We start from the raw sequence: 56,506 nt of genomic DNA, 5'->3' as shown, positions 1-56,506 counted from the left end.
CGACCTGCCGCGCCTGACCGGCTCCTCCGCGGGCGCCGTGTCGTGGACCGTCACCGCGACACTCCTCTCGGGCGCGGTGCTGACCCCCGTGCTGGGCCGCGCCGGAGACATGTACGGCAAGAAGCGCGTCCTCCTCCTCGCGCTCTCTCTGATGACGACCGGCTCGGTGCTGTGCGCGCTGACCTCCGACATCCGCGTCCTCATCGCGGCGCGGGCGCTCCAGGGTGCCGCCGCGGCCCTGGTCCCCCTCTCCATCAGCATCCTCCGCGACGTCCTGCCGCCCGAGCGCACCGCCTCCGCCGTGGCCCTGATGAGCTCCACCGTCGGCATCGGCGCGGCGCTGGGCCTGCCGCTCGCGGCGCTCATCGTCCAGTACGCCGACTGGCACACCATGTTCTGGGTGTCCGGCGCCCTGGGGGCAGCGGGGCTCGCGCTCGCCTGGTGGGCGGTGGACGAGTCGGCCGTACGGCAGCCGGGGCGGTTCGACACGCTCGGCGCGCTCGGTCTGTCCACGGTGCTGGTCTGTCTGCTCCTGGCGGTGTCACAGGGCGGTGAGTGGGGCTGGACCAGCGCCCCGGTCCTCGCGCTGTTTTCGGGCTTCGCGTTCGTCCTGGCCCTGTGGTGGTGGCAGCAACTGCGGGCCGAACGCCCGCTGGTGGACCTCCGGTTGGCATCCCGGTCGCGCGTCGCACTGCCCCACCTGACCGCGTTCCTCGTGGGCTTCGCCTTCTACGGCAACTCCCTGGTGACGGCCCAACTCGTGCAGGCTCCCGCGGACACCGGGTACGGGCTGGGCCTGTCGATCGTCGGCGCGGGACTGTGCCTGCTGCCCAGTGGCGTGATCATGCTGCTCCTCTCACCGGTCTCCGCCCGCATCTCGACCGCGCGCGGTCCGCGCGTGACGCTGGTGCTCGGGGCCCTCGTCATCGCGTTCGGGTACGGCATACGGATCCTGGACAGCCATCACCTGTGGGTGATCATCCTGGGCGGAGCGATCGTGTCGGCCGGTACGGCCCTGGCCTATTCGGCCCTCCCCACGCTGATCCTGGCCGCCGTGCCCGCCGGACAGACCGGCTCCGCCAGCGGCGTCAACGTCCTGATGCGGACCATCGGCCAGGCCGTGTGCAGCGCGGCCGTGGCCGCAGTCCTGATCCACCACACCAGGCCGGTCCACGGAGCACCCCTGCCCACTCTGGACGGCTATCTGCTGGCCTTCGCCATGGCCGGTTCCGTCGCCCTGGCCGGGTGCGCGATGGCCCTCTCCATACCGGGGGACAGCGATTCCCCGAAGGCCGGCCGATGGTACCGGCGGCGCGCCGGACGGGCCGCGGACCGGGTGCTGGAGGGAGCATGAGAGCCATGAGGTCCGCGAACTCCTCCGACACCAGGCCGAACACGGCGAGCACCACGCCGAACTCCCAGAGCACTACGACCGCGGCGGCCTCGGACACCGCCCCCAGCCGTCGGGACGCCGAGGCCACCAAGGCGGCGATCCTCCGCGCGGCCCGCTACCTCCTCGCCCGCCACGCCCACGCGGACATCACGCTCAAGTCCGTGGCCGACCGTGCCGGTGTCAGCCCGCCCTTGATCATGAAGTACTTCGGCAACAAGGACGCCCTGTTCGCGCGGGTGATGTCCTTCGAGGAGGACGCGGCCGCCCTGCTGGACGCGCCACTGCCGGACCTCGGGCGCCACATGGTCCGCCACGTACTCGTCAGCCAGTCCGAACAGGGCGCCGACCCGCTGCTGCGGATCGTCTTCGCCCCGCTCCACGGGGACCAGGGCGACACCCTCCGCGCCAATTTCCGTACCCAGGTGAGCGAGCGGCTCGCGCTGCGTCTCGACGGCCCCGACGCCGGTCTGCGCGCCGAACTCGCCGTCGGCATGCTGCTCGGCCTGGGCGTGATGTACGGCATCGCACGGGGCGAAGAGGTGCGCGCGACGGCGATCGATGTCGTTGTCGGAGAGTACGCACCCGCGGTGCAGGCGTGCCTGACGAGGTGAGCGAGGAGCGGGAATCCGTTCGCCGCGCGTTGCTGAAGTGACGTGTGCCCCGGGCGATTTCGCATTCCGCGGCGCCCGCCGACTGATCTCTCCTCTGGGCCTCTGAAGTGGACTGATACCCCCTCACGAGACCATTCTGTGAAGATCGGTAACGGCATACGATGACCGCGTTCTCATTCTCCTCTGTTTGGCCACGCCTTCTGCGGTAACACGTTCGGCGAACCGAAAGCTAGGGAGGTAACGCTGCTATGGGCATTCTCGCGTGGATATTCATCGGGCTGCTCGCCGGCGCCATTGCCAAGGCGCTCATGCCGGGCAAGGACCCGGGCGGAATCATCATCACCATGCTCATCGGTATCGCCGGAGGACTGCTCGGAGGATTCCTCGGTAAGGTGATCTTCGGCGTCGACTCGATCGACGGCTTCTTCGATCTGTCCACCTGGATCGCGGCCATCGTGGGGTCGGTCATCCTCCTCGCGCTGTACCGGGTGTTCACCAACCGCGGGCACGGACACCGGCGCGGCCACGTCCACGCCTAACAGCTCCGAGCAGTCGGCGTGGCCGGAGCCCGACAACAAGTGAAGTACGCGAGCGCCCCCGCCCTCGGGTGGGGGCGCTCGCGTCTGCCGCAACGCCCAGCGCCCCAAGGACCACCGAGCGCCCCGGGGTCACCCGTTGACCCCTGTGTAGCGCCGCAGGCTCCGGTTCCACAGCACCCGCGCGCCGACGAAAGCGGCCAGGCCGGTCAGCGGCGCCGTGGCGGCCACCTCGAAGGGCACGCCGAGGCCGCTGTCATGGCCGGTCAGGACCGCCGCCGGGAAGTACGCGATGAAGGCCAGCGGCAGTACGAAGGTGAAGGCTCCACTGACCAGGCGAGGGAAGATGGCGAGGGGGTAACTCCCGAAGGTGGACAGGAGTTCCTCCGTCCACATGCTCCAGTACGAGCTGCTCGGATAGTGCAGGTGGAGGGCCGAGAGCGCGACGAACACCGCCGCCTCCATCAGCGTGCCGCCGGCCAGCCCCGCGACGAGGTAGCCGATCCGCGCCGCCGTCCAGTCCACGGACACGGTGAGGACGGCGATGGTGAACATCGACACCCCCACCACCAGGTCCCCGAGCGCGTTCGTGGGGAACACCGACAACTGCACCTGCCGGAACACGGGCAGCGGCCGCAGCAGGAACCCCTCGATCCGCCCGTTCTGCACCAGCGCCGACATGTGATGCGCCCGGCCGAAGAACAGCACGTTATTCGCGTGGCTCAGCATCCGCATGGAGGCGATGAGCAGTACCGCGTCGCTCGGCCAGCCGCTCATACCGGGAAACCGGCCCAGCAGCACGGTGGCGAACACGATGATGGAGAGCTGCCAGACCGCGCCGACCGAGACGCTCAGCATGAAGTCCGTACGGTATTCGAGCTGCGCCCGGAACGAGATCCCGATGATCCGCCCGGCGACCGACCACGCCTTGCGAAAAGACCGGAAGGACCGGAGTGGATGGACGGCCATTTCCTCACCCTCCCTGGGACACGACCCGCTGCGACGCTTTGCGCCAGAGCCAACGGCTGAGCAGGGCGAGGCCCGCCACCCAGAACGCCTGGGCCGCGAGCTGCGCCGGAGCGGCGGACAGCGAAATCCGTCCGATGTAGAGGGACAACGGAGTGTTGAGCGTCGACTGGAACGGCAGCAGCACACTCAGCGACTGGAACCACCCGGGGAAGTACCAGAGCGGCGCGTACGCCCCGGACAGCAGGTTGCGGAGGAAGTTCAGGATCTGCAACACGCCCATGTCGCGCATTGTCCAGAAGCACAACAGATCGACGATCAGCGTCAGTTGGTACAGCACGCACTGCCCGAGAAGCAGACTCACGGCGCACACCGCCCCGGCGCCGGCCGACACCGGCGGCGCGAGCACCCCGAACGCGAGGCAGCCACCGTAACCCGCCAACGCCCAGGCCAGACCGTACAGTTGGTCGCCGAGCGCGCGGTAGAGGTAGTAGCGGGCGGGCGGCAGCGGACGCAGGAACCAGAACACGATGGTGCCGAGGTAGAGGTGGATGATCACCGAGTCGCGCGCGTTGTGGCGGTCCAGCCCCCGCAACGGCACCGTGAGGACCGCCAGCACGGCGAAGGTCACGGCCTGTTCGCGGTCCAGGCCCGCGCTGCTGGTGGTGTTCGCGTACAGCGCCCGCCACAGGCAGACGACCAGCAGGATCTGCACACACAGTCGGATGAGGGTGGCCGCGACGCGGCCGGGGGCGAGTACCTCCGCGAGCGGCGTGATGCGGGCCGTCCGCCAGGCCCGCGAAGGGCGGCCGGGCCGGTGTGCGACGGGGACCGGGGTCCGCTCGTACGGCGCCGTCTCGGGGGATGTCATGAGGTACGGCGCCGTCTCACGCCGGTTCGGGGACGGTGGGGGCACCGCCCCCGCCGGGTGCGTCCGGCGCGTCCGGGTCGAGATAGGCGGCCCGCATGACGTCCTCGAAGTCGCTCTCCTCCAGGGCGAGGTCGGTGACGTCGTAGCCCTGGACGACCCGACGGAGAGCCTCGTGGGCAGGAAGCTGGGCCGCGGGATCCGGGCCGAAGGCGAGGTGGTTGCCGTCGGCCCGGACGATCCGCAGCCCCTCGGGGCAGCGGGCGTCAACCGGCCCCGTGACCGTCGCGCGCACCACCCAGGAGCCGCCGAAGCTGCGCCGGATCTGGTCCAGCGAACCGTCGTGGACGATGCGCCCGTGGTTGATCAGCACGATCCGCTCGGCGAGGTGAGCGACCTCGGTCATGTCGTGCGTGGTGAGGAGCACGGTACGGCCCCGCTCCTTCACCTGGTGCCGGAGAAACCGGCGCACCTGCTCCTTGACAACGATGTCCATGCCAATGGTCGGCTCGTCCAGGAAGATGACCGGCGGATCATGCAGCAACGCGGCGGCGAGGTCGCAGCGCACCCGCTGACCGAGAGAGAGGTGTCGAACCCGGGTGTCCCAGAAGGCGGACAGGTCGAGCAGGTCGTCGAACTCCCGTAGTCGTGCCCGGTGTTCAGCTTCCCCTGTGCCGTAGATGTCCCGCAGGATCGCGAACGACTCACGGGCGGGCAGGTCCCACCACAGCTGGGTCCGCTGCCCGAACACCGCCCCCACGGTCCGCGCGTTGCGCAGCCGCTCCTGATACGGCACCACCCCGACGACCTCCGCCCGGCCGGAGGTCGGGGTGAGGATGCCGGTGAGCATCTTGATGATGGTGGACTTGCCTGCCCCGTTCGGGCCCAGCAGTGCGAGGAGTTCGCCGTGTTCGACCTGGAAGGAGACGTCGTCCACGGCGGTCATGGCGATCCGCCGCGGTGCCACCAGCGAGCGCATGACGCCGCGCAGTCCTTCACCGCGTTCGGTGGTGTGGAACACCTTGGTGAGTCCGTCGGTGCTGATCGCCGCAGGCATGTCTCTCCCCTCTCCCGGCGCTCCCTGTGCACGGAGTTACATCGGATGTGTTGATCGTCGAGGACTTCAGTGGTGGCTCATATGCATCGCCAGGATCGGGCACATCCCTCCATAGACACGAATAACGCTCATTTTCCCTGCGTTATCTTCACACTGTCCAGGGTGGTGCGTGCTGTGGAGTCCAGGGTCGGCCTTGTTCAGTCATCGGAGGAATGCGGAGGTCGGGCATTGACAGGCCCACCACGGCGCGGATTGAATCGGCGGCAGGCGGTTCCCGAACGGATCCTTCGCCTTCCCTCCCGCCCGGCCTTCGGGGACCCCTGACGGAGTTGACACGGTGAACGCCCTCTGGAAGAGCCTGCCCAGCGCGGTCGTCCCGAGCGTGGTCGCCGCCGAGCCGCTCGCCGGCGGGGCGGTGAACGACGTGTGGCGACTGACCCTCGCCGACGGAGCGGCGTACGTCCTCAAGGGTTCCGTCGACGCGCCGGCCGACCTGTTCCGGCTGGAGGTGGACGGCCTCAGGGCGCTCGACGAGCGGGCGGGCATCCGCACTCCCCGGGTGTTCGAGGTGAGCGGGCAGCACATCCTGATGGAGGCGCTGCGACCACGGCCCGAGACCGACGAGTTCTGGGAGTCGGCCGGCCGGGCCTTCGCGAAGCTGCACTCGGTACGCGGCGACCGGTTCGGCTGGGACACCGACGGATGGCTGGGCCTGCTGCCCCAGGAGAACGGCTGGACCGAGGACGGTCACGTGTTCTTCGCCGAGCGCAGGATCCGCCGCTACCTCCGCGAGCCCAAGGTCCGCGGCACCCTCGAACCGGCCGACCTGTCCGGCCTGGAGCGGATCTGCGAGCGCCTTCCGCATCTCGTCCCGGCGGCCCCGAGCGTGCTCAACCACGGCGACCTCTGGCCCAACAACCTCGTCGCGGACCCGGCCGGCGAACCGGTGTTCATCGATCCGGCGCTGTGCTGGATGTGGGCCGAGTCCGACCTCAGCATGATGTACTGCTGCGACCCTCCGCCGGACCGCTTCTTCCGCGCGTACGAGGAGGTGTCCCCCCTGGCCGACGGCTGGCGGGACCGCATGCCGCTGCTGCACCTGCGAGAACACCTCGCGGCTCTGGCCCACTTCGGGGTGTACGGCGACACCGTGGCCCGGGTCCGGGACATCGTGCGTACGTTCTCCTGAACAGGCACGCGTGGGGGTCCGCTTGTATCGGGCGCTTGTATCCGCCCACACCGCCAACTCATCGGATCTCTTGCGCGATGTTGACGACTCATCCTGTCATCTCTACCTTTCGACCTGAGATAGCTCCGATGAATCTCCGTGAGATGAACCTCTGTGAGTCGTACGAGCCAGGAGGCGCGATGCCCAGCCCGTCCAGCCGTCGTTCCAGCCGTCCGTCCAGACGTACGGTGCTTGCCACCGGCTCCGCGATCGGCGGGACACTGCTCGCGGGGGGCCTGCCCGCCCCGGCCGGAGCCGCGACGACCGACCCGCAAGGAACCGACCCGCACGGCACCGACCCCTGGCGTACCGTCCTCGACGACGCCGACCTGGTCTGGCAGCGGATGCCGAAGACCTGGTACGAGGGCCCGTACCTGGGCAACGGTTTCCTGGGTTCGGGGATCTACGCCGAACCGGGCACCGAAGCCGACACCTTCCAGGCCGTCCGCTTCAACGTGCAGCACTCCGAAGTCCAGGACCACCGCCCTCAGTTCGGATCGCTGTTCGGCCTCGCACGGCTGCCGATCGGTCACTTCACGCTGGAGCCGGTGGGCACCATCACCGGCCTCGACTGGAGGCTCGGGCTGCGTGACGCCGAACTGACCGGCACCCTCACCACGGACCGGGGCACCCTCACGATCCGCGCCCTGGTGCACAACTCCCGCTCCGTCCTCGCCGTCGAGGTGACACCGAGCGAAGGCGAACGCGACTTCACGTGGGTGTTCCACCCGGCGGAGGCGATCAGTCCGCGCGCCGCGTTCAAGCCGCTGCCGGCGGGATACCAGGCCAACCCGCCCGCCGAGACCCGCCAGTACGGCGCCGTCTCCGCCGCCGTGCAGCCGCTGCTCGCCGGCGGGCAGCACGTCACCGCGTGGCGGGAGCGCACCTGGGGGCGTACCCGGACCCTGTATGTGCATGTCGCGCACTCGCATCCGAAGTCGACGGCGCTCGGGCGCGCGTCGGCCGCGGTCCAGAGCGCCTCGAAACTCCCGTACGACGCACTTGCGGTGCCGCATCGCGCGTGGTGGAACGCCTACTACCGCAAGAGTTTCCTCTCGCTGCCCGACGCCCGCATGCAGCGCTTCTACTGGATCCAGCTGTACAAGACGGCCTCCGCGGCCCGGCGCGACGCGCCCGTGATGGCCACCTGCGGTCCCTGGGTGGAGTCCACGCCGTGGCCGGCGACCTGGTGGAACCTGAACGTGCAGTTGGAGTACTGGCTGATCCACGGCTCCAACCACCTCGAACTCGACGCCGTGACAAGGGCGTTGAGCGAGTTCCGGGACAACCTCAGGGCGGAGGTGGCGCCCGCGTACCGCGCCGACTCACTGGGGATCCCGCGCACCACCGACGCCTCACTGGTCAACGGCGGCGCCACCGACCCCGTACTGGGCTACGGCGTCGGCATCCCGGGCCAGGACCCGCCGACCCCCGAGGTCGGCAACCTCACCTGGGCCCTGCACAACGTCTGGCTCAGCTATCGCCACACGATGGACGAGTCGATCCTCCGTGACGTCCTCTTCCCGCTCCTGCGCAAGGCGATCAACTACTACCTGCGCTTCCTGGAGCCGGGCGCCGACGGCAAACTGCACCTGCCGGCCACCTTCTCACCCGAGTACGGGGGGAACTCGCGGGACTGCAACTACGACCTGATGCTGCTCACGTGGGGCTGCCGCGCCCTCCTCGAGTCGGCCGAAATCCTCGGCCTCGACGACGAGTTGGCGCCGCGCTGGCGCGAGGTGCTGAGCAGGCGGGCCGCGTATCCGACGGACAGTAACGGCTTCATGATCGGCGCGGACATCCCGTTCGCGAAGTCGCACCGTCACTACTCGCACCTGCTGGCGGTGTACCCGCTGTACGAACTGACCGGCCGTACGCCCGACGAGAAGGCCCTGATCGAGCGGTCGCTGGCCCACTGGGTGGGCTTTGAAGGCGCCCTCCAGGGATACACGTTCACGGGCGCGGCCTCCATGTCGGCGCTGCTGGGCAAGGGCGAGGACGCGCTCAGTTACCTTCGCCAGCTGATGACCCGCTTCATCCAGCCCAACACCATGTACAAGGAATCGGGCCCCGTCATCGAGACCCCCCTCTCGGCCGCCCAGTCCCTCCACGACATGGTCTGCCAGTCCTGGGGCGGCACCATCCGCGTCTTCCCCGCGCTGCCCGCCGCCTGGGCGGACCTGACCGTGCACGACTTCCGAACCCAGGGGGCGTTCCTGCTCAGTGCCGTACGCAAGGGCGGGGTGACCCGCTGGGTACGGCTGGTCAGTGAGGCGGGCGCGCCCTGCGTGGTGCGGCATGGCGTCCCCGGCCCGATCGAGGTACGTGACGGCGGCGGACGCCCGCTGCGGTACCGATCCTTGGGTGACGGGACGATCCAAGTCACCTTGCGCAAGGGCGAGTCGGCCCTCATCACCGCCAAGGGTGACCGCCCCGACCTGCGGATCGCTCCCGTCGAGCCGAACGAGGAGGCGCCCCGCTGGGGACTGCCCGGGTGACCGGGCTCCGACCGACGCGCCCCCGGGCCGCCTCGGCGAGCCCGGCCTTGAGAAGATCGTCCATGACCGGCATGTCCATCAGTCGTGGAAGGAACCAACGAGATCATGCGCGTCACCATGGCCCGCGGTCTGACGGGGGCATCCGGATGACCGGCGGCGAGGAACCCGTCCTGCTGCACACCACCGGCCGGGTCGCCCACATCACCCTCAACCGGCCGAGGGCCATCAACGCCCTGAACCACGCCATGGTGCGCCGCATCAACGACGCACTGGCGGCATGGGCACACGATCCGGCCGTGGAGGCCGTCGTCCTCACCGGCGCGGGGGAGCGCGGCCTGTGCGCGGGCGGCGACATCCGCGCCGTCCACGACGACGCGCGCGACGGGGACGGCACGGCCTCGGCCGCTTTCTGGCGGGACGAGTACCACCTCAACGCTCGTATCGCCCGCTATCCCAAGCCGTACGTCGCCGTCATGGACGGCATCGTCATGGGCGGCGGTGTCGGTGTCTCCGCGCACGGCGGGGTCCGGGTGGTCACCGAGCGGTCGAGGATCGCCATGCCGGAGACCGGTATCGGGTTCGTGCCGGATGTCGGCGGCACCCATCTGCTCGCCCATGCCCCGGGCGAACTGGGCACCCACCTCGCGCTCACGGGGGCGCAGATCGGTGCCGGGGACGCCTTGGGGTGCGGGCTAGCCGATCACTACGTACCGTCCACCGCACTGGGGCAGTTCGTCGACGACCTCGCCGAGCTGTCCGTCCGGGAAGCCCTGGACCGTCATGTGCGGCCGTCGCCGGAGGCGGAGCTGGCCGGCCACCGGGAGTGGATCGACACCTGCTACGCGGCCGACACCGTCGAGGCGATCGTCCATCGGCTGCTGGCCCAGGGTGACCCGGCCGCCAAGGAGACCGCGCAGACCCTGCTGTCCAAGTCGCCCACCTCCCTCAAGGTCACCCTGGCCGCCGTGCGCCGCGCCCGGCGTCTCGGCACGCTGGAGCGGGTGCTGGAACAGGAGTACCGCGTCTCCTGCGCGGCCCTGACCACACCCGACCTGGTCGAGGGCATCCGCGCCCAGGTCATCGACAAGGACCGCGACCCACGGTGGTCACCGGCGACTCTCGCGGAGGTGACCGACGCCGACGTGGAGCGCTTCTTCGAGCCGCTGGGCGAGCGTGAACTCGGGCTCACCGCACCGGACACCACCGCGTAGCCGACGTGGTGAGCGGGACTTGCTGAGGCGGTGCTGTCCGTCCACCTCGCCATGCGGACCACCCTGTGGGCCGCTTCGCCTGGTCTTCGGTGAACTGGTCGAACGACTGCCGCACCCGATGCCGGCCACGGCGTCCGCGGGGACGACGGTGGCCGCCCCGCGATGACGCCGGGCGTCCCCAACTGGCCGACCGCGCGGTCGAGTTGCGTGACCGCGGCGGCGACGTCGTCGAGCGCGACGGAGGCGCGGAAGCCCCACGACGCGGTCAGGTGCGGCACTGTGCGGTGCGTCGGTTATGCGTCGGCCTGCGCGGGCTTCTCCTCGGCCTGCTTCGGTGCCGCCTGCTTCGGCGCGTCGGGGGCGGTGTAGAAGACCGAGGATCCCTGCTTCGAGCGCTGCGCCTGGCTCTTGGCAACCAGCCCTTCGAGTGTCGTGCGCACCACGGTCGTCTTGACGGCGCGCTCAGGGTGGGCCTTGTCAAGGGCAGTCGTGATCTCCGCTGCCGAGCGCGGCTCCTTCTGCTCGGCGAGGTGACGACGGACCAGGTCGACAAGCGTCGGCTGGGCCGACTTCGCGGCTTCCGCCTTCTCCGCGGGCTTCTCGGCGGCCGCCTTGACGGCAGTCGACTTGACGGGGGTCGACTTCGCGGCGGTCGCCTTGCCCGCAGTTGACTTCGCGGCGGCCGGCTTCCCGGCAGCGGCCTTCCCCGCGGCCGCCTTCCCCGCGGCCGCCTTGCCCGCGGTCGGCTTCTCCTCAGCAGGCTTCCCGGCCGTGGCCCGACCGGCCCGAGTGGCGGTCTTCTTCGCCCCCGCCCGCTTGCCCGCGCCGGACCCGGTGGCCGCCCTCTTACGGGGAGCGGGCACCGCGATGCTGTCCGACGGTGCCACGGACCCGGCGGACACCGGAGGCGTGCCGATCGCCTGCTGGATGTTGGTCAGCACCGCGTGGTCCCGCTGGAGCGCGGCCAACTGCTCCTGCAACGCGGCGATTTCCCCACCGATGCGTTCTTGCTCCTTGGAGTTGCGTTCCAGGTCGGCGGCGACCTGAGCGGTGTACTGCGATGTCAGTTCGGTGACTGAGGCGTTCTGCGACATGGGTGCACAACCTTTCCTCGGCTCGAGGCCGGATTCGAAGGACTGCCGCATGAATGTGTCTCGGACGATCACTGCGGCGCGGCAGTCACATACAAGGCGCAGTGCCCTGTCGTAGCGATAGTACGGACAACAAGAGCATGTTGTTCTCCGCACGCAGGTCTCCGCACTGACATCAGTCCTCTGCGGGTGTTGGTGGGACCCCAATGATGTGAGTCGTCCAACTGCCCGGCGGGCCATGGCCAAAGCCATGGGGCGGGGCGCAAGCGGGCCGGTGTGCGAGGATCCCTCGGCAGGTGGCGACGGAGACCGTAACGGTGACACCACTGGGTGACGCAGGCCACAGGAACTCCTCCCGTGTCGCGGAGAGAAGTGGTCGTGAGGGATTCAGAAGACAATGTGCGCCGCCGTGTGCGGGAGGGGGACCGTGAGGCGTTCGCCCAGCTGTACGAGGAGTTCGCCCGCGCCGTGTACAACCACGGGCTCCGCTTGACCGGCGACTGGTCGACGGCCGAGGAGGTCATGTCCGACACCTTCTTGACCGCGTGGCGGACCCGCGAACGCGTGCTGGAGGAGGGCGGCTCCCTGCTGCCCTGGCTGCTGGGCATCGCCACACACAAGGCCGACAACGCCCGCCGTGGCGTACGCAGACGACAACTGTTCCTGGCACGTCAACCGCAGCCACGCGTGGAGGAGGACTTCGCGCCCCGGACCGTCGCACGCATCGACGACGCACGGTACCTGCGCTCCGTCCAGGCTGCCCTGGGACGACTCAGACGCCAGGAGCGGGAGGTGCTGGCCCTGTGCGTGTGGTCCGGGCTCGACTACCAGCAGACGGCCGAAGCCCTGGGCATCGCCGTCGGAACCGTACGTTCCCGGCTGTCACGTGCCCGCAAGAAGCTCGCCCGGCTCGCAGCAGAAGACCGGGAACCACCCACTGCCCGCGGAGAGATGACAAGTGCGGCCGCGATCGCGGCCCTGCCCGTACGGGAGGAGCTCACATGAACGACAAGGCCACGGGGGCTTCCCCGGAGCGCCACGGCGACCGCGACGAGATCGCCCGCCTGCTGCCGGCGCCCGCCGACTGGGACCTTCCGCACGAGCAGCACCTTCGTCACAAGGACCTTCTGATGCACCACATCGACCATGACCAGGTCACCCGTCCCCGACCGGCGCGCAGGCTGCTGCGACCTGCGGTACTGGCGCCTGCGACCGCCCTGGCGCTGGCGTGCGCGGTGACCGTGGGAATCACCCTGACCGGCGGTGACCGAGGGCCCGCCGGGACCGCGTCGCACCGTGCGGCCACCGACATGCAGCCCGCCGCGGCACTCCTGGACCGGATCTCCGACGCCACGGAGACCCGCCCCGACCTCACGGTGCGCGACGACCAGTTCGTCTACACCAGGGAGAAGGAGAACGGCGCCGACCTGACCAGCGGGAAGGCTGTCCTCGGTCCGCTGGTGGACCGTGAGGAGTGGATCGCGCAGGAACCGGGGCCCCTGCGGACACTCGGCATGATCCGGGAGGACGGCACCGACATCCGCATCAACGCCAACTTCGGTGACACCAACGGCACACCGGCCGGGCTCGGCCGGCCCACCTACCACTGGCTCAGGACCCTGCCCACCGACCCTGACAAGCTGCTGGCCTATCTGTACGCACAGACCCCGGTCGCGGAGAGCCGGGAACGCGACCAGGCGGTGTTCGAAGAGATCGGTGCCCTGCTCGGTGGGGTGATGCCGCCCCGTACGGCGGCCGCCCTGTACCGGGCCGCGGCGAAGATCCCCGGAGTCACCCCGGCCCCGCAGGCCCACGACGCGATCGGCCGCAAGGGCCTCGGCATCGCCCGCGACGACACCCGCTACGGCCTCCGTACCGAGTGGGTCTTCGACAAGAAGGACTTCTCCTTCCTCGGCTCCCGCACCTATCTGACCAAGGACTCCTCCTACGCGAAGGCCGGTGCGCTGCTGGAAAGCTCGGCCGAACTGGAACACGCCGTCGTCGACGCGGTCGGCCGGCGGCCCCGCGACGCACAGCACGCACAGGACGAGCGGCAGGGCTGATCTCTTCCCTGCCGACGGCTTGCCGGGCCGGCCGGCGTGACGTGCGGGGTTACCGTCTGCGGCATGGACGGTGATCGCCGAGGGTGGCGCCAGTGTTTGCTGAGTGGGGCGGTGTTCGCCGTGTGCATGGTCGGCACCACGCTGCCGACCCCGCTGTACGGCCTCTACCAGGAGAAGTTCGGGTTCTCCGAGCTGACGGTGACTGTGGTGTTCGCCGTGTACGCCTTCGGGGTCATCGGCGCGCTGCTGCTGGCCGGCAACGTCTCGGATGCCGTGGGCAGGCGGCCGGTGCTGCTGACCGGCCTGGGATTCGCGGCGGCGAGCGCGGTCTGCTTCCTCTGTGCCGCCGGCCTTGGCTGGCTGTACGCGGGGCGGTTGCTGTCGGGGCTGTCCGCCGGCCTGTTCACCGGGGCCGCCACGGTGTACGTGATCGAGTTGGCGCCCCACGGCGGCACATCCCGGGCCACGTTCGTGGCGACCGCCGCCAACATGGGCGGGCTCGGTTGCGGCCCGCTGCTCGCCGGAGTGCTCGCGCAGTACGCCGTCTGGCCGCTGTACCTGCCGTTCGCCGTGCACCTCGCCATGGTGGCCGCCTCGGTCGCGGTCCTGCTGTGGCTGCCGGAGACCGTTCACGGGACCCGGCCACTGACCGCCGTACGGCCGCAGCGTCCGGGCGTGCCGTCGCAGGTGCGGGCGGTGTTCGGGCCCGCGGCGATCGCCTCGTTCGTGGGCTTCGCGCTGTTCGGAGTGTTCACGTCGGTCAGCCCGGCGTTCCTCGCGCGGTCCCTGGACGTGGACAACCACGCCGTGAGTGGGCTCGTCGTCGCGCTCGCCTTCTTCGCCTCGACCGCGGGGCAACTGGCGGTCGGCAGGGTCGGCACGCGACGATCACTACCGCTGGGCTGCGCCGGGCTCTTCGCCGGACTGGCGCTGCTCGCGGGCGCGCTGCGATGGGACCTGCTGTCGCTGGTGGTGCTGAGCGCGATCGTCGGCGGGTGCGGGCAGGGGCTGTCGTTTCGCGGTGCGCTGTCCGCGGTGGCCGGGGCGTCTCCCGCGGACCGCCGCGCGGCAGTGATCTCGACCCTGTTCGTGGTGGCGTACGCGGGCATCTCGGTACCGGTGATCGGTGTGGGGGTACTGACCGGCCCGATCGGCCTGGAGGGCGCCGGGCTGGTGTTCATCGCGTGCATGGCCGTCCTGGTCTCGATCGCGGTCGTCTACCTGCGCCGACGGCCGGTAGGAGCGAGGGCCTGAGCGCGTACGTGCACGGCGGCTCCCGCACGCCCGCCCGGCCCGTCGAACTCGGCGGCATCAGCGTCGGCGTCCCCGGCACAACGTTGTTCGTTCCTGGCCGCTTGTCGCCAACCGGCCAGTCCGGTGCGGGCGTTGAGCACGGCTCCGAAGGGGTCCAGCACCGCGCGGAGGTCACCGGACCCGGTGTAGTGTCGTAGCACTGGAAGTAAAAACGTGTGTTCACTGCCGGGCATCGACGCCGTTTGACGGAGCAGGGGTCACACGCGCATACGCGGTATCGGACGAGCCGCCACTTCTTCACATCGAAGGAGTGCGTAGTGACTGTCCGCCGTAATGAAGCTGTCGAGCAAGTGGGCGCTCCGCCCGAAGCCTCCCGTTCGCCGCGCTCCCTGCGTGAAGCGGGGGTAGCCCTCGCGGGGCTGTCAGCGGTGTTTCTGTTCGAGATGCTCGACAACTCGATCCTCAACGTCGCACTGCCGACCATCGGCCGCGAGTTGTCGGCGTCAGCGACCGTGCTGCAGTGGGTCACGGGCGTGTACGCCGTCGTGTTCGGCGGGCTGATGCTGGCCCTCGGCGCGCTCGCCGACCGGGTCGGTCGCCGCAAGGTCATGCTGGTCGGGCTGGTGCTGCTGGGCGTGGCGAGTCTGGCGACCGCCCTCGTCACCACGGCGGAGCAGCTCATCGCGATCCGCGCGGCGATGGGCGTCGCGGCCGCGATGACGACGCCGGGCTCCCTCGCCCTGGCGTTCCGCCTGTTCGACGATGACGGGCTGCGGGTCCGTGCGACGACGCTGATCTCGACCGTGGGCCTGGTCGGACTCGCCATCGGACCCACGGCAGGTGGCTTCGTGCTCGCGTTCGCTCCGTGGCGGGTGCTGCTGCTGGTGAACGTGCCGATCGCCGCACTCGCGTTCATCGGCATTCGACACGGCATCCCCGCCGACAAGGCGGACGAGTTGCACCGCGACCCGATCGACGGCGCGGGCGCCCTGCTCGGCACGGCCACGATCGTGCTCACGCTGGTCGCACCGACGCTGTTCGTCGACGTGGGCGCCGCATCGCCGATGCCGTGGCTGACGACCGCGGCGGCCATGGTGGTGGCGGTGCTGTTCGTCCTCCGCGAGCGCTCCGCCCGCTGTCCGCTGCTCGACCTCGAACTCGTCGCTCGCCCACTCGTGTCGAGCGGCCTGGCGTTCAAGGCCGCCCCGGGCCTTGCCACCGCCGGCCTCGGCTACCTCGTGACCCTGCAGCTCCAGCTCGACTGGGGCTGGACGCCCGCCCGAGCGGCTGTGGGAATGGCCCCGCAGGTCGTCGTCCTCATCGCCGGCGGCGCTCTGATCGGTCCACTGGTCACGCGCGTCGGTCTCGACAAGGCCGCCTGGCTCAGCGCCGGAGCCGTGGTGTGCGGGCTCGCCGTCTACGGGCTGCTGGGCCGCTTCGGGTACGTGTGGATCGCCCTCGCCCTCATGCTCGTCTCCGCCGGTATGCGCGTCGTGGGTGTCGTCGCCGGGACCAACGTGATGCGCGGTCTCCCGGCCGACCGCACCACCACGGGAGCGGCGCTGGTGGACACCGCCAGTGAGGTCACGACCGGAATCGGCGTCGCCGTCAGCGGGACCATCCTCGCCGCGTTCTTCACCGGCGACATCGCCACCTCCCACTGGAGCCCCCACCAGACCTCGGAGTTCCGCGAGGCGGTCACCTGGGCCGGCCTCGCGCTCACCGTCCTGGCCGCGGGTCTGGTGGGATGGGGCATCGTCCGTGCCCGCCGTGTCGCGGACAGTGCGAACACGTCGTCGGTGGCCGATGTGGACGGCCGGTAGACGCCGGGCCGAGCTTGTGGCGCTGTACGGGCGCGGGCCCGCCGGGCTGGGTGCCCAGTCGTTCACCCGGCCCGGCGGGAGCGGCCCGATCGACGAGGCGACTGCCGCGCCCGCGCCGCCCGGCTGATCAGCTCGTCATGGCCTCGCGCACCAGTGCCGTGTCGACGAACTGTTCGAAGCGGACGATCAGCCCGCCGCGTACGACGAAGTGGTGGGCGACGCGTACGGCGATGTCCTTGCCCGTGGCCTTGTTGGTGGCGGTGTAGCGGGCCAGGACCACGACGTTCTCGCCGTCGACGACGTAGGTGTCGTCGTGTGCGATCCAGTCGTCCCACTCCTTGCCGAGACGCTCCATCACGTTCGCGGTGACACCGCCGGGCGTGCGGTAGGTGCCGGCGAGCGGGAAGCCGGCCATCTCGGTCCACTCCACGTCGGGCGCGAGCGTGGCGCGCAGCGCCGCCAGGTCGCCGGCCGCCGAGGCCAGGTACTGACGGCGTACCACGTCGGCGGGGGCGGTGGAGGTCGCGAAGTCGGCGCTCGGTGAGGTCATGGTGGTCAGCCCCACTTCATCTCGCCCTTGGCGACCTTCGCCCCGATCTGCGCGGCGATCAGCATGCCGTGGTCGGGGTAGCGCCGCACCAGGGCTTCGGTCAGCGCGGCACCGTCGGCCGCCTTGCCGAGTTCCTCCTCGAAGGCGAGGAGGTAGTCGCGGGTGGCGGCGATCGCGGAAGCGTCGGCCGGGCTGTCGGGCAGGCGGTGGCCGGGGACGACCAACTGCGGGTCGAGGGCGGCCATCTCGTCCAGCAGCCGCACCCAGGCGGAACGGTCGTCGGGGGTGGGGGTGTCGGCGACCCAGACGTGCTCCTGCTGGAAGAGCAGGACGCCGCCGAGGAGGGCGCGCGCCCCGGCCTGCCACAGGTAGTGGCGGTCGGGCAGATCAGCCGGGCCGCCCTTGAGTTCGAAGCGGTGGCTTTCCAGGGTGAGGTCGCCGGTCAGGGGGGTGAGGTCGACCAGACGGGTGGGCAGGTTCGCCCCGAGCGCCGCCCAGGCCTTGAGCTTGCCCTCGTAGGAGTGCTGGATGTGCTCGATGACGATCGGGGTGGCGACGAAGACGGCGTCGGGAAAGGCGTCGGCGAGGACTTCGGCCCCGAAGTAGAAGTCGGGGTCGCCATGGCTGACGTAGACGGTGGTCAGCTTCTTGCCGGAGTCGAGGATTTCGGCGGCCAGCCGGTGGCCGTCGGCCCGGGTGAAGCCGGCGTCGATGAGAAGTGCCTCGCTCTCACCGGTAACGAGCGTGGCCGTCTTGTTCTTGACGCCGGCGGGGAAGTCGAGGTCGAGGACCTTGAAGGAGAGCGTGCTCATGGGGGCTCCTGCGCGGGGGACTGGGACAACGGATCAGTACGAGGCGGGGACGCCGGGGGAGGAGGTTGGGGGAGGCGGTGTCACCCGCGAGCGATCACCTGACAGAACAGTAACTGACGTGTCAGATATTTCTCGAGGGGGTGTGACGTGGGCCACAGGATTGCGGGTGACGTCGTCGGATCAGATCGTCGACGGGACGCAGGTCAGGGAAGGCGGGGCAGCAGGTCCCGAGCCGCGTGGCTGAGGATGCGAAGGTCCTCCGCGAACCGCTCGCGGTCCTCGGGCGGAACGGGCTGTACGAAGTACCGCTCGATGTTCTCCAGGTGGACCCGGGAAGCGCGCACGGTCGTCGTTTCGCCCAGTTCGGTGAGCCGCACCAGCTTTCCGCGCCGGTCGTCCGGGGACTCGGCACGCGCGACAAGTCCCGCCGCCTCCATGCGGTCCACGAGCCGGGTGGCGCCGCCCGTGGTCAGGACCTGCTCCTGGGCGATGGCCCGCATCGGAAGGCCAGGCGCGCCCGCCCGCCCGAGAATCAGCAGCACCTCGAACATGAGGTGGCTGATCCCGCACTCCTCCTCGAGCGCCCGACCGAGGATGTACTCCAGCCGGTTGGCCGCCCCCTGCAGCCGTCCGAACGCCAGGATCAGCTTGTCGTCCGCGGCCTCCTTCGCCGTATTGATCCCCGCCTGCTCGCCCACGGTCTCGCCGCCCCTTCGTCGTCCCGGTGTCACCGTACCGATCATGCCCTGACGTGGGCCTCGCGTCCGGCCGGTACCGCATCACCGCCGATCTTCGCTGATCTTCGCTGATCGGGGCGCGCCCCTGGGGCACGCCGAGGCCGGCCGGGATCCGAGGCAGGATTCCGGCCGGCCGGGTGGGCCGCGCGGGTGTGGTCAGGCGGCCTTGCCGGTCACCGAGGTGCCGGACTTGGTGACCTGGTAGGTCACCGTGGCGCCGCTCCAGAAATGGAAGGTGAGGGTGACGCGCGAGCCGTCCTTGACCGCGTTGAAGAACTCGGGGGTCAGTTTGATGGCGTCGCCGGTGTACGCCGAGAAGGCGGTGTCCCACTGCTGGTAGGGGGTCCAGTCGGCGGGGCCCGCGTTGCTTCCGTCCTCGTACCGGGCCTCCATCGTGGCCAGGACGTCACCGCGGAACCGGGTGGGGATGGCGAAGGCACCGGTGCTTCCGTCGGCGTCCGACAGCACCGGGGCGTCGTACGTGATCACGTCGATCCGCCACGGGACACCCCGGGAGAACCTGGCCTCCAGGGTTGCCTCGACTCCGTACGCGCGCTCTCCGGCCAGCCTCGTCAGGGCGGCGGCCATCAGGGTGAGCCGGTCGCCGGACACCGTGTAGTCCCTGCCTTCGGCCAGTTCGCGACCCGCGTGCCACAGTCCTTGGAAGTTGGTTCCGTTGGAGTTCAGGGTGAGCGTCTGACTGGTGATGGCGCTCGACTTCGACAGGAACACCTGGTCGCTGGAGGCGGTCCCCGAACGGGTGCTCCAGCTCGACTTGATCTGCGCGAACAGCTCCGGGTCGCGCCACTGCAGAGTGGTGCGGTTCAGGAACTGCCCGGCGTCCCACAGCATGGTGGTGAGCTTGCGCCGGCGGGCGTGGTCACCGAGGAACTCGAAGTACTTGAGCTGCTCGCCCCGCTCGATGATGCCGGGGCGGTTGTGGTCGTAGGCGAGCAGGGCGTACTCGCCGATGATGACCGGGATGCCGCGCGCGACGAAGGTGTTGTAGACCCGGTCGAAGGTGCCGGTGAGGTCCTGCTCCGAGGTGGCGTCGAAGCGGGTGTACCCGGCGATGTTCACACTGAAGGGCCAGAACCCGTAGAAGTGGATGGTCGTGGCCACCATGGGGTCGTTCAGGGCGGTCAGTTCGGCGGCCAGCGCGTCCAGCCGTGACTGGTCCGCGTTGGTGTAGAGGGTGGGCAGTACGAGCAGCCGGGTGGCGTTCTTGCCGCCGGACGCACGGACGATCCGGTGGAACTCGCTGTTGAGCTCCTTGAGCAGCCGGTAGTTCTCCTCGTCGCCCGAAGTGCCGCTGAACGTCGGCTCGTTGATGCTCTCGAAGACCACCTTGGGTGAGGTGTCGCGGAACGCCGCAGCGATCTGGGTCCAGGTCGCGTCGTACCTGGCGAGGACGGCGTCATGGTCGGCCGGCAGTTGGTTGACCCACATCCACGAGTCGTGGTGCATGTTGAGCAGGACGTACAGGCCCTCGGCCTGAGCCCAGTCGACGACCTGCCGGACCTTCGCCATCCAGGCCGCGTCGATCGCATGGTTCGGCGCCGCGCCCTGGTGGGTGCCCCAGGTGACGGGGAGCCGGATGCTCCTGAACCCCTGCGACTTGACCTTCTTCAGAAGTGCCCGGGTCACGGGCGGGTTGCCCCAGGACGTTTCGTCCGGGATGGCGTCGTAGGTGTTGCCCAGGTTCCAGCCGGGCTGCATGGTGGCCACCGCGCTTCGGGCCGCGGGGGAACCCGCCGACGCCGACGCCGACGCCGACGCCGACGACGGTGTATCGGCGTGTGCGGCGGTCGGAGCCAGGGGGAGCAGGACGATCACCAGGGCGAACGCCGCGAGCCGCCGGACGGGCCGGGAGGATCCGCGTCGCCGGGCAAGGAGTCTGGCCAGTCTCGTCATCAGGTGCGCCTTCCACGGTGGGGGACAGCGAAAAGCTTGCAGGCGGTACCGAGTTGAAGCCGGAGTCGGACGCGCGACCCTCACGAGTCGAACCTTCGACGGAGGAAACTTTCGTCGATCGCGCCGGTGAATGTAACAAGGGGACGTGCCGTTAGCTACCTGTCCGGCCAGGCGGAGTGCCAGAATGCTGCCGTACACACAGGTGACTTGTTCGGCCCGCTTTCGTTCACCGCCCGAACCGGTGGGCGAGATGGGGCCGGTGACGGGGGAAGACGACCTTGGCGGACCGCGGAACTGACGGGCTGGCAGATCAGGAACGCCCGCGAGGCGGTGACGCGACCCGGCCGGTCACCATCGCCTACATCGCCGAGTCGGCGGGGGTGTCCGTCCCGACCGTGTCCAAGGTGATCAACGGCCGGTCCGGGGTGTCGGCGGACACCCGTGCCCGGGTCGAGGAACTGGTCAACAGGTACGGCTACCGCAAACCCGCGGGGGCCAGTCGCAGCAACACCGTGGAACTCGTCTTCCGTGAGCTGGAGAGCATGTGGGCGGTGGAGATCATCCGAGGCGTGGAACGGGTGGCCCGTCAGCACGGCGTAGGAGTCCTGGTCTCCGAGTTCGGTCTGCACGACACCACTCCGACGACCTGGGACGACACGGTGTCCCGACGCCCCGACTGCGTCCTGTCCGTGGCTCAGTTGTCCGAGGCCGAGCGGGAGCAACTCAGGGCGAAAGGCATTCCGTTCGTCGTTTTCGACCCGACCGTCGAGCTGCCGGACGACGTCCCCTTCGTCGGTGCCACCAACTGGTCGGGAGGCCGGGCCGCGACCCGTCACCTGGCCGAACTGGGCCACCGCCGGATCGCGATGATCAGCGGGCCCGAGGACGTGCTGTGCTGCTGCGCCCGACTGGACGGCTACCGCTCCGCGCTCCACAGCGCGGGCCTGCCGCTCGATCCGGAGCTCGTCGCGCACGCCGGCCTGACCCGCGACGACGGCTGCGCCGCGGCCCGTGCCCTGCTGGCCCTGCCGAAGCCCCCGACCGCGATCTTCACCGCCAACGACCTCCAGGCGCTCGGTGTCTACCAGGCGGCGCGCGAGGCCGGACTGCGCGTTCCTGAGGACCTGAGCGTGGTCGGCTTCGACGACCTGCCGGTGGTCGCCTGGGTGGATCCGCCGCTGACCACCGTCCACCAGCCCCTGACCGAGATGGCGGTCGCGGCGACCGAGATGGCTCTCGCCCTCGGCCGCGGCGAGAGCACCCCGCAGGCTCGACTGGAGATCGGGACGACCCTGACCGTCCGCGCCAGCACCGCGCCGCCGAAGAACTGATCCGATCCGCGTCGAGACCCGGAGGAAACTGTCGCCCTCGAAAAGGAGAAAGTTTCCATCACGTCGGTAGGTAGGTGCCCGGCACGTCGCCACCGGCGACCTGGACCTCATGCGCATGTGGCGGGAGCGTGCCCGTCAGGCGGGCCGCAACTCGAACCAGTCGAAGGCCGCGCTTCCCCGCGTGGCGTACATGCCGAAGACCCGGCCGGTGAAACCGCCGGCGACCTCGGTGGTGAGGTAGCGGCCGTCGAGTTCGGCGAGGACCTCGAAGTCGCCGCCCTCCGTCTCGTAACCCAGGCGGAGGGTGTCGGGGCCGCCGACGCGCAGGCCGGGCGGCGGAGTGGACCCGGGGACGCGGGAGGTGACCGTGGGCGGCAGGACATCCGAGGTCGTGACCTCGATCCGGAGCTTCACCGGGCCGGAGGGCCTCGCCCGTTCGGCGACAGTGTGACGCAGCGGGCCGATCCTGGCGATCGCCCGGACCGTGCCGTCACTCACCTCCACCTCGTAGTGGTGTGCCTCGTCCAGCCGCACCGCGAGTCCGCCCCGGCCGCCGTCGATGACCTCGACGAGAGTGCGCACGGTGCAGTCGGCGTCGCGCTGCCGTCGTCCGACGAAGAGTGCGCCGGGCGTGTCGAGGCTGTCGGCGCGGGCGTGCAGCACCAGGTGCCCCGGCCGCTCGTCGAGACGGACGGCCTCGGGGTCGTGCCGTCGCGGCGACACCCAACTCGGCGCGAGCGCGGGGGAGTCGAAGTCGTCCAGGTCCGGCTCCTGCGGCCAGGGGTGCGGTGGCAGTGCCGGTGCCTGCGCACGCAGTTCCAGCGGTCCGGGCAGTGGCCATGCGTCCTCCCACCGCACCGGCGCCAGGAACGTCTCCCGGCCCATGCCGTGATACCCCGGGGTGTCGCCGCGCGGCCTGGTGCCCAGCAGCACCATCCACCACGTGCCGTCGCCCGCCCGCACCAGGTCGCCGTGGCCGGTGTTCTGCACCGGATGGTCGGTGCTGCGGTGGGACAGAACCGGGTTGGCCGGGTGTGGTTCGAACGGCCCCGGCAGCGTACGGGCCCGGGCCACCGACAGCGCGTGGCCGCGTTCGGTGCCGCCCTCCGACAGCAGCAGGTACCACCAGTCGCCGACCCGGTACAGGTGCGGCCCCTCGGGATACTGCAGCCCGCTGCCCGACCACATCGGCACCGGCTCTCCGAGCAGTTCGCCGGACTTCGGGTCGATGCGGACCCCGCGGATGCCACCCGAGGAGAACACGCACCAACAGGTCCCGTCCTCCTCCCAGGCGAGGTCGGGGTCGATGCCCGGTACGTCGACCGGCACCGGGTCCGACCACGGGCCGGCGGGGTCCTCCGCGGTCACCAGGACGGTCCCCGCCCCCGCGACGACGGTCGTGATCAGCCAGAACCGGCCGTCGTGGTGGCGCAGTGTGGGCGCGTACACCCCCGTGGAGGAGGGCGCCGAGTCGGGCAGCGCGAGCTGCGAGGGCCGGTCCAGGGCGTTGGTGATCAGGCGCCAGTGCACCAGGTCGCGACTGTGCCAGATCGGTACGCCTGGTACGTATTCGAAACTGGATGTGGCCACGTAGTAGTCGTCACCGGCCCGGCAGATGCTCGGATCGGGGCTGAAACCGGGTATGACGGGGTTGTCGAAGAACGCCATGTCCGTCCTGAGGGGTGTGGTCGGGAGAAGTGCGCCACGGGGAACCGTCCCCGCGGGGTCGCCGGTGCCCGGTACGGGCAGGTCGGCGGGCACTGATGCGGTACTCACAGCGGGCAACCCCTTGGAAGCCGGAAACTGTTGAAGCGCTTCGAAAGGTTCCACGTCGGTTGCGCCGTGTCAATGAGCTATGGATATGGGATGAACAGGGAGGGCGGGAATCGAAGCGCTTCGACATGGACGCCCGAGGTGCGTGACGGACCGCCCCGGTGGAATCTGATGGTCATGAACCGTAAGGGCGTGCGGGACAGCGGAGGACACGACGCTCAGAGGCTTCTGGACGACCTCTATGCGACGCCGCCACCCCATTTCGTACCCCGCCGGGAAGAGCTTGCCGCCGAGGCCAGGACGGAAGGGCGGGTGGACGACGCCCGCCTGATCCATGCCGCTCGTCGGCCCACACTCGCGGCCTGGGCAGCGAACGTGCTGCTGCGCTCGCAGCCGGTGGCGAGTCGACGGTTCCTGGAACTGGGGCGGGCGCTGCGTGAGGCATACCGCACCCTGGACGCGGACGGCGTCAAGAACCTGTCCGAACAGCGGCGGAGCATCGTCTCCACCCTGTCTCGGCAGGCTGCCGCACTCGCCCGCGAAGCCGGCCATCCGCTGTCGGACGCGGCGCAACAGGAGGTCGCATCCACTCTGCAGGCTGTGCTCGCCGATCAGGACGCGGCGGACCTATGGGCCACCGGCCGACTGCAGAGCGCCCTCACCCCGCCCGCGGACTTTCCGTCCAGCGCCGCCGCCACAGGCGCGCCCCCGAAACCGACCCGGGCGCCGACCGCGCCGCCGTCTTCGGGGACGCGGGCGAAGGAAGAACTCCCCCAGCGTCGCCGCCAGAGGCAGGAACAACTCACGCAGGTCCGCAAGTCCGCCAAAGCCGCCGACCAGCGGCTTCGTCAGCAGCGCGCCGAACAGGAGGAGGCTGACGCGTCGATGGAGCAGGCCCGCGACCGGCGCGACCAGGCCCGCCAGCAGGTGACCGCGGCCGAGGACCAGCTGCGCCAGGCACGCGAGGAATCCCAGAAGGCCGAGCAGGAACAGCAGGCGGCTGAGAAACGGTGCCGGGCGGCGGCTGACGCCGTGGCCAGGGCCGAACGAGCGGCGCGGGACGCCTCGCGGGAGGTCGAACGGTTGGCCGGTCCCGTCAGATGACACCTGATGCGGCGACTTGCGCTCCGGCCTGACGGCTGCGGCGGCACATCGACGGAACGCGATCGCGCCTTCGCATCTGCACGCCGCGCGCCACCATGCCGCTCGCACACGACAGCGCTCAGCCGCACAACAGGCGACGGTGAGCCGTTCACTCGGACGGCAGGGCACCCAGCCGGTGCACCAGGTCCGCCGCCACGGCCGGTGGCAGGGACGGGTTGGCTGCCGCTGCTTCCACCACCTGCCCGTCGGCGTCGTCGAGCAGTCCCACGATGACCGGCGGCGGCAGTGCCGGATGGCCGGCGGCCAGATGCCTCGCCCGGGGGTCCGTCAAGCAGGCGAGCAGAGCCTGCGCCGTGGCCTTCGGGTGCCGGGCGATCTCGCGGAACGCCCTCCGCGCTGCCCGTTCGTGCCGGGTCAGGTCCTCCAGGAGTGCAGGGCTCGCGTCCGGATTGGTCGCCACCCTGGTGAGGACCTGGACACCGAATCGGTCGACCATGGCGCGCAACCGCGCCTCACTGAGGCCCGGGTGCGGAGCGACGGACTTGACCACTTTCGCGTCGGCGTCGCAGGCCAGCGCGTCGCGGATCTCAGGCGGCAGATCGCGTCGTTGGGCCACGAGCACGCGCGCGTCCGGGTTCGGCGACTGGGCCAGCTGCCGTACCTCCGCGGGAGACGCGGCGGCGATCCGCGGCAGCAGCGCGGCGCCGATCCTGAGGGCGCCGGCCAGGCGGGTGAGCACGTCGAGCGGCACGCGAGGGTTGTGTGCGAGCCCGCGCCGCACGTCGTGGTCGTGGTCGTCGGCCAGCGTGCGGATCAGCGCGTCGTCGATCGCGGGGTTCTCGGCGAGGTCGGCGCGGACACCGGGAGCGGGGTCCGCGGCCAGCCGGGCGCACACCTCCGGAGGCAGGTCCGGGCGGTCGGCGAGCGCCCAGCGCAGGAGCAGCGAAGGGTGGTCCGCGAAGCCGACGACTGCTTCGGTGGGCGTCGCCGGGTTGTGCAGTGCGGCCCGCTGTATGTCGTGCGTGGTGGACTCGTGGGACCCGTCGCAGGAGGCGCCCGGCCGCAACTCGCAGTCGGGCCACGGGCAGTCCGGCTCGTGCACGAACGGTGTCGTCTCCCGGTCGCAGACCAGGCATCGCCGCGCCGCGGGCAGCCCCTCGCCGGTGATGAGCGCCGCCAGTACGTCCGGGGGTGTCGCCTCGTTGGCGGCCACCGTGAGCCGGACCTCGGCATGCGGATGTCCGGCGAGCGTGGCGGCCACGTCGGGTGTGGCCCACCACGCGAGCTCCGCGACGACACATACGTCCGGGTCCGCGACGAGCGCCTCCACCACGTCGGCCGGGAGACCAGGGCAGGCAGCCAGCTTTTTCCGGTGCGCCAGGACCGGACTGGTCGCGAGGAGACGCGCCCACTCCGGTCTGCCGGTCTGCTCGTCGAGCATGGCCAGGGCGACGAGCGGCTGAGCCGCGGGATCGACGTCGGCGGGAGTCAGCAGGCCCTGATACGCGAGCGGCACACCCCTCTCCTCGACGCGTGAGAACAACGCGACCGCCTGTGCGTGGCTGAGGTCCGCCCGGCCGACGAGGTTGACGGCGATGTCCTCGTCGGCGACCGCGATCAGCCGGTCGACCAGCTCGGACGAAAGGGCCGTATTGGCGGCGAGCCCGTACAGGAGATGATTCACAGAGGGCATCCTGCCGGGACCGTGACCGATCGGCTCAGAATTTTGACGGTGGCGGAATCTCGGTTGCCGAACAGACGCGCCGCCCCGATCCTGAGGCGATGAGGTACGTCAAATGCGGCTGAGGCTGCGCCAGTTCAGGCCCCGGACCGGGCCGTACGAGCATCGTGTCGTCCAGCCCCGACAGCCGCTTCGCCACACCTCCCTGACCGCCCCCGAACCCATCGGCCTGCTGCTCGGCGACCACGACGGGCTGAACCGGCTGGCCGGCCTGTTCTCCTTCGCCGCCTACTCCCGGAACACCATCGTCCACGTGCCGTTGCGCGACGGCGTCCCGCCCGACGAGGGGTTCGGTGAGCCGGTCGACCTCGTCCTGGCCCACCACACGCTCGGCCTGCGCCCCAGCAAGTGGCCCGATCTGCGGCGCAAGTTGGTGAACGGCCCCGCGCTGACCGTCCGCACCGACGAGGCCCGCACCGCCCGGGACGCGGCCTCCTGGCGAGAGCGCTGGGAGCATGCCGGCTTCCGGGACGAGCTGCGGCACGCCACCCACGCCCGGACGTTCTTCCTGTTCGGCAGCCGGGACGTCTTCGCCGAGACCGCCATGGACTTCGCCTATGCGGCGGGCTGGGGCCCGCGCCACAAGCGCGCCGCCGAAGGCCACTCTGCGCTGATGTCGTCACTCCCGACCTTGGTCCAGGCGCCGGGCGGCGGGCACCCCTTCGAGGTGATGATCTGCTTCAAGCCGTATCCGCCCTACGCCCACTTCAAGCGGCCGGGACGCTGAGCCGGCCGTCCATGCCCGGTCCGGCGCGCGGTCGGCACGGCTGACCACCGAGGACCGCGGTCGCGGCACGCCCGACCGGGAGCGGGCTATGTGTCGCGTGCGGCATGAGTACCCAGAAGGTCCTCCAACGCGGCCGACATCCCGGCGACCAGGTCACGCCTCGGGTCGATGAGCCACTGGAGTTGAAGCCCGTCCCACACCGCGACGAGGGCGCCCGCGATGCGTTCGGCGTCCCTGGTGTTGGAGATGCGGCCCTCGTCCTGGTCCCGGCGTACGGCGACGGCGAGGCCTTCGATGGTCCTCTGGTACCTGTCACGGAACCACTCGTGCGCCGGGTGGTCCGGAGCCGAGGCCTCGGCGGCCATGAGGGCGAGAAGCCTCAGCATCTCCGGCCGTTCGAGGTTGCGGCGGACGTACCGCAGGACGGCATAGGTCACGCCACGTCCCCGGGTGTCCGACTCGAAGGATTCGATGCTGGCGGAGTCGGTGGTCTCGAGGACGGCCACGAGGAGCTCGCTCTTGCTGGGAAAGTGATGCACCACGCTGGTCAGGCTCATGTCCAGCTGCTTCGCGATCTCGCGCAGCGACCCGCCCCGGTAGCCCCGGGCCGCGAACACGGAGGTCGCCGAGCTGACGATCTCCGCCCGGCGTCGTGCGCTCTTGGCATACGGGCCCCTCCGGGTGGTCGGGCGAGCCGCCGTCTCTTCAGTCATGACACCAACCCTATGGCGGCCGCGACCGTCTCCGGCCGCGTCGCCGTCGTATCCGTTCCGTCCCCGTGATCCGCCGTGCACAAGCTCGGACGGGTGCAGCGATCGTGAAGATGCCTTCTCGTCGGTCGAAAGTATGGCACTCGTTCGGGTTTCGCAGTACGGTCTCGCTCACCTGCACCACTGCGTGCGGATTTGCCGCTCACGCATCGATCGGGTGGAGAGGAACGAGCAACTGTGTTCATGACAAAGTTTTCGAAGGTTCTGGTCGGCGGTGTGGCCGCCACGCTGATCCTGACCGGCTGCGGCCGCGCCGATAAGGGAACCGACCGGGGTTCCGCGGGTGCGCCCATCGACGGTTCGCCGGCCACCGGCGACATATCCGTCTGGGCGATGGGAACCGAGGGTGAGCTCCTGCCCAAGCTCGTCGCCGGCTTCAAGAAGAAGAACCCGGACGCGAAGGTGCACGTCACGGCGGTTCCCTGGCAGGACTACACCAAGAAGGTGGAGACGGCGATCGCGTCCGGAGACACCCCGGACGCCACCCTGGTGGGCTCCGCCGACCTCGCGAACTTCGCCGCCACGGGCGGGCTGGACCAGGTCCCGCCGAAGCTCGTCGACGCGTCGGCCTTCTACAGCGGTGCCGTCCGGAGCGCCACCGTCGACGGTGCCGCGTACGCCGTCCCGTGGTACGTGGAGACCCGCTCCCTGTACTACCGCAAGGACATGGCACAGGCCGCAGGGGTGTCCGCGCCGAAGACGTGGAGCGAGTACCCCACCTTCCTCGCGGCGCTCCAGAAGAAGGGCGCCAAGTGGGGCCTGTCGTTGCCCACCGGCGCGGCGTCGACCTGGCAGGGTGTGCTGCCTTTCATGTGGCAGGCCGGGGCCGGCGTCATGAACGGGGACAGGACCAAGTTCACCTTCGACACCCCGGAGGCGCTCAAGGGGCTGAAGTTCTACCAGTCCTTCTTCACCTCGAAACTCGCCAGCCGGAACGGTCCGGTGAGCCTCGGGGAGATCGAGCCGCAGTTCGTCGCCGGTTCCACCGCCGCACTCATCTCCGGCCCGTGGGAAACCGGCCTGCTCAAGTCGGCCGGAGGGGCGTCCTTCGTCGGCGACAAGGTCGGAATCGCCCCGCTGCCGGCCGGGCCGAAGTCCAACGCGAGCTACATCGGCGGCGGTCACTGGGCCGTGTTCAAGGACGCCAAGAACCGCGACGGGGGCTGGAAGTTCGTGCGGTGGATGTCCCAGCCCGACGTACAGAAGCAGTGGTACGACATCTCCGGAGATCTGCCCGCCGTGCAGTCGTCCTGGAACCAGGGAGAACTGGCGACCGACCCCTTCCTGGCCGTCTTCCGGTCTCAGCTCAAGACCGCGCAGCCGGGACCGAACGTCACCACGTGGAAGCAGGTCACCGCGGTGGTCGACGCCGAGTCCGAGAAGGTGGCCAAGGGAGTCACCTCGCCGAAGGCGGCCCTGCGAAGCATCCAGGCGAAGGCGTCGACGATCGGAACCGGAGGCCCGCGATGACGTCCGCGTCCGTGGAAACCGCTCCGCACCGGGGCGCCCCCCGGCGACGGACGGCGGCGTCGCAGATCGCCTCGCAACGCCGCCGCCACACACTGATCGCCTGGGCCTTCTGCTCCCCGTTCGTCGTGCTGTTCGCCGCCTTCGGGCTCTGGCCGGTCCTCTCCTCCCTGTCGATGAGCGTCTCCGACATCACCAGCCGGGACGTACGCACGCCGTTCAGCGTCAACTTCGTGGGCTTCGACAACTACGCCACCCTGTTCGCGGATCCCACTTTCGTCCGGGCCGGCCTCAACACGCTCTATTTCGTCGTCGTGGGAATCCCCTCGACAATGGTGATCGCGCTCGCCGTCGCCGTCGCTCTCAACTCCGGTATCCAGCGCGCCAAGGGCTTCTTCCGCGTGGCCTACTTCGCTCCCGTGGTCACCAGCATCGTGGCGGTGGCCGTCGTCTGGCGGTATCTCTACAAGCCGGACGGGGTGGTCAACTCCGCGCTTTCCGCAGTGGGAATCAGCGGACCGGACTGGCTGAACGACCCCGACTGGTCGATGCCCGCGCTCATCATCATGGCGGTGTGGCGCAACTTCGGCATCCCCATGGTGATCTTCCTCGCGGGACTCCAGTCGGTGCCGGCCGAACTGCACGAGGCCGCACGCATCGACGGCGCTTCGAAATGGCGCGCCTTCCGCAGTGTCACCCTGCCGCTGCTCCGGCCCGCCACTCTGGTCGTCGCCGTCCTGCTGAGCATCAGTTACCTGCAGTTCTTCGAAGAACCGTTCGTCATGACGAGCGGCGGTCCCCTGGACAGCACCACATCGATCAGTTACTACGCCTACCAGCAATTCGGCTTCGGCAACTACGGGGTGGCTTCCGCCGCTTCGTACGTACTCGTGGCGGCCATCGCGCTGCTGAGCGTCGTCCAATTCCGAATCTTTCGAGCGAAAGCCTGACATGACCCTCATCGCTGCTAGGACGAGGCCGGCAGACCGGGCTGTCGGTTCACGCCGCCGCTTTCCCGTCGCCAATGTTCTTCTCTACTGCGCCTTGACCGCGGGTCTCCTCGTGACGCTGGCGCCGTTCGCCTGGATGTTTCTGGGTTCGATCAAGCCGACGGGTGAAATCGTCGCGCATCCGAGCACCTGGCTGCCACAGACCTTGACCTTCGCCAACTTCGAACAGCTGCTGTCCAAGCAGAACTTCGCACTGTATTTCGTCAACAGTGCGGTGGTCGCGCTGGCCTGCGTCCTGGGAAACCTGCTCTTCTGCTCGATGGCGGCGTACGCGTTCGCGAAGATCGATTTTTCCGGGAAACGCCTGCTGTTCGGTCTCGTCCTCACCATGCTGATCATTCCTGGTGTCACCACATTCGTTCCGCTGTTCGTGCTCGTCAGCAACATGGGGCTGAGCAACACCTACCTAGGATTGATCCTGCCGTTCCTGGTGACACCGTTCGGCGTCTTCATCATGCGGCAATTCATTCAGGACATTCCCGATTCGTTGGTCGAGGCGGCTCGTCTCGACGGCGCGAGCGACATGCGCATCTTCCTCAGGGTGATTCTGCCGCTCACCCGTCCCGCCCTGGCGACACTGGCGATCCTGACGTTCCTCGGGCAGTGGAACAACTTCCTGTGGCCCCTCGTCATCGCGCAGACCGATGACCACTACACCTTGCCCGTCGCGCTCGCGCTGTTCTCCGTGGGAGCCAACAGCACCAATTACGGCCTGCTGCTGGCCGGCGCGGTAGCGGTGGTCGCTCCGATCATCCTGCTCTTCCTGGCCCTGCAGAAGCACTTCGTCCAGGGAATCGCCAACACCGGCATCAAGTAGGGCGCGACAGCGCTCCCCATGACTCGAACACACCGTGCGGGCACCGCGCGGAGGACTGGAGAACCAACGATGCTTCGTCCACAGGACGGCCCCACCCGCGAACAACGCTCCCTGGGCGGCTTGTGGAGGTTCCGGCTGGACGCGGAGGGAACCGGCCGCGTCGAAGGCTGGTGGCGCGAACCCCTCGCGGGGGCCGCGGACATCCCGGTCCCGGCCAGCTACAACGACATCTTCCCCGAGGCGGCCGTCCGCGACCACGTCGGTGACGCCTGGTACCAGACCAGTGTCTGGGTGCCCGACCGGTGGGCGGGGGAGCGGATCGTCCTGCGATTCGACGCCGCGACACATCGCGCGACCGCCTGGGTCAACGACACCGAGGTCGCCCGGCACGAGGGCGGCTACACCCCGTTCGAGGCGGACGTCACCGCACATCTGCGGCCAGGAGCCCAGAACCGTGTCACCGTCGTGGTCAACAACGAACTGACCTGGGAATCGATCCCACCGGGCCGCATCGAGGAACGTGCCGACGGCCGCCGGGTGCAACGCTACTTCCACGACTTCTTCAACTACGCGGGCCTGAACCGGCCGGTCTGGCTGTACACCACGCCGCCCGCGCACATCACCGACATCACCGTGGCGACGAGCTTCGAGGACACCACGGGTGTCATCGCCTACGAGGTGGACAGCACCGGGGGCGCCCGGACCCAGTCGATCCGGGTGTCGCTGCGGGACGCCTCCGGCACCCAGGTGTCCGCGGCCACCGGCGCGGCGGGCACCCTGCGCGTACCGGACGTGCACCCCTGGGCTCCCGGCGACGGGTACCTGTACGAACTCGAGGCCGCGCTGCTGGACGCCTCCGGCGGACTCATCGACAGCTACCGCCAGTCGGTGGGCGTGCGCACCGTGGAAGTGCGGGGCAAGGAGTTCCTGATCAACGGAACCCCCTTCTATTTCAAGGGGTTCGGAAAACACGAGGACGCCGCGGTGCGCGGCCGCGGCCACGACGACGTGCTGATGGTGCATGACTTCGCGCTGCTGGAGTGGACCGGCGCGAACTCGTTCCGGACCTCCCACTACCCCTACGCCGAAGAGGTCCTCGACTACGCCGACCGGCAGGGCGTGGTCGTCATCGACGAGACCGCGGCCGTCGGTCTGAACCTCAACATCGGCGGCGGCATCTTCGCATCCGGCCGTAAGGTGTCGACGTTCTCCCCCGACACCGTGGGTGACAGCGCCCAGCGCACCCACTTGCAGGCGCTGAGAGAACTCGTGGCGCGCGACAAGAACCACCCGAGCGTCGTGTTGTGGTCCGTCGCCAACGAGCCCGACAACGTGCAGCCGGAGGCACGCGACTACTTCGCGCCGCTGGCGCGGGAGGTGCGCCGTCTGGACCCCACCCGGCCCGTCGCCTACGTCAACGCGCTGATGGGTTCACCGGAAGAGTGCGTGGTCACCGACCTGTTCGACGTCGTACTGCTCAACCGTTACTACGGCTGGTACTTCGGCGCCGATGACCTGGAGGCGGCCGAGACGGACCTGGAGACGGAGCTGCGTCAGTGGGCCGAGCACGACAAGCCGATCGTCATCACCGAGTACGGCGCGGACACCTACTCGGGTCTGCACAGCGTCGTGCCCGGCCCGTGGACCGAGGAGTACCAGATCAAGCTTCTCGACCTGTACCACCGGGTGTTCGACCGGGTCGACGCGGTCGTCGGCGAGCAGATCTGGAACTTCGCCGATTTCGCCACCGCGCCCGGCGTCTTCCGCGTGGACGGAAACAAGAAGGGTGTCTTCACCCGTGAGCGCCGGCCCAAGGGCGCTGCGTTCACCCTGCGGACCCGCTGGCGCAAGACCGACTGAACCGACTGAGGGGGCGGGCCGTGGTCGGCCCGCCCCCTCGGCGATGGCTCACTCCGCCTGCCCAGTGCCGCGACAAGCAGCAGGCGGACACCACCTAAGGCGTCACCTCCGCGTTCTCGTACTGCTTCGCGGGTTCGGGTTCGGGCTCGGCGGCCCGTGGGGTGAACATCAGGCGCAGCCCGAGGGTGGCGCAGAGCGGGCCGAGGGCACACATCGCGGCGGCGCTGACGAACGCGGCGTCCAGATGGCCGGCGTCGTAGCCGAAGCCGCCGAAGTACGTGGCGAAGACGGACGCGAAGCCGAAGAACATGCCCGGGATGAGAGAGAAGGGGCGCAGCCGGCCGGTGGCCAGCAGGGTGCCGTTGACGACGAAGATCACCACGGCCAGTGCCAGGGTCTGGGCGAAGGCTCCGGTGCCGAACATCGTGCCCGTCTCCCGGTTGAGCAGCACGGCCACCACCCCGAATCCCGCACCCGTGGTGGTGGCGGTGATCATGGCGATGGCGTTGGAGCGGCTCGGGCCGCCTTGGAGGAACGTTCCCGCCCAGGTGATGAAGATCGCCCATGTAGGCATCTTGAGCGGGCTCATCAGCAGGAAGACCGTGGCGAAGGCGACGATCGAGGCGCTGACCTCGTGCGGCAGTCTGATGCGTCCGGTACGGACCGTACGTACGGTGCTCATGGCTAGGCCAACCCGCCCGGCTTGGCCAGCAGTTCCCTGATACCCGTGTCGATGAACTCGGTGTCCTTGGGACTGCTGCCGCCGCCGGCGAAGTGACCCCAGATGCCGGGGATCACGCGCAGTTCGGCGCCCGGGATGTGGCTGACGGCCCAGGCCTCGTCCTCCGGCGGGAAGTAGAGGTCCTTCTCGGCGGGCATGTCGAGCGTGGTCGCCTTGATGGAGCCGAGTGCCGCCTCGGTGTCCCCGTTGAATCCCGGGGTGAGCCCTACGTCGCCGTTCTGCCAGGTCCAGAGCATGGCGAGGAGGTTGTTGGGGTCGCGGCCGTCGAGGAAGAAGCCCTCCCAGAAACCGACCAGGAAGTCCTCCAGGGAGGTGAAGCCGAGCTTCTCGTACTCCTTCTCCCAGTAGAACGCCTGCGAGAAGCCCCACCCCGCGTACACCCGGGCGAGCGCCCGCAGTCCGGTGGTCGGCCACTTGTCCTTGTCGTACCAGCCGCCGGCGAAGACCGCGTCGGCGGTCAGCGCGGCCTTGACGCCCTCCAGGAACACCTTGTTGTGGAGGCTGGTGCGCGGGGAACCGCAGAAGGGGGCGATCCGCTCGACCATCTCCGGGTAGCTGACGGCCCACTGGAACGTCTGCCCCGCGCCCATCGACCAGCCGGTCACGAGAGCGATCCGCTCGATGCCGAACTCCTCGGTGACCAGCTTGTGCTGGGCCTCGATCTGGTCGTACACCGTGATTCTCGGGAAGCGGGCCCGGTCGTACGGTGGCGGGGTGTTGCTCGGCGAGCTGGACAGGCCGTTGCCGAGCATGTTCGGGACGATGATGAAGTACTCGGCCGGGTCGAGGGCCATGCCGGGGCCGATGAGCCACTCGTTGTCCCAGTGCCGCCCGGAGTACCAGGTGGGGTAGACGATCACGTTGGACTTGTCGGCGTTGAGTTCACCGTAGGTGGTGTAGGCGAGGTGCGCGCCGCGCAGGGTGGCGCCGTGCTGGGTGGTGAAGTCACCCAGCTGGAAGGTGAGATGGTCGCTCATGGGGCTGCCTTTCAGGGGTTACGGAACCGGGAGGCCTGGCACTGCTCTCAGGAGGTGACGGCGCACTGGCCGCGGTCCGCCTTCCGCGGTCCCTCGGCTGTCGGCCGGATGTCGAAGTCGAAGATCGCCGTGGGGAGGTAGAGGGTGCTGCACGCGTTGGGGATGTCCACGACGCCGCTGATCCGGCCCTCGATCGGGGCCGAGCCGAGCAGCAGGTAGGCCTGCTCGCCGCTGTAGCCGAAGGTCGTGAGGTAGTCGACGGCGTTGAGGCAGGCGTTGCGGTACGCCATCGTCGCGTCGAGGTAGTGGTTGGTGTCGGTCTCGTGGTCGACGGAGATGCCGACGAACGAGATGAACTCGGTGTACTGGGGCGCCACGTTGCCCGGCATGAAGATCGGGTTGGTGGTGACGCCGTACTTCTCCATGCCGCCCTTGATCAGGTCGACGTGCAGGTCGATGAAGCCTCCCATCTCGATGGCGCCGCAGAAGGTGATCTCGCCGTCGCCCTGGCTGAAGTGGAGGTCGCCGCCGGACAGGAGGGCGCCGGGGACGAGGACGGGGTAGAAGACCCGGGAGCCGCGGGTGAAGTTCTTGATGTCGTGGTTGCCGCCGTTCTCGCGGGCCGGGACCGTGCGGGCACCTTCGGCGGCGATGCGGGAGGCGGCCTCGCCGACCGCCGTTCCGGCGAGGGCGTTGTCGGCGAGCGGGGGCAGGGCGAGCGCCGGCACGCGATGCGGGTCGGTGTCGATGAGGGCCTGTTCGCGGGCGTTCCAGCGGGCCAGCAGTTCGGCGGAGGGCGCGGTGCCGAACAGGCCGGGGTGGGTGATGCCGGTGTAGCGGACGCCGGGGAGGTGGCGCGAGGTCGCCTGCTGGCCGTGGAAGTCCCAGACGGCCTTGTACGAGTCGGGGAAACGGTCGGTGAGGAAGCCGCCGCCGTTGTTCCTGGCGAAGACGCCGGTGTAGCCCCAGCCCTCCCCGGAGCCCTCGCCCTGTGCCTGCGGTACGGGACCCAGGTCCAGGATGTCCACGACGAGTAGGTCGCCGGGCTCGGCGCCCTCCACGGCGATGGGGCCGCTGAGCATGTGGGCGTGGGTGAGGTCGACGTCGCGGACGTCGTTGGCGGAGTCGTTGTTGCCGATCTGGTTGTCGGTCCAGTCGCGGCACTCGATGCGGAGGTCCGTGCCCGGCTTCACGGTGACGGCGGGCGGGATGTCGGGGTGCCAGCGGTTGTGGCCGGGGACCTTCTGGTCGCGCATGGACATGGCCTGGTCGACGCTGAAGACGACGTCGGGCATGGGGTGCCTCCAAGGGCAGGTGGGCCGAGCGGCCGGTCAGGGCTTCGGCAACTGGGCGTGCCGGGGGTCGACGTGCGGGGCGGGGCGACGGCGGGACGGCGGCACCTCGGTGACGACGCGCGGTTCGTGGGCGCTGGCTTCCTGGGCGCGCAGGGCGCGGGCCAGCGGAGGGGACGTGCGGTTGAGCATCGGAGCGGTGAAGACGCGGCGAGCCTGGTCGCCGCAGGCTTCGCAGGCTTCTTCGGGCAGGGCGCGGCCGATCGGACGGATCACGTCGAAGGGGCCGCAGTCGGCGCAGCGGTATCGATAGGTGGCCATGGACAACCAACCTCCAAAAGCTTCGAGAAAAAAGTATTTCTGACCGAAGTAATTGGGCAAGGGTTGGGCGAGTTACGTCCGTGTAAAACGATGGCGGCGCCGCGATTTCGGCTACGGCAGCTGCTGGAGCACGTCCCACCGCAGCCCGTCGGCCGCGGCGAGGAACACACGCTGTTCGAGGTGGCGGTCCTGTATGCGGACCGTGCCGCGCGGAGTCTCGTACTCGAGTCCCTCGGCGGCCGCCTGGATCCGGGTCACGTCCACCGTTTTGGCCCGGCGCAGCAGCTCGATGAGCATCCGGACACCCTCGTAGCAGGACTCGCCGAGGCTGTTGAGCACCGGTGCCCGGGGCCCGAACCGGCGTCCGTAGGCGGCGGCGAAGTCGAGGCCGGACGCGGTCGGCAGGTCCTCGAAGTACCCGGCCGAGGTCATCAGGCCCCGGGTGTTGTCCGGACCGGTCGCCAGCAGGACGTTCTCCTCGATCAGCGAGCTGAAGCGGATGTGGTCGCGGTCCAGCCCGGCGGCGGTGAACGCACGGTTGAAGAGGACCGCGTCGTCACCGATCAGCAGCATGAGGACGGCCTCACAGTCACTGGCCGCGACCCGGGCCAGGACCGGGCCGAAGTCCTTGGTGCCGAGCGGAACGTACATCTCGTCGCAGACCTCGCCGCCGAGTTCGCGCAGGTAGCGGTGGGCGGCGCGGGCGGAGGAGCGGGGCCAGACGTAGTCGTCGCCGACGATGGTCCAGCGCCGGATGCCGAGTTCGCCGGCGAACCACCGCAGCGCGGGCCGCAGTTGGCGGCCCGGGGTCTCGCCCGTGAGGAACACGCCGGGGGACCGCTCGCCGCCTTCGTAGAGCGCGGTGTAGACGTACGGCACGCGGCCGTCGATGCGCGGGGCGACGACCTCGCGGACGGCGGAGATGTGCCAGCCGGCCACCGCGTCGACGACCCCGCCGGAGATCAGCGCGTCGACCTCGCTCGCGACCTGCTCGGGCGGTGCGCCACCGTCGACGAGCGACAGTCGCAGCTCCCGGCCCAGCACGCCGGACTCGGCGTTGACCTCCTCGGCCGCGAGCTGGGCACAGCACTCACAGGACGGACCGAAGATCCCGGCCGGGCCCTGGAGGGGGACCACCAGGGCGACATCCAGCGCGTCCCCGGTCCGGCCTGCCGGAGAGCCGAGCCGGACAGACGCCTTCTCGATCATAGGCGCTCACACTAGCGATACGTTGCTACGAGAATATTTCGCGGCGATAAGGAAATGACTGTATCGTGGAACTGCCCCAGGCGTACCCTGTCTGCCGCGTGAGCCCGCACGAAGCGACCGTTGCAGCCCCCCACACCCACGACGAATCTTGGCAGGGCGATGACCACGACCACCCCCTCTGTCACAGCCGACCTCGACCTGGCGCGAGCCCTCACGCTCGTGGAACGCTCCGTCGTCCAAAGGCTCGGTGAGGCGCTGAAGGCGGAGGGCGCGACGCTCGAGGAGTGGCGCGTGCTGTCGTTCCTCGGCGACGGCGCCGGACATCCCATGACCGAGGTCGCCGAGTCCGCCCTGCTGACCGCGCCGACCCTGACCAAGGTCGTCGACCGCATGGTGTCCCTCAATCTCGTCCTGCGCCGGGTGGACGACACGGACCGGCGGCGAGTCCTGGTGTTCGCGTCGGAGCGGGGCGGCGAGGCGCTGACCCGCTGGACGGCGGCGGTCGAACGCGAGCAGGAGCACATCGTGACGGCCCTCGGCTCCGAGGAGACGGCCCTGCTGCGGACGCTGCTGCAACGGGCCTCGAGGCGGCTTGCCTGACGGGCGCACACCGGAGAGAGGGCCACGACCGGGAATCGTGGCCCTCTCGTCGTCCCGCAGGGGGAGCGAAGCACGCCGCTGCCGGGGAGACTCAGCGGGATCCGCTGCTGGTCACGCCTTGCCGAGCAGGCGCCAGATCTGGTTCTTCTTGGTGGTCAGGGCGCTCGCCGGGTCGCAGGTCCACTGGTGGACGAGTGCGCCGGGTGCCGTGGAGACGGTGCTGACGTCGACGCACTTGCCGCTGTGCACGGCGACGAGCTGGTAGTCGTGGCCGTTGCCGAGCGCGGTCACCGCCCGGAGGGTGAAGCGCTGGTTGGTGCCGTTGAGGCAGGTCCACTGCTGGACGGCGGCCCCGTCGGCCGTCGAGAAGGCCGAGACGTCCAGGCACTTGCCGCTGAAGTGGTTGACGAGGGTGTAGGTGTCGGTCGCGCCGGCGACGGGGTGGAAGTCGAAGACCTGCTCCTGGCCGCTTCCACAGGTGTTCTGCTGGTACTGGGTGCCGTTGGCGGTGGACTGACCGGGGTCCTCGAGGCAGAGCACGCTGTGCTGGGCGACGGCCGTGGAGGAGAACCCGGCCGCGGCGCCGATGTGCAGGCTCGCGGGCGCGAAGGACACCTGGTCCAGGTGGGGCGCGGAGCTGGAGCGCATGGGCTGTCCGATGTCGCTGCCGCCGCCCGAGTAGACCACGCCGATGGTGGTGCCGTCCCAGTTGTAGAGCTGTGAGGCGGTGAACCTGACGGTGTTGGCGCCCTTGGTGAGACTGACCGGGACGGTGTAGTCCTCGAACTGGTTCCAGTGCAGGGTGCTGGCGAAGTTGACGCGGGTGGCAGTGCCTCCGTTGACGCTGACGTCGGCGTGCTCGGCGTACAGGTCGGGGTTGTAGTGGTTGGAGGGCAGCTCCTCGGCATTGGCGTAGCGCATGGTCATGGCGTAGGTACCGGCCGAGGGCGCGTTGACGTTGAGGGTGAGGGAGTTGGCGGTTCCGTTGCCGATGCCGGTGACGACGCCGCCGTTGGCCTGGCTGTAGGTGGTGTCGACGGCCGCGGTGCCGGTGAGGTTGCCGTTCTCGGCCTGGTAGGTGACGACGTTGCCGGTGGTTACGGCGGACGTGGCGCCGAACGGGGTGACGGCCAGGTCGTCCAGGGCGAGGGTGCCGCCGGCGCCGGTCACCTTGACCTTGTTGATGCCGGCGTTCAGGTGGACCCGGTTGGTGGAGGTGGACCAGGCGCCGGTCGTCGCGCCGGAGAGGGTTTGGTCGTTGACGGTCCGGCCGTTGACGGTGAGGTCGGCCTGTCCGGTGTTGCGGAAGCGGGCCGTCAGGTCCGCGTATCCGTCCCTCTCCGAGGAGACCCAGAACGTGGCGGACTTGCCGGAGGTGAGGTTCACCGCGCCCGCGCCGGACTGGCCCTGCGAGGTGTAGGAGGCGGTGCCGCTGTCGGACAGCGCGGCCTGCTCGGCCTCGTAGAGCGTGGTGCCCCGAACGGAGGCGTCCTGGTACTGGAGGTCGATCTTGTCGATGATGGCGTCGCCGACGGTGGTCGCGCCGTTGTCGCCGGTGGTGGCCAGGGTGACGGTGTGGCTGCCGGCGGTGAGGTGCACGGTGGCGTCAGCGTGCCCCCACACGACCCACTGGAAGCCGACCGGTATGTCGATCCTGGTCGAGGCGCCGCCGTCGACCCGCGCGTACACGTTCGTCGGGCCCTTGACGTCTGCGTCCTTGGCGTAGCTGTTGCCGAACACCGACAAGTCGTAGTCGCCGGTGGCGGGGACGGAGACGGGGAAGGAGATCACCGTGGTCGAACCGGTGCGCAGGCCTCCGACGTCCTTGGTGCCCGAGGTGGCGAACTTGCCGACGTTGCCGGTGGTGCCCTCGGTGTTGATGTTGTAGCCGCTGCCGCTGAGGGTGGCGTTCTCGGCCTCGTACGTGGCCCGCCAGGTGTTGTCGGAGGCGGTGGTGGAGCCGGTGCCGCCCGGGGAGACGATCACTTGGTACGCGGACATCGCGTCGAGGGTGATCGGGACGGTGACCGAGCCGTCGGAGCCCACGGCGACGTCGGCGTCGGAGAGCCGGGTCGGGGTGCCTGCCGCGCCGATATAGCCGCTGTAGCGGTCCTGGAACACGCTGACGTGCACGGAGCTGCCGAAGACCGCGGGGTCGATGTTCTTGATGACGGTGTCGGAGTCACCGCTGGTGCCGCCCCCGGCGAGGATGACGCGGGCCTGCTTCTTCGCCGTGTCCAGACTCGCCAGGCCCTGGAGGGTGTACGCGGCGTCGGACGCGGCGCCGGTGACCTGGACGGTGTGGCCGGTCATGGAGCCGTACCAGTTGTAGAGCCACCACTGGGCGTTGGGAGTGTTCTGGGCGGCGGCGGAGTCACCCAGGTTGCCGTTGATGTTCCAGTACGGCAGGTTGCCGTCGACCTTCTCGTCCTCCAAGGCCGCGATCCACTGCACCATCTGGCCGGGGTCGGTCAGGTGGTAGCGGTGGGCGTACTCGTTGAGGTTGACGGGGATCGGGGAGGTGACCCCCGCGGCGGTCTCCGCGGCCCGGTAGGAGTCGACGGTGCCACGGACGTCCGCCGGGCTGGCGAGGGTGTGCCAGGTGGTGACGTCGGGCAGGCAGTTGTTGGCCTTGCAGTAGGAGAGGAAGCCGTTGTAGGCGAAGGAGCTGTAGCTGGAGAGGTTGGGCCCTGCCAGCCGTGCCGCGGGCCAGATGCCCTTGATGAAGGTGTAGGTCTGGCGCCACTCGGAGTTGAAGGCGGCCAGCGTCGACGAGTTGCTGCGCATACCGCTGAACCAGTTCAGGTCGGGCTCGTTGTAGGGGATGAAGACGATGTGGTTCGCGTAGGGGCTGGCCATCGCCTGCTCGACCTGGGTCTTCATGGTCGCCTGGTAGGCCGAGTAGCTGGTGCGTTCGTAGTTGGCCCGGTACACGTCCGTCATGTAGATGAACTCGTCCCCGCCGCCGCTGTCGACGAAGGGCTTGGCGATCTCCAGGGCGTCCGAGCCGGGGTGCTGCTGTCCGTCCTGGTACTTGGTGTTGGTGGTCTGCAGCCCCATCCCCTCGATGAGGTTGTTCGTCGGCACGCCCGGCCCGTACAGGCCGTACAGCGCCCCGGAGGCGCCGCCCCGGAAGGCTCCGGTGCTGGTGCCCAGGTCGACGGTGAGGGTGGGGGTGGCGGCAGAGGCCGGCGTCGCCAGCACCGTGGTGGCGCCGGCTACGACGGTCAGCGAGAGCATCGACGTGGCGATGCCATGGAGAAGGCGTCTCGTGGTCGAGCGTCTGTGCCCGGTTCTTGGCATGGGCTTACGTCCCTTCAGCGAGCGGCTGGTTGTTGCTGCGCCGGCCCCCGTGCCGGACGTGTGGGTGGGGCGTCGCCTCGCTGGTCAGGCGACGGCGTGGTCGGTCCCGGCCTGGGCGCGACGGTGGTGATGGTCGCGGGCCAGCAGCAGGTAACCGCTGGCGGTCCAGGTGTAGGCGCGGTCGCGCAGGCCCGTGCCGGTCAGGGCGTCGAAGTTCTCCGCGAAGCCGTGGGTCTCGCACAAGGCGCGGAAGCGCACGCTGATCTCGTCCGCAAGGTGGTCGTGCCCGGCGCGGCGCAGGCCGTCCTCGACGAGGACGGTGGCGGGGGCCCAGATCGGGCCGCGCCAGTAGCCGTCGGGCTCGTAGTGCGGGGAGGCGGGGTGTTCGGTCGCCAGGCCGAACGCGGTGAGGTGGGTCTCGATCTTTTCGGCCAGCCGGTCGCGGACCGCGGCGGGCAGGCGGTCACCGAGCACGATCGGCATCAGGTCGAGCAGGCTGGCGCTCGGGGTGGGGGCCCCGCCCTCGGCCGGACGGCTCAGGAAGCGTTCACCGTCCCACAGCTCGTCCAGCAGGGCCGCCTGGATGGCGTCGGCTGTCTCGGTGCGGCGTCGGGCGTCGTCCAAGAAACCCAGCTCGTCGGCGAGTCGGGCCAGTTCGTCGAGCTGCAGGATCAGCATCGCGGCGAGGTCGGCGGTGACGGCCACGCGTCCGGCGTCGAAGGTCGTGGCGTTGTCCCAGCCGCTGTCGTTGCCGTGCTGGTAGTGCGGCAGGGCCGCGCCGGGTGCGCGCCGCGCGGTGAGCCAGAAGTCCGTCCAGCGGGTCAGCCTGTCGTACGCCTCGGTCAGCCGCGCCGGGGTGAGCGGCTGGGGGAGTAGTCGGCGCAGGTGGCCGAAGGCCCAGCCGTGGATGGGCGGCTTGACGAAGTTGTAGAGGACCTCGGAGTGGGTGACGGAGTCGGGCAACGCCCCCGTCTCGTCCTGGTGGTCGAAGGGCAGCGAGAACTGGTCCCAGGCGAGGCCGGGGGATCCCGGGGCCAGGGCGAGGGCGTTGAAGCAGTGGTCCCAGCTCCAGACCTTGTCCATCCAGTGCTTGGACATCAGCACCGCGGGCCGGGTGACCAGACCCGCCGGACGCACGGTCGCGGACCACACCACATAGGCGGCGAGTTCGGCCGCCGGGGCGCCGGCCGAGCGCCACGGGACGACCGTGTCGACGAACTCGGCGAACGACTGCCGCGCGGCCGCGACGACCTCGCCGAACGCCGACGCCGCGAGGTGGGGCCGCCGCGCACTGTCCACCTCCTCGATCGCGACCTCCCACGATCCGTCGGCCCCGGCTCCGACCGTGAGGCCGCGGTCACCGGCGCCCAGGGACTGGGAACCGTGCACGTCGGCCACCGTGCCGGACAGTACGGTGATCCGGTAGCGGCGACCGGTCTCGTAGGAGGTGAACGTGTGGGCGCCGTCCACCGGGTCGCGGTAGAAGTAGGTCCCGCTGAAGGGGGTCAGGGCCTTGGCCGCCGCGGCGACGCGCAGGCCCAGCCCTTCGCCGTGCACGCGTACGGTGTCCGGCGACTCGTAGGCGAGATCCACGCGCCCCTGCGCACCGGTCCAGCTGAGCAGGCTCGGTGTCGCCCGCACGACGGTCCTGGCCCGCTCGCCCGTCGCCGCGTCGAGAGGGACCAGGCGCAGGACGGCGTGCATGCCGTTCTGGTGGGAGACGAGGTGGAGGTCCTCGGCGCGCGTCTTCTCCGCCAGCACGGGAGAGACACCGAACCAGGATCCGTACGCGCTGAAGGGGATGTCCTGGACGGAGAAGGCCGGGCCGGACGGGACGGCGGTCATGGAAGCGGCACTCATTTCTGGAGCGGGCAGGCAGGTGTTCTGCCGGTCGGGGCGTACGGCACTCGCACGGCGGCTCCCGGGGACGGGGACCGCACGCGGCGGCCGCATGTCAGTCCTTGACGGCGCCGGCGGTCACGCCGGCGGCGACGTAGCGCTGGGCGAGGACGAGGATGACCGCGGCCGGCAGCGAGGCCACGACGGCGGTCGCCATGATGGCGTTCCACTCCTGGTTGTTGTTGCCGATGTAGTGGTAGATGCCGAGAGTGATCGGCTGGTGGGCGCCGCCGCTCGCGAGGGTGCTGGCGAAGACGAAGTCCGACCAGGACCACAGGAACGCGAACAGGGACACCGTGACGACGGCGTTGCGGCTCATGGGCAGGACGATGGACCAGAACGTGCGCAGGGCCCTCGCTCCGTCCATCTGCGCGGCCTGGATCAGCTCGTCGGGGATGCCGGACATGAACGCGGTGAAGATCAGGACGCCGAAGGGGACCGCCAGGGTGGAGTCGGCGACGATCAGACCGGGCACCGACTGGAGCAGGCCGAGGCTGAGGTAGATGGCGTAGAACCCCATCGCCATGATGATGCCGGGGATCATCTGGGCGGCCAGGAGGACGAAGCTGAGGATGCCGCCGCCGCGCGGGCGGAGCTTCGCCAGCGCGTAGCCGGCGGGTGCGGCCAGCGCCACGGTCAGGGCCACGGTGCCGAGGCCGATGACGAGGCTGGTGCCTAGGTAGGGCAACTGCTGGCCGACTACGGCCCGGTAGCCCTCCAGGGTGGCGTGGGCCGGGAACAGGCCGGGCGGGCTCTTGCGCATGTCCTGGTCGCGGGTGAGGGACACGTTGAGCATCCAGTAGACCGGGAAGAGCATGACCGCGGTCAGCAGGACGCCGACGGCCGTCTTCCCGCCGCCGCGGCGGCGTCGGTTCAGGACCGTCTGTGCGCTCGTCATGACAGCGCCTGCTTTCGCTGGGATCGGACGTAGACCAGTCCGAAGACCAGGGCGGCGACCACCAGCAGGTTGCCGACGGCCGCACCGGGACCGAAGGCGGGCAGCAGGTTGCCGAAGCCCAGTCGGTAGGACCAGGTGGCGAAGGTGGTGGACGAGTCCGCAGGGCCGCCCTTGGTCATGATCCAGATGATGTCGAAGACCTTGAGCGTGTAGACCAGCCCCAGGAGCAGGGTGATCGCGGACACCGGACGCAGCAGCGGGAAGGTGATGCTCCAGAACCGCCGCCAGGGCCCCGCCCCGTCGAGGGCGGCGGCCTCGTACAGGCCGGCCGGGATGGACTGCAGGCCGCTGTGGAGCACGACCAGGTTGAAAGGGACGCCGATCCAGATGTTCGCGATGATCACCGAGGCCAGCGACCAGGACGGGGAGGTCAGCCAGTTCACCGGGCCGATGCCGATGGCGTGCAGGGCCGCGTTGACGATGCCGGACTCGCTGTTGAGCATCCACGACCAGGTGGACGCCGACACGATCAGCGGCAGCAGCCACGGTACGAGGAACAGTGCGCGCAGGGTGGCGGAGAGCCGGAAGTGCTGGTTGAAGAAGACCGCGAGCGCCAGGCCGATCGCGTACTGGAAGACCAGGCACACGGCGGTGAACACCACGGTGTGCAGCAGGGCCGGAGCGAACGTCGGGTCGTCGAAGACGGTCCGGTAGTTCTTCAGGCCGGTGAACGGCGCGTCACCCTGGACGAAGGAGCGGACGGTGTAGTCGCGCAGGCTCAGGTCGAGGTTGCGGTAGAGCGGATACGCGTAGAAGAGCGCGAGGTAGAGGGTGACCGGGGTGAGGAACGCCCAGGCGGCCCACTGCGGGGAGGCCGGGCGGCGCCGGGGCACGGTGCGGGCCGAAGGCGGGGCGGCGGTCGCCGCCCCGTCCCGGTCGGGCACCCGCCGGTGGGCCGGCAACTGTGTCGATTGCTTCATCGGCGCGGGGGTCCCGATTACTTGACGGCGGACTGGGCTGAGCCGAGCGCGTCCTTCGGGGACGCCGAGCCGCTGAGGGCGGACTGGACGGCCTTCCACAACTGCTCGGAGATCTTGGGGTACTTGGTGCCCAGGTCGTCACTGGTGCGTCCCTTGGCGGCCTTGACCGCGTCGACCCAGGGCTTGAGCTTGGGGTTGGCCGTCACCTGCTTGCTCTGGACCTCGCTGGTGGGGGCCACGTAGGACAGGGTGGTGTCGGTTTCGAGCTGGTTCTGGCTGTTGCTCAGGCAGGAGACGAGCTTCTGCGTTGTGGCGTAGCGGCCGGTGTCGCCCTGCACCGGGACGGTGACGAACTCACCGCCCGTCGGGGCCGCGGCCGCGCCTCCCGAGGCGGCCGGGACGGGGATGACGCCGTAGTCGAAGCCCGCCTTGTCGGCGTTGGCGAGCTGCCAGGTGCCGTTCTCGCTGAACGCGTAGTCGCCGCCGGCGAACTCCTGCCAGCTGGTCGTCTGGGTGTTGTTGATCACCGAGTTGGGTGCGTAGCCCTTGTTAAGCCAGTTCTTCCACAGCGACAGCGCGGAGACCGCCTGGTCGGAGTCGAGCGCGGTCAGTTCGGCGCCGGAGCCCCAGAACCAGGGCAGGAACTGGAAGCTGCCCTCCTCCGTACCGATCGCGGAGAAGGTGATGCCCTTCTTCCCCGCCGCCTTGACCTTCGCCAGCGCGGCGGTCAGCGACTTCCAGTCCTTGACCGAGGAGATGTCCACTCCGGCCTTCTTCAGCACGGCCTTGTTGTAGTACAGGGCCAGGGTGTTCGCACCGATCGGCGTGCCGAACGTCTTCCCGCCCGACTGGCCGGCCGCGAGGAGGTTGGGGTCGACCTTGGAGGTGTCCAGCTTGTTGTCGTCGGTCGTGGTCAGAACGCCCGCCTCCGCCAAGGTCGACACCACCGGGTTGTCGACGATGAGGACGTCCGCGGAGTTGTCCTGCTGCGCCGCCAGCAACGCCTTGTTCGTCAGGTCGCTGGTGTCGAACGCGGTCCGCTTGATCTTCACCCCGGCCTCGGTGCCGCAGCCGTCGAGCAGCTTCGCCCACGCCGAAGTCTTGTCGAACTGCGGGTACGGGTCCCAGATCGTGTAGGTGCTGTCCCCGGCCTTCGTGGAGGTGCCGCCGTCGTCGGAGGAGCACGCGGTGGCGCCGGCGGTGACGGTGACGACGGTCAGGACCGCCGCGGCGAGACGCCGTCCGGCGGGTCTGTTCATGGCGGGTCTGTTCATGGCGGATCTGTGTATCGCGGTCGGGTGCATGCTGGTTCGGTTCATGGCGGTTCCTCATGGGAGTTGGCACACGGGTGCCCTGGGAGAGGTGCTCGGGGGACGCTGGGCTCGCCGAGAGGGGCGGTGAATTCCGCTGTCGGCAGTCGGCAGGGGCGGGAAGGCGATGGAAGAAGGTGGGGGGGGTGACGGTCAGAGTTCGGTAGGGGCGTCGTAGACGCCGGGAGCGGGGTCGGCGGCTTGCCTGGTGCCGGCGGGTGCGGTGCTCGCTCGCAACGAGATCGGCGGGGTGAGCAGGTGATGCCGGGCCGGTGTGCCGGGGTGGTCGAGCCGCTCGACGAGCAGGTCGACGGCGAGGCGGCCCATCTGTTCCGCCGGCACGTCCGCCGCGGTGAGCTGCGGGGTCACCGTCTCCGCCCATCGGCTGGCCACGACTCCGGTGACGGAGAAGTCGCGTGGCACATGGCGTCCGGCTTGCGCCAGCCCTCGGTAGAGGCCGCCGAGTGCGGCTTCGTTCAAGGTGACCAGGGCCGTGGTGGCGGGATCGTCGTGCAGGATCCGTTCCAGACAGGCGAGGCCGGAGGCGGCGTCGTCCCCGCAGCAGTACGTCCGGACGGTGAGTCCGCGTTCCGCGGCGGCCTTGGTGAACCCGTCGAGCCCGCGGTGGGCGGACTCGTACCCCGCCCGCAGGAGCTGTTCGGGCCGGTTGACGAGAGCGATCCGGCGGTGGCCCAGGTCCGCGAGGTGATGCACACAGGCCGCCGCGAGCACCGTGTGGTCCAGGCCCACCCACCAATGGCCCTGCGGGTGGGCGGTGCGGCCGATGGCGACGGAGGGGAAGTCGACCGCGGTGAGGTGGTCGAGACGGTCGTCCTGCAGCCGGATCTCCATCAGGATCGCGCCGTCCACCCGCCGTTCGCCGAGCAGCCGCTGGAACGAACGGTCGCTGTCCGCGCCGCTCGGAGAGAGCAGCACATCGTAGTCGTGGGCCGCGGCGGCCTCGGTGACGCTGCCGATGAAGTCCAGTTGCATGCCGGTGTAGTGGTTCCCGGCCGGCGGGAAGACCAGACCGATGGTGTTGGTCCGGCCGTTGGCCAGCGCCCGCGCACTCGCGTTGGGCTGGTAGCCCAGTTCGTCGATGACCCGTTGGATCTTCTGGCGGGTGTCCTCGGACACCGGGCGCTTCCCACTCAGGGCGTACGACACGGTGCTCCGCGAGACACCGGCCCGCTTGGCGATCTCACCGATGTTCACGGGGCTCCTCGCTGTGGACGGTCGAACCGGTTCGATGATGACAAGGAACAAGATCGGACGGATTCGCACCGTCGAACCGGTTCGCGTGAAGTGAAGGTAGGAGCAACCCGTACGGGTGTCAACGCTTCGTGCAGGATTTCCCGCAACGCCCCGGACACGTCCGCATGCGGAGGTTCTGCGCCTGATTTGCCCGAATATATGCATTTTCCCTTGCGGTTGGCGACCAAGCTCGTCGCACCGGGAGCATCCTGACCTCGCACGGAGAGCTGCCGTGCGCGGCCGCGGAAAACCGTGTGAGGGCGTTGCCGACCGCATTGCTTGATGCCGACTTGATCGAACCGGTTCGATCAACGGAACGCGTTTCCGGAGGCCCGCCAGTGCGGGAGCGCCGGGGTGGTGCAGTTTGACGGATTGAGGTCTGTGGGGCGTGGGCGGTCAGCTGACATGGTGTGGCATGCACATGCCTTCCTCACCCCCACAGGAGGTCGACCATGCACACGCGCACGTTCATTCATGGCTTCACCGCTGCCCTCACCGCCGCTCTCACCCTGGGAGGCGGCCAGGCCTACGCGACGTCGGACTCCGGCGATCAGCCGCTCGCGGCCCGCGTCGTCACCTATGACGCCGGTGCCTCGGCGGAGTTCAGAGCCGCCGTCGACCGGGGCGCGGCGATCTGGAACGAGAGAGTGGACGCCGTGGAACTGCGTCCGGCGGCCGCCGGGCAGCGCGCCAACATCCGGATCCTGGCCGACAACGGCTGGCCCCGGGCGCTGACCACCTCGCTCGGCAACGGAACGGTCTACATCGGACGGCAGGCCGTGAACGAGGGCTACGACACGGTCCGGATCTCGGCGCACGAACTGGGCCACATCCTCGGCCTGCCGGACCGCAAACCCGGGCCCTGCACCAGCCTGATGTCGGGTTCCAGTGCCGGCGTCTCCTGCACGAACCCCTACCCGAACACGGCCGAGAAGTCGGAGGTCGAGGGCAACTTCGGCGCCGCGCTCACTGGTCCGGCGCCGGTCGCGCGCCCCGTGGAGATCGTGGACTGATCGGGGTGGGTGCGCGGGGACGGCTCCCCTTCCCCGCGCACGCCGGTCAGTGTCAGCGAGGCCGCCGGGACAGCCAGGCGGCGGCCAAGGCGCCGGAGACGTTGTGCCACACGGAGAAGACCGCGGCCGGCAAGGCGGCCAGCGGGCTGAAGTGAGCGGTGGCCAGCGAGGCCGCGAGCCCGGAGTTCTGCATGCCGACCTCGAAGGCCATCGCGCGGCTCCCCGGCTCGCCGAGCCGGGCGATGCGTCCTGCCCCGTAACCCAGGGCCAGGCCAAGCCCGTTGTGCAGCACGACCGCGACGAAGACCAGCAGGGCGGCCGATTTGATGGCGTCGGCGCTGCCCGCCACCACCACGGTCACGATCACGCCGATGGTCAGCGCGGACAGCCAGGGCAGCACCGGCAGGGCCCGCTGCAGGTGACGGCCCGCCACGAGCCGTACGACGAGACCGGCGAACACCGGGAGCAGCACCGTCTTGAGGATGTCGGTGACCATGGAGCCGGCGTCGACCGGCAGGTACTCGCCCGCCAGCAGCAGCGTCAGGGGCGGGGTGACCAGCGGCGCCACCAGCGTGGAGACGGTGGCCACGGAGACGGACAACGCCACATCGCCACGGGCCAGATAAGTCACCACGTTGGAAGCGGTACCGCTGGGGGCGCAGCCGACGAGGATCACGCCCGCGGCGAGCTGCGGCGGGAGCTGCAGCAGGTGGGCGACCGCCCAGCCGAGTCCCGGCATGATGACGTAGTGGGCGACCAGCCCGAGGACCACCGCCCAGGGCCGCTTGGCGACACCGTGGAAGTCCTGCGGGGTCATGGTGACACCCATGCAGAACATCACCACGCCCAGCAGATACGGCACCGCCTCGCCCCAGCCGGTGAAACTCCCCGGCAGCAGAAGGCCGACGGCACCGGCGAGGACGACGAGGATCGGGAAGACGGTGACGGCACGTCGCGCGGAGCGGTCGCCGACGACATCACTGCCCTGGTGTTCGGACTGTTCGGGTTGCTCGGTACTCACCGGGTGAGACAACGCTTGGTCAGGGGCATGGCGCAAAGGCGTCTCGCGATGTGATCATCGGGCATCAGACGTACCGTCGCGCAGCCCAACCGGCGTCCCCCGCGAGCCCTCTCACGTCGCCTGCCCCGACGGCACGCGCTCTGGCGTGGTGGATAGGGTTGGCCTGGTGGAAATGCTGCACCTGCGCTACTTCGTGGCCGTCGCCGAGGAACTGAACTTCACCGCCGCAGCTCGCAGACTGCACATGTCGACGCCCCCGCTGAGCCAGCGGATCAAGGACCTTGAGCAGGAGATCGGGCATCGGCTGTTCGACCGCAGCACCCACCACGTCATGCTCACCCCGGCCGGCACCGCGCTGCTGCCGATCGCACGCGACGTACTGGAGCAGGTCAACTCCATCCCGTGGCGGCTGAGCGAAGCGACAGGGCCGCGGCGCAGCACCGTGTTCCTCGGCATGCCCGCCGGTGTCCACCCGGATCTGCGTGAGCGTGTCAACGCCCTTGCCGGGCGGGTCCGCGAGCGGTTCGAAGTCAAACGCTGGCCCGGTGCCACCGCGGACCTGGTCACCGCGGTGCGCGACGGCAGACTCGCGTTGACGCTGGCCCGGCTCCCGGTCGCCGACCCGGCGCTGGAGCAGTTGACGGTGATGACGGAGCGGCTCGGCGCGGCGGTGCCGGCGGACCGGTTCACCGGGCGGGACTCCATCGCGCTGACCGAGCTGACCGATCTCCCCTACGTCGCCTCACCGACGGACATCACTCCCGCGTATTTCGACCAGCTCGACCATCAGTTGTCCGAGCTCGGCGTGAAAAAGCGCATCAAACTCACCAACACGGGGTTCGGTGCGGCTTCCGAAATAATTTCCAGCGGACTGGCATTCTCTGTTTCGATGCTGGACGCCAGAAGTCCCATGCAGGGATATCGGGTGGAGAACGTGGCTATTCTTCCGTTCACGGATTTCCACCCCCGCCTGGACACGGCCCTGCTCTGGAACCGCGAGCGCGCCCAGGGCGGTGACCTCGAAGAACTCGTCGATGCCGCCCGCGATATCTTCGGTGAACCTCTCATTATCTGACTGATGGTGCGGCCCGAACGCTGTTATCGCTGTGGTCATGCCGTTATTCGCAACAAGATCATTCCGTTTTTCTTCCTTCGCCACTAACTTCGATGTCAGAGCAACGAAGCAGGGTGCGAAAGGACGAACAATGACGGACGCGACCACCAGCAACACCACCGCCGGCCCCCTGGACGGCGTACGAGTGATCGACCTCTCCACCGTGGTGATGGGTCCGTACGCAGCTCAGATCCTCGGGGACCTGGGCGCCGACGTGATCAAGATCGAGTCGCCGGCCGACACCGTGCGCGTGGGCCAGTACCGCACCACGCCCGGCATGACCCCGCTGAGCCTCAACGTCAACCGCAACAAGCGCAGCGTCACCCTCAACCTCAAGAACGCGCCCGAGCGCGACCAGGCCCTCGAACTGATCGACACCGCGGACGTGCTGATCACCAACATGCGCCCGAACGCTCTCAGCCGCCTGGGCATGACCTACGACGACCTCGCCGAGCGCAACCCGGGCCTGGTCTACGCGCACGCCCAGGGCTTCCGCAGCGACTCCGACCGCGTCGGCGACGCCGCCTACGACGAGACCGTGCAGGCCGCCTCCGGTCTGGTCGACATCGCCAACCGCGCGCTGGGACAGCCGGTCTACCTGCCGACCATCCTCGGCGACAAGGTCTCCTCGCTGACCATCGCCTACAGCGTGCTGGCGGCGCTGGTGCACCGCGGCACGACCGGGCAGGGCCAGCAGATCGAGATCCCCATGACGGACACACTGATCGCGTTCAATCTGGTCGAGCACCTGTCCGGTCACGTGTACGAGCCCGCGCAGGGCCCGACGGGCTTCACGCTGTCGATGAACAAGGGCCACCGGGCGGTGCGCACCAAGGACGGACTCGCCTGCGTGATCCCCTACAACCCGCAGAACTTCCGGGACTTCTTCGCGGCCGCCGGGCGTCCCGACCTCGCCGCGGACCCGCGCGTCAACGGCGAGGCCATCGACAGTGCCGACCACGAGGCCCTGTCCGAGCTGATCGACGAGTGCGCCCCGGCGCTGACCACCGACGAGTGGGCAGAGGTGTGCTCCAAGCACAGCATCCCGATGGCACCGGTACTGGAACTGGACCGTGCCCACGAGGACGAGTACATCCGCGACGGTCACCTGCTCGACACCGTCGAGCACCCGACCGAGGGCGCCATCCGCACCGTCGGCATCCCGGTGAAGTTCTCCGCCACGCCCGGCTCGATCCGCCGCCTGGCCCCGGTCCCGGGCCAGGACACCGCCGACGTCCTCGGCGAACTCGCCGCCCGCTGACCGGCAGCGGACGGAAAGCAGACAGCGGACGGAAAGCAGACAGCGGACAAGAAGCCGCCGACGGACAAGAAGCCGCCGGCGGACAAGAACCAGAAGGAACCAGAAGGAAGCGGAAAGTCATGAGCACCACCGAAGTGCGCACCGAACGGATCGGCTCGACCCTGCTGATCACGATCGACCGCCCACAGGCGCGCAACGCCGTGAACGCCGCGGTCGCCGCCGGTCTGGCCGCCGCGTTGGACGAACTGGAAACCGACCCCGAACTCCGCGTGGGCGTCCTGACCGGCGCGGAGGGCACCTTCAGCGCCGGTATGGACCTCAAGGCCGCGCTGCGCGGCGAGTCGCCCGAGGTCGAGGGCCGCGGGTTCGGCGGCCTGACCGAGGCCGAGTTGACGAAGCCGCTGATCGCCGCCGTCGAGGGCTGGGCCATGGGCGGCGGGTTCGAACTGGCCCTGGGCTGCGACCTGATCGTCGCCGCCGAGGACGCGAAGTTCGGACTGCCCGAGGTCAAGCGCGGCCTGATCGCCGCGGGCGGCGGCGTGATCCGGCTGCCCAAGCGGATCCCGTACCACCTGGCGATGGAGTTCCTGCTGACCGGCGAGGCGGTCGACGGCCGCAGCGCGGGCGACCTGGGCCTGGTCAACCGGGTCACCGACACCGGTGATGCCACCGCCGTGGCCGTGCAGCTGGCCGAGCAACTCGCGCGCAACGCACCGCTCGCGCTGGCCGCGGTGAAGCAGATCGTGCGCGCCGCCGACGGTGTGCCGGAGAGCGACGCCTTCGCCGTGCAGCGCGAGGCGATGGGCGACCTGATGGCCTCGGCCGACGTCCGCGAAGGCATGACGGCCTTCGCCGAGCGCCGTGCCCCGCAGTGGACGGGCAAGTGACATGAGGATCGAAGAAGTCCGGCGGAAGGTGACCACCCCGCTGACCAGCCCGGCCTTCGCGCCGATGGTCCCGAGGTTCACCGACCGCGAATACCTCAACGTCGTCTACCGCACCGACGCCGACGCGCTGCGCGCCGTTGTCCCCGAACCGCTGCGGATCGACGAGCCGTTGGTCCGGTTCGAGGTCATGAAGATGGGTGACGTCAGCGGATACGGCCCCTACACCGAGTCGGGCCAGGCGATTCCGGTCAGCCTCGACGGCGAGCGGGGCGAATACCTGCACGCGATGTACCTCGACAACTTCCCGGCGACCGCGTCGGGGCGCGAGGTCAGCGCGTACCCGAAGACGATCGGATCGCCGAGTCTCTACGTCGACCACGGCGCACTGGTGGGCACCCTCGACCACGGCACAGTGCGGGTCGCCACCGCGACCATGGGCTACAAGCACCACGCTCTCGACCCGCGAGAGGCCGAGGCACAGATCACCGTGCCGACCTTCATGCTCAAGACGATCCCGGGCTACGACGGTTCGCCCCGGGTGCAGGAACTCGTGCGCACCGAGATCACCGACATCGCGGTCAAGTGGGCCTACACCGGCCCCGCGAGGCTCCAGCTGTTCCAGCACGTGCTCGCCCCGCTGGCCGACCTGCCGGTGCTGGAGGTCGTCTCCGCGAGCCACATCCTCACCGACCTGACGCTCGCCGGAGTCAAGCCGGTCCACGACTACCTGGAAGGAAGGCCGTCATGACAAGGGAGTTGATCACGCAGCAGCCGAAGGCGCAGGAGCCGAAGGAACAGGAACCGAAGGCGCAGGAGCCGAAGACGCAGCAGCCGACGCCACGCGGGTTCCGCACCGCGGCCGTGATCGGCGCCGGCACCATCGGACTGTCCTGGACGGCACTGTTCGCCGGGCACGGGCTCACCGTACGGGTGAGCGACCCCCGGCCGGACCTGGCCGAAGCCGTCGCCGCGGCCCTGGCCGACTTCGCCCCGCACCTCGCGGCCCGGGGCCTGGACGTCGAGGGCCTCGCCGACCGGGTGCACATCGCGGCCGACGTGACCGAGGCGGTCCGCGACGCGGACGTCGTCCAGGAGAACGGCCCGGAGCGCGTCGAGTTCAAGAAGGACCTTTTCGCCACCCTGGTCCGCGAGGCCCCCGGGCACGCGCTGCTGCTGAGCTCGTCGTCGGCGATCCCGTCCTCGTCGTTCACCGCGGAACTCGACGACGCCGGCCGGATCCTCATCGGTCACCCGTTCAATCCGCCGCACCTGCTGCCCCTGGTCGAGGTGGTCCCCGGCGAACGCACCAGCGAGGCCGCCGTCCAGGCCGCCGTGGACTTCTACACCCTCGTCGGCCGCACCCCGGTCGTCGAACGCAAGGAGATCCCCGGGTTCGTCGGCAACCGTCTGCAGAACGCGCTCAGTCGCGAGGCGATCTACCTCGTCGAGCAGGGAGTGGTGACACCGGAGGACCTCGACAAGGTGATGACGAACTCGCTCGGCATCCGCTGGTCGACGGTCGGGCCGTTCCTCGGCTCGCACCTGGGCGGTGGCCCCGGCGGATACAGGCACCTGGCCGAGCACATCGGAGCGTCGATGAAGCAGATGTGGGCGGGCCTCGGCAACCCGTCACAGAACGAGGAAGAACAGCAACGGCTCATCGCAGCCGTGGAAAAGGCCTACGGCTCCTCCACGTATCCGGAACTCACCGAGACGCGCGACCGCAGGCAACTCGCCGTCCTGTCCGCGCTGGACAGCGCCGACAGGCCCGACCAGAGCGACACCACCGACAAGGGGGAGAACTGACATGACCGTCACCATGGAACCGCTCGACGACCAGCTGGTCGCGGACTTCTACGCCTACGAGGCGCTGCTGCCGGACGAGGAGCGCAAGATCCTCCTCAAGGCCCGCGCCCTCCTGCGCGACGAGATCAAGCCGCTGGTGAACGACAACTGGGGCAAGGGCGAGTTCCCGAAGGAGCTCATCGGCATCTTCCGCGGCAGCGGGCTGGCCGGACTGCCCTACGAGGGGTACGGCGAACACCGGCCCGCCGTCAGCAACCTGCTCAGCGGCATGCTGGCGATGGAGATGACCCGCACCGACGCCTCGGTTTCCACGTTCTTCGGTGTCCACAACGGACTCGCGATGTACTCCATCCACTCCGGTGGCAGCCAGGAGCAACGCGACCGCTGGCTGCCCGAGATGGCCGCGATGGACAAGATCGGCGCGTTCGCCATGACCGAGCCGCTCGGCGGGTCCGACGTCGCGGGCGGCATGCGCACCACGGCCAGGCGCGACGGCGACACCTGGATCCTCGACGGCGCCAAGAAGTGGATCGGCAACGCGACCTTCGCCGACTACGTCGTGGTGTGGGCACGGGACGTCAATGACAACCACGTCAAGGGGTTCGTCGTGGAGAAGGGCACACCGGGCTTCGAACCCGTGAAGATCGAGGGCAAGATCGCCTTCCGGATCGTGGAGAACGCCGAGATCACCCTGACCGGCGTCCGGGTGCCGGAGGCGAACCGCCTGCAGAACATCAACTCCTTCCGCGACGTCGCGGAGATCCTGCGCGCCACCCGCGGCGGGGTCGCCTGGCAGGCGCTGGGTGTGATGGTCGGCGCCTACGAACTGGCGCTGGACTACGCCAAGGAGCGCGAGCAGTTCGGTCGCCCGATCGCCCGGTTCCAGCTGGTGCAGGACCTGCTGGTGAAGAGCCTGGGCAACATCACCGCCTGCTGGGGCATGCTCGTGCAGCTCGCCCGGCTGCAGGACGCCGGGATCTTCCGCGACGAACACTCCTCGCTGGCCAAGGCGTTCGTGACCTCGCGGATGCGGGAAGTCGTGGCCTGGAGCCGGGAGATCTTCGGCGGCAACGGGATCGTGCTCGACCACGACATCGCGCGGTTCTTCGCCGACGCCGAGGCGATCTACTCCTTCGAGGGCACCCGGGAGATGAACACCCTGATCGTCGGCAAGTCGATCACGGGGCAGAGCGCCTTCGTGTGAACCGAGTGGGCCCCGTTCGAACCGAAGGGGGCCCGGTTCCACCGGGACGAGCCGCAGGGGCCGTTCCTCGCACACGACGCGAGGAACGGCCCCTGCGGTATGCGCCATGGGGTGGCCGCACCCTGACCGCAGGCCGAGGTGACCGCGCCGCACCACCGGCGCCGGCGGGCCACTGGGAAGTCCGCTTCGCCGACGCGGCCTCC

The 56,506-nt window shown here is 69.5% G+C and carries 48 protein-coding genes (1 of these 48 cut by a window edge); 25 read left to right on the top strand and 23 right to left on the bottom strand.

What is annotated here, in order from left to right; translation table 11 throughout:
- From ABZ027_RS26065 to ABZ027_RS26055, 3 genes are all read left to right on the top strand, one after another.
- A protein-coding gene (locus tag ABZ027_RS26065) for an MFS transporter (protein WP_356772356.1) crosses the window boundary here: on the top strand, positions 1-1,354 show its 3' portion. 152 nt of this gene lie to the left of the window's left edge; the window shows 1,354 of its 1,506 coding nt (coding positions 153-1,506); its start codon lies beyond the left edge, outside the window; its stop codon occupies positions 1,352-1,354.
- Positions 1,355-1,359: 5 nt separating this feature from the next.
- Positions 1,360-2,004, top strand: a complete 645-nt coding sequence (locus ABZ027_RS26060; protein ID WP_356772354.1) for a TetR family transcriptional regulator — start codon at positions 1,360-1,362, stop codon at positions 2,002-2,004.
- Between the two features lie 248 nt (positions 2,005-2,252).
- Positions 2,253-2,543 (top strand): GlsB/YeaQ/YmgE family stress response membrane protein, encoded by a 291-nt coding sequence (locus ABZ027_RS26055; RefSeq protein ID WP_356772352.1) that lies wholly within the window; start codon positions 2,253-2,255, stop codon positions 2,541-2,543.
- A 129-nt stretch (positions 2,544-2,672) separates the two neighbouring features.
- Here ABZ027_RS26055 and ABZ027_RS26050 read toward each other — a convergent pair whose 3' ends face one another.
- Genes ABZ027_RS26050 through ABZ027_RS26040 form a run of 3 tightly spaced genes read right to left on the bottom strand, consistent with a single transcriptional unit; the run spans position 2,673 to position 5,431 of the window.
- Positions 2,673-3,509 (bottom strand): ABC-2 family transporter protein, encoded by an 837-nt coding sequence (locus tag ABZ027_RS26050; RefSeq protein WP_356772350.1) that lies wholly within the window; start codon positions 3,507-3,509, stop codon positions 2,673-2,675.
- A gap of 4 nt (positions 3,510-3,513) precedes the next feature.
- The gene (locus ABZ027_RS26045; protein ID WP_356772348.1) at positions 3,514-4,377 is read right to left on the bottom strand and encodes an ABC-2 family transporter protein; all 864 of its coding nucleotides are present in this window, start codon (positions 4,375-4,377) and stop codon (positions 3,514-3,516) included.
- 16 nt (positions 4,378-4,393) lie between these two features.
- Entirely contained in the window at positions 4,394-5,431 is a 1,038-nt protein-coding gene (locus ABZ027_RS26040; protein WP_356772346.1) for an ATP-binding cassette domain-containing protein, read from the bottom strand.
- A 337-nt stretch (positions 5,432-5,768) separates the two neighbouring features.
- On the opposite strand from ABZ027_RS26040, the gene ABZ027_RS26035 reads away from it, so the two are divergent.
- From ABZ027_RS26035 to ABZ027_RS26025, 3 genes are all read left to right on the top strand, one after another.
- On the top strand, positions 5,769-6,620 hold the full coding sequence (locus ABZ027_RS26035) for a fructosamine kinase family protein (RefSeq protein WP_356772344.1): 852 nt from the start codon (positions 5,769-5,771) through the stop codon (positions 6,618-6,620).
- Positions 6,621-6,799: 179 nt separating this feature from the next.
- Complete coding sequence (locus ABZ027_RS26030) at positions 6,800-9,157, top strand: glycoside hydrolase family 95-like protein (RefSeq protein ID WP_356772342.1); 2,358 nt, start codon at positions 6,800-6,802, stop codon at positions 9,155-9,157.
- Between the two features lie 146 nt (positions 9,158-9,303).
- Positions 9,304-10,368: an enoyl-CoA hydratase/isomerase family protein gene (locus ABZ027_RS26025; RefSeq protein ID WP_356772340.1), complete on the top strand. Its 1,065-nt coding sequence runs from the start codon at positions 9,304-9,306 to the stop codon at positions 10,366-10,368.
- Positions 10,369-10,661: 293 nt separating this feature from the next.
- Here ABZ027_RS26025 and ABZ027_RS26020 read toward each other — a convergent pair whose 3' ends face one another.
- On the bottom strand, positions 10,662-11,462 hold the full coding sequence (locus tag ABZ027_RS26020; RefSeq protein ID WP_356772338.1) for a hypothetical protein: 801 nt from the start codon (positions 11,460-11,462) through the stop codon (positions 10,662-10,664).
- Between the two features lie 396 nt (positions 11,463-11,858).
- Between ABZ027_RS26020 and ABZ027_RS26015 the strand changes: the two genes are divergently transcribed.
- The 4 genes from ABZ027_RS26015 to ABZ027_RS26000 all read left to right on the top strand — a co-directional run bounded on the left by ABZ027_RS26015 (position 11,859) and on the right by ABZ027_RS26000 (position 16,599).
- Entirely contained in the window at positions 11,859-12,464 is a 606-nt protein-coding gene (locus tag ABZ027_RS26015) for an RNA polymerase sigma factor (RefSeq protein ID WP_356772436.1), read from the top strand.
- A complete protein-coding gene (locus ABZ027_RS26010; protein ID WP_356772336.1) occupies positions 12,461-13,522 on the top strand; it encodes a CU044_5270 family protein in 1,062 nt (353 codons plus the stop codon). Before ABZ027_RS26015 ends, ABZ027_RS26010 begins: the two co-directional genes overlap by 4 nt.
- Before the next feature lie 63 nt (positions 13,523-13,585).
- Complete coding sequence (locus tag ABZ027_RS26005; protein WP_356772334.1) at positions 13,586-14,776, top strand: MFS transporter; 1,191 nt, start codon at positions 13,586-13,588, stop codon at positions 14,774-14,776.
- Between the two features lie 428 nt (positions 14,777-15,204).
- Positions 15,205-16,599, top strand: coding sequence for an MFS transporter (locus tag ABZ027_RS26000; protein WP_356772332.1), 1,395 nt, complete (start codon positions 15,205-15,207; stop codon positions 16,597-16,599).
- A 127-nt stretch (positions 16,600-16,726) separates the two neighbouring features.
- On the opposite strand, the gene ABZ027_RS25995 is transcribed toward ABZ027_RS26000, so the two are convergent.
- The 4 genes from ABZ027_RS25995 to ABZ027_RS25980 all read right to left on the bottom strand — a co-directional run bounded on the left by ABZ027_RS25995 (position 16,727) and on the right by ABZ027_RS25980 (position 20,612).
- Positions 16,727-17,149: a nuclear transport factor 2 family protein gene (locus tag ABZ027_RS25995; RefSeq protein WP_356772330.1), complete on the bottom strand. Its 423-nt coding sequence runs from the start codon at positions 17,147-17,149 to the stop codon at positions 16,727-16,729.
- Between the two features lie 5 nt (positions 17,150-17,154).
- Entirely contained in the window at positions 17,155-17,961 is an 807-nt protein-coding gene (locus tag ABZ027_RS25990) for an MBL fold metallo-hydrolase (protein WP_356772328.1), read from the bottom strand.
- 203 nt (positions 17,962-18,164) lie between these two features.
- The gene (locus ABZ027_RS25985; protein WP_356772434.1) at positions 18,165-18,659 is read right to left on the bottom strand and encodes a MarR family transcriptional regulator; all 495 of its coding nucleotides are present in this window, start codon (positions 18,657-18,659) and stop codon (positions 18,165-18,167) included.
- 195 nt (positions 18,660-18,854) lie between these two features.
- On the bottom strand, positions 18,855-20,612 hold the full coding sequence (locus tag ABZ027_RS25980) for a cellulase family glycosylhydrolase (protein ID WP_356772326.1): 1,758 nt from the start codon (positions 20,610-20,612) through the stop codon (positions 18,855-18,857).
- A gap of 302 nt (positions 20,613-20,914) precedes the next feature.
- Between ABZ027_RS25980 and ABZ027_RS25975 the strand changes: the two genes are divergently transcribed.
- On the top strand, positions 20,915-21,943 hold the full coding sequence (locus tag ABZ027_RS25975; protein WP_356772432.1) for a LacI family DNA-binding transcriptional regulator: 1,029 nt from the start codon (positions 20,915-20,917) through the stop codon (positions 21,941-21,943).
- Between the two features lie 135 nt (positions 21,944-22,078).
- On the opposite strand, the gene ABZ027_RS25970 is transcribed toward ABZ027_RS25975, so the two are convergent.
- Entirely contained in the window at positions 22,079-23,611 is a 1,533-nt protein-coding gene (locus tag ABZ027_RS25970) for a glycoside hydrolase family 43 protein (protein ID WP_356772430.1), read from the bottom strand.
- A 282-nt stretch (positions 23,612-23,893) separates the two neighbouring features.
- Between ABZ027_RS25970 and ABZ027_RS25965 the strand changes: the two genes are divergently transcribed.
- Complete coding sequence (locus ABZ027_RS25965; protein ID WP_356772324.1) at positions 23,894-24,820, top strand: hypothetical protein; 927 nt, start codon at positions 23,894-23,896, stop codon at positions 24,818-24,820.
- Between the two features lie 148 nt (positions 24,821-24,968).
- Here the strand turns inward: ABZ027_RS25965 and ABZ027_RS25960 are convergent, their stop codons facing one another.
- Complete coding sequence (locus tag ABZ027_RS25960; protein WP_356772322.1) at positions 24,969-26,504, bottom strand: hypothetical protein; 1,536 nt, start codon at positions 26,502-26,504, stop codon at positions 24,969-24,971.
- 112 nt (positions 26,505-26,616) lie between these two features.
- On the opposite strand from ABZ027_RS25960, the gene ABZ027_RS25955 reads away from it, so the two are divergent.
- Complete coding sequence (locus ABZ027_RS25955) at positions 26,617-27,288, top strand: hypothetical protein (protein WP_356772320.1); 672 nt, start codon at positions 26,617-26,619, stop codon at positions 27,286-27,288.
- Positions 27,289-27,374: 86 nt separating this feature from the next.
- On the opposite strand, the gene ABZ027_RS25950 is transcribed toward ABZ027_RS25955, so the two are convergent.
- Positions 27,375-28,001 carry a TetR/AcrR family transcriptional regulator gene (locus ABZ027_RS25950; RefSeq protein ID WP_356772318.1) on the bottom strand — a complete coding sequence of 209 codons (627 nt, stop codon included), beginning with the start codon at positions 27,999-28,001 and terminating at the stop codon, positions 27,375-27,377.
- A 240-nt stretch (positions 28,002-28,241) separates the two neighbouring features.
- On the opposite strand from ABZ027_RS25950, the gene ABZ027_RS25945 reads away from it, so the two are divergent.
- From ABZ027_RS25945 to uidA, 4 genes are all read left to right on the top strand, one after another.
- Positions 28,242-29,528, top strand: coding sequence for a sugar ABC transporter substrate-binding protein (locus ABZ027_RS25945; protein ID WP_356772316.1), 1,287 nt, complete (start codon positions 28,242-28,244; stop codon positions 29,526-29,528).
- Positions 29,525-30,475, top strand: a complete 951-nt coding sequence (locus ABZ027_RS25940; RefSeq protein WP_356772314.1) for a sugar ABC transporter permease — start codon at positions 29,525-29,527, stop codon at positions 30,473-30,475. The genes ABZ027_RS25945 and ABZ027_RS25940 overlap by 4 nt, the downstream gene beginning before the upstream one ends.
- A 1-nt stretch (position 30,476) precedes the next feature.
- Positions 30,477-31,352: a carbohydrate ABC transporter permease gene (locus ABZ027_RS25935; protein ID WP_356772312.1), complete on the top strand. Its 876-nt coding sequence runs from the start codon at positions 30,477-30,479 to the stop codon at positions 31,350-31,352.
- 69 nt (positions 31,353-31,421) lie between these two features.
- Positions 31,422-33,212, top strand: coding sequence for a beta-glucuronidase (gene uidA, locus ABZ027_RS25930; protein WP_356772311.1), 1,791 nt, complete (start codon positions 31,422-31,424; stop codon positions 33,210-33,212).
- A gap of 94 nt (positions 33,213-33,306) precedes the next feature.
- Here uidA and ABZ027_RS25925 read toward each other — a convergent pair whose 3' ends face one another.
- The 5 genes from ABZ027_RS25925 to ABZ027_RS25905 form a co-directional block, all read right to left on the bottom strand.
- Positions 33,307-33,894, bottom strand: a complete 588-nt coding sequence (locus tag ABZ027_RS25925; protein WP_356772309.1) for a DUF1097 domain-containing protein — start codon at positions 33,892-33,894, stop codon at positions 33,307-33,309.
- Positions 33,895-33,896: 2 nt separating this feature from the next.
- Positions 33,897-34,931: an alpha/beta fold hydrolase gene (locus ABZ027_RS25920; RefSeq protein WP_356772307.1), complete on the bottom strand. Its 1,035-nt coding sequence runs from the start codon at positions 34,929-34,931 to the stop codon at positions 33,897-33,899.
- A gap of 47 nt (positions 34,932-34,978) precedes the next feature.
- Positions 34,979-36,226, bottom strand: a complete 1,248-nt coding sequence (fmdA, locus tag ABZ027_RS25915; protein ID WP_356772305.1) for a formamidase — start codon at positions 36,224-36,226, stop codon at positions 34,979-34,981.
- Between the two features lie 36 nt (positions 36,227-36,262).
- A complete protein-coding gene (locus ABZ027_RS25910) occupies positions 36,263-36,544 on the bottom strand; it encodes a zinc ribbon domain-containing protein (RefSeq protein ID WP_356772303.1) in 282 nt (93 codons plus the stop codon).
- A gap of 111 nt (positions 36,545-36,655) precedes the next feature.
- Complete coding sequence (locus tag ABZ027_RS25905) at positions 36,656-37,753, bottom strand: substrate-binding domain-containing protein (RefSeq protein WP_356772301.1); 1,098 nt, start codon at positions 37,751-37,753, stop codon at positions 36,656-36,658.
- 159 nt (positions 37,754-37,912) lie between these two features.
- On the opposite strand from ABZ027_RS25905, the gene ABZ027_RS25900 reads away from it, so the two are divergent.
- A complete protein-coding gene (locus tag ABZ027_RS25900) occupies positions 37,913-38,353 on the top strand; it encodes a MarR family winged helix-turn-helix transcriptional regulator (protein ID WP_356772299.1) in 441 nt (146 codons plus the stop codon).
- A 111-nt stretch (positions 38,354-38,464) separates the two neighbouring features.
- Here the strand turns inward: ABZ027_RS25900 and ABZ027_RS25895 are convergent, their stop codons facing one another.
- From ABZ027_RS25895 to ABZ027_RS25870, 6 genes are all read right to left on the bottom strand, one after another.
- Positions 38,465-41,593, bottom strand: a complete 3,129-nt coding sequence (locus ABZ027_RS25895) for an RICIN domain-containing protein (protein WP_356772297.1) — start codon at positions 41,591-41,593, stop codon at positions 38,465-38,467.
- Positions 41,594-41,740: 147 nt separating this feature from the next.
- A complete protein-coding gene (locus ABZ027_RS25890) occupies positions 41,741-43,501 on the bottom strand; it encodes a glycogen debranching protein (RefSeq protein ID WP_356772295.1) in 1,761 nt (586 codons plus the stop codon).
- Positions 43,502-43,610: 109 nt separating this feature from the next.
- A complete protein-coding gene (locus ABZ027_RS25885) occupies positions 43,611-44,453 on the bottom strand; it encodes a carbohydrate ABC transporter permease (protein ID WP_356772293.1) in 843 nt (280 codons plus the stop codon).
- A complete protein-coding gene (locus tag ABZ027_RS25880) occupies positions 44,450-45,433 on the bottom strand; it encodes a sugar ABC transporter permease (protein WP_356772291.1) in 984 nt (327 codons plus the stop codon). The genes ABZ027_RS25885 and ABZ027_RS25880 overlap by 4 nt, the downstream gene beginning before the upstream one ends.
- Positions 45,434-45,450: 17 nt before the next feature.
- On the bottom strand, positions 45,451-46,692 hold the full coding sequence (locus ABZ027_RS25875; RefSeq protein ID WP_356772289.1) for an extracellular solute-binding protein: 1,242 nt from the start codon (positions 46,690-46,692) through the stop codon (positions 45,451-45,453).
- Positions 46,693-46,896: 204 nt separating this feature from the next.
- Positions 46,897-47,958: a LacI family DNA-binding transcriptional regulator gene (locus ABZ027_RS25870; protein ID WP_356772287.1), complete on the bottom strand. Its 1,062-nt coding sequence runs from the start codon at positions 47,956-47,958 to the stop codon at positions 46,897-46,899.
- Between the two features lie 491 nt (positions 47,959-48,449).
- On the opposite strand from ABZ027_RS25870, the gene ABZ027_RS25865 reads away from it, so the two are divergent.
- A complete protein-coding gene (locus ABZ027_RS25865; protein ID WP_356772285.1) occupies positions 48,450-49,010 on the top strand; it encodes a snapalysin family zinc-dependent metalloprotease in 561 nt (186 codons plus the stop codon).
- Between the two features lie 52 nt (positions 49,011-49,062).
- Here the strand turns inward: ABZ027_RS25865 and ABZ027_RS25860 are convergent, their stop codons facing one another.
- On the bottom strand, positions 49,063-50,031 hold the full coding sequence (locus ABZ027_RS25860) for a bile acid:sodium symporter family protein (protein ID WP_356772283.1): 969 nt from the start codon (positions 50,029-50,031) through the stop codon (positions 49,063-49,065).
- Positions 50,032-50,203: 172 nt separating this feature from the next.
- On the opposite strand from ABZ027_RS25860, the gene ABZ027_RS25855 reads away from it, so the two are divergent.
- The 6 genes from ABZ027_RS25855 to ABZ027_RS25830 all read left to right on the top strand — a co-directional run bounded on the left by ABZ027_RS25855 (position 50,204) and on the right by ABZ027_RS25830 (position 56,303).
- Positions 50,204-51,106, top strand: a complete 903-nt coding sequence (locus tag ABZ027_RS25855) for a LysR family transcriptional regulator (RefSeq protein ID WP_356772428.1) — start codon at positions 50,204-50,206, stop codon at positions 51,104-51,106.
- A gap of 130 nt (positions 51,107-51,236) precedes the next feature.
- Positions 51,237-52,406 (top strand): CoA transferase, encoded by a 1,170-nt coding sequence (locus ABZ027_RS25850; protein ID WP_356772281.1) that lies wholly within the window; start codon positions 51,237-51,239, stop codon positions 52,404-52,406.
- A gap of 119 nt (positions 52,407-52,525) precedes the next feature.
- Positions 52,526-53,293 carry a crotonase/enoyl-CoA hydratase family protein gene (locus ABZ027_RS25845; RefSeq protein ID WP_356772279.1) on the top strand — a complete coding sequence of 256 codons (768 nt, stop codon included), beginning with the start codon at positions 52,526-52,528 and terminating at the stop codon, positions 53,291-53,293.
- 1 nt (position 53,294) lies between these two features.
- Positions 53,295-54,041 carry an acetoacetate decarboxylase gene (locus ABZ027_RS25840; RefSeq protein ID WP_356772277.1) on the top strand — a complete coding sequence of 249 codons (747 nt, stop codon included), beginning with the start codon at positions 53,295-53,297 and terminating at the stop codon, positions 54,039-54,041.
- Complete coding sequence (locus ABZ027_RS25835; protein WP_356772275.1) at positions 54,038-55,099, top strand: 3-hydroxyacyl-CoA dehydrogenase NAD-binding domain-containing protein; 1,062 nt, start codon at positions 54,038-54,040, stop codon at positions 55,097-55,099. Before ABZ027_RS25840 ends, ABZ027_RS25835 begins: the two co-directional genes overlap by 4 nt.
- Before the next feature lies 1 nt (position 55,100).
- Positions 55,101-56,303, top strand: a complete 1,203-nt coding sequence (locus tag ABZ027_RS25830; RefSeq protein ID WP_356772273.1) for an acyl-CoA dehydrogenase family protein — start codon at positions 55,101-55,103, stop codon at positions 56,301-56,303.
- Positions 56,304-56,506 lie beyond the last annotated feature (203 nt).

It is taken from the genome of Streptomyces sp. NPDC006332, assembly GCF_040612855.1.
Classification (GTDB): Bacteria; Actinomycetota; Actinomycetes; order Streptomycetales; family Streptomycetaceae; genus Streptomyces.
Note: the sequence above shows the minus strand (reverse complement) of the source record. Positions and strands in the feature narration are given on the sequence as shown.

What these genes read in the sequence shown, in the direction of transcription:
- ABZ027_RS26060 (WP_356772354.1), top strand. Translation starts at nt 1,360, where the DNA reads ATGAGGTCCGCGAACTCCTCCGACACCAGGCCGAACACGGCGAGCACC.
- ABZ027_RS25885 (WP_356772293.1), bottom strand. Translation starts at nt 44,453, where the DNA reads ATGACGAGCGCACAGACGGTCCTGAACCGACGCCGCCGCGGCGGCGGG.
- ABZ027_RS26050 (WP_356772350.1), bottom strand. Translation starts at nt 3,509, where the DNA reads ATGGCCGTCCATCCACTCCGGTCCTTCCGGTCTTTTCGCAAGGCGTGG.
- ABZ027_RS26055 (WP_356772352.1), top strand. Translation starts at nt 2,253, where the DNA reads ATGGGCATTCTCGCGTGGATATTCATCGGGCTGCTCGCCGGCGCCATT.
- ABZ027_RS25950 (WP_356772318.1), bottom strand. Translation starts at nt 28,001, where the DNA reads ATGACTGAAGAGACGGCGGCTCGCCCGACCACCCGGAGGGGCCCGTAT.
- ABZ027_RS25990 (WP_356772328.1), bottom strand. Translation starts at nt 17,961, where the DNA reads ATGAGCACGCTCTCCTTCAAGGTCCTCGACCTCGACTTCCCCGCCGGC.
- ABZ027_RS25880 (WP_356772291.1), bottom strand. Translation starts at nt 45,433, where the DNA reads ATGAAGCAATCGACACAGTTGCCGGCCCACCGGCGGGTGCCCGACCGG.
- ABZ027_RS25995 (WP_356772330.1), bottom strand. Translation starts at nt 17,149, where the DNA reads ATGACCTCACCGAGCGCCGACTTCGCGACCTCCACCGCCCCCGCCGAC.
- ABZ027_RS26010 (WP_356772336.1), top strand. Translation starts at nt 12,461, where the DNA reads ATGAACGACAAGGCCACGGGGGCTTCCCCGGAGCGCCACGGCGACCGC.
- ABZ027_RS25900 (WP_356772299.1), top strand. Translation starts at nt 37,913, where the DNA reads ATGACCACGACCACCCCCTCTGTCACAGCCGACCTCGACCTGGCGCGA.
- ABZ027_RS25925 (WP_356772309.1), bottom strand. Translation starts at nt 33,894, where the DNA reads ATGAGCACCGTACGTACGGTCCGTACCGGACGCATCAGACTGCCGCAC.
- ABZ027_RS25910 (WP_356772303.1), bottom strand. Translation starts at nt 36,544, where the DNA reads ATGGCCACCTATCGATACCGCTGCGCCGACTGCGGCCCCTTCGACGTG.
- ABZ027_RS25845 (WP_356772279.1), top strand. Translation starts at nt 52,526, where the DNA reads ATGAGCACCACCGAAGTGCGCACCGAACGGATCGGCTCGACCCTGCTG.
- ABZ027_RS25965 (WP_356772324.1), top strand. Translation starts at nt 23,894, where the DNA reads ATGAACCGTAAGGGCGTGCGGGACAGCGGAGGACACGACGCTCAGAGG.
- ABZ027_RS26020 (WP_356772338.1), bottom strand. Translation starts at nt 11,462, where the DNA reads ATGTCGCAGAACGCCTCAGTCACCGAACTGACATCGCAGTACACCGCT.
- ABZ027_RS25905 (WP_356772301.1), bottom strand. Translation starts at nt 37,753, where the DNA reads ATGATCGAGAAGGCGTCTGTCCGGCTCGGCTCTCCGGCAGGCCGGACC.
- ABZ027_RS25840 (WP_356772277.1), top strand. Translation starts at nt 53,295, where the DNA reads ATGAGGATCGAAGAAGTCCGGCGGAAGGTGACCACCCCGCTGACCAGC.
- ABZ027_RS25830 (WP_356772273.1), top strand. Translation starts at nt 55,101, where the DNA reads ATGACCGTCACCATGGAACCGCTCGACGACCAGCTGGTCGCGGACTTC.
- ABZ027_RS25945 (WP_356772316.1), top strand. Translation starts at nt 28,242, where the DNA reads ATGACAAAGTTTTCGAAGGTTCTGGTCGGCGGTGTGGCCGCCACGCTG.
- uidA (WP_356772311.1), top strand. Translation starts at nt 31,422, where the DNA reads ATGCTTCGTCCACAGGACGGCCCCACCCGCGAACAACGCTCCCTGGGC.
- ABZ027_RS26005 (WP_356772334.1), top strand. Translation starts at nt 13,586, where the DNA reads ATGGACGGTGATCGCCGAGGGTGGCGCCAGTGTTTGCTGAGTGGGGCG.
- ABZ027_RS25875 (WP_356772289.1), bottom strand. Translation starts at nt 46,692, where the DNA reads ATGAACAGACCCGCCGGACGGCGTCTCGCCGCGGCGGTCCTGACCGTC.
- ABZ027_RS25890 (WP_356772295.1), bottom strand. Translation starts at nt 43,501, where the DNA reads ATGACCGCCGTCCCGTCCGGCCCGGCCTTCTCCGTCCAGGACATCCCC.
- ABZ027_RS25920 (WP_356772307.1), bottom strand. Translation starts at nt 34,931, where the DNA reads ATGAGCGACCATCTCACCTTCCAGCTGGGTGACTTCACCACCCAGCAC.
- ABZ027_RS26025 (WP_356772340.1), top strand. Translation starts at nt 9,304, where the DNA reads ATGACCGGCGGCGAGGAACCCGTCCTGCTGCACACCACCGGCCGGGTC.
- ABZ027_RS25940 (WP_356772314.1), top strand. Translation starts at nt 29,525, where the DNA reads ATGACGTCCGCGTCCGTGGAAACCGCTCCGCACCGGGGCGCCCCCCGG.
- ABZ027_RS26030 (WP_356772342.1), top strand. Translation starts at nt 6,800, where the DNA reads ATGCCCAGCCCGTCCAGCCGTCGTTCCAGCCGTCCGTCCAGACGTACG.
- ABZ027_RS25855 (WP_356772428.1), top strand. Translation starts at nt 50,204, where the DNA reads ATGCTGCACCTGCGCTACTTCGTGGCCGTCGCCGAGGAACTGAACTTC.
- ABZ027_RS26040 (WP_356772346.1), bottom strand. Translation starts at nt 5,431, where the DNA reads ATGCCTGCGGCGATCAGCACCGACGGACTCACCAAGGTGTTCCACACC.
- ABZ027_RS25970 (WP_356772430.1), bottom strand. Translation starts at nt 23,611, where the DNA reads ATGGCGTTCTTCGACAACCCCGTCATACCCGGTTTCAGCCCCGATCCG.
- ABZ027_RS25955 (WP_356772320.1), top strand. Translation starts at nt 26,617, where the DNA reads ATGCGGCTGAGGCTGCGCCAGTTCAGGCCCCGGACCGGGCCGTACGAG.
- ABZ027_RS25980 (WP_356772326.1), bottom strand. Translation starts at nt 20,612, where the DNA reads ATGACGAGACTGGCCAGACTCCTTGCCCGGCGACGCGGATCCTCCCGG.
- ABZ027_RS25935 (WP_356772312.1), top strand. Translation starts at nt 30,477, where the DNA reads ATGACCCTCATCGCTGCTAGGACGAGGCCGGCAGACCGGGCTGTCGGT.
- ABZ027_RS25835 (WP_356772275.1), top strand. Translation starts at nt 54,038, where the DNA reads ATGACAAGGGAGTTGATCACGCAGCAGCCGAAGGCGCAGGAGCCGAAG.
- ABZ027_RS26045 (WP_356772348.1), bottom strand. Translation starts at nt 4,377, where the DNA reads ATGACATCCCCCGAGACGGCGCCGTACGAGCGGACCCCGGTCCCCGTC.
- ABZ027_RS25865 (WP_356772285.1), top strand. Translation starts at nt 48,450, where the DNA reads ATGCACACGCGCACGTTCATTCATGGCTTCACCGCTGCCCTCACCGCC.
- ABZ027_RS25895 (WP_356772297.1), bottom strand. Translation starts at nt 41,593, where the DNA reads ATGCTCTCGCTGACCGTCGTAGCCGGCGCCACCACGGTGCTGGCGACG.
- fmdA (WP_356772305.1), bottom strand. Translation starts at nt 36,226, where the DNA reads ATGCCCGACGTCGTCTTCAGCGTCGACCAGGCCATGTCCATGCGCGAC.
- ABZ027_RS25850 (WP_356772281.1), top strand. Translation starts at nt 51,237, where the DNA reads ATGACGGACGCGACCACCAGCAACACCACCGCCGGCCCCCTGGACGGC.